A 57,671-nucleotide genomic window follows, 5' to 3' on the forward strand; every position below is an offset into this window, starting at 1 on the left:
AATGCCTACAATCACCAAACCATTTACGCTTTTTTATAGATGACACTATCAAGCCTGAATATATCGCACAAATGCAATTCCAAATGGCTTGTACGGGACGTAAATGGTGTCATTTCATGAGCTATAATCCAAACTTTGTAGGCAGATCTACTGGTTTGAGAATGAAAATCAAACGCGTCAACCGTGATGAGCAATACATTGAAGAGATTAATAAAGCGGTCGAAATCTTTTTAGGGGAAATAGAACAAGAGATGCAAAAGATTTTGGCAAAAGCCGCTTAAACCTATGGGGGTGCTCTCTCCTCCCAGCACTCCCACCCATTTAATTAATATAAAAAAGAGAAAGGTAATGAGATGATATTTGATGATGGAGATAGATATGTAACGACACGTGAGTGTGCACAGCTTTTTAGTGTATCGACAACAACGATTCGCAATTGGGTGCTTCAAGGGATATTTCCAGAGCCATATAAGCTAGGGAGAGCAGTAAGGTGGAGAAAAAAAGAGATCTTAGCCTTTACTCCAGAGAAAAATAAGGAACAAATAACAACAAATTAGATAAAATTGTATAAACTGTAATAGGTGGACTAAAAGGTGGTCTTAAAACAAATAATTAAAGAGAAAATCTATATATTTCAATGCGTTAAAAGCAAAAAATGGTGCCCCCAGAGAGACTCGAACTCCCGACCCCCTGATTACAAATCAGGTGCTCTACCAACTGAGCTATAAGGGCATAACCAAACAGGAAGTAGCACAAACTCACAAAAAGGAAAATAGAAAATTGTCAGTTTTTGTACACATTTTTAAAAGCCTATATCACAAATCATAAAAATAATCAGATTCTTTATTTTTTACCATCTTTTTCAGAAATGTTGGATATTATATTCTCATGTTAATACTTATTAATTCTTATTAGAAGTGTTGATGAGAATTTTCTGTTTCATTATCAGATTACGAATCAGAAGAGGCTGATTGATTAGAAAGATATTTTTCTAACCAGTGAATATTATAATTACCATCTGCGACATCTTGATTGTTAATGAGATCGCGAAAGAGAGGCAATGTAGTTTTGATACCATCAACCACAAATTCATCTAAAGCACGCCGTAAACGCATCATGCATTCTAAACGTGTACGTCCATGAACAATCAGCTTCCCAATCATGCTATCATAATAAGGTGGAATGCGATAACCTGAATAAGCACCTGAATCAACGCGTATCCCTAAACCTCCCGGGGTATGAAAATGTGTAATGGTTCCTGGTGATGGCGTAAAGTTAACGGGATCTTCTGCATTAATACGACATTCAATAGCATGCCCAGAGAAAAAAACATCATCTTGTGCAACTGAAAGTCTACAGCCTGATGCAATATGAATTTGCTCATGGACTAAATCTATGCCTGTAATTGCTTCAGTGACAGGATGCTCAACTTGTAAACGCGTATTCATCTCAATAAAGTAGAATTCGCCATTTTCATAAAGGAACTCAATGGTGCCTGCTCCACGATATTTAAGTTGTGCACAGGCATTGGCAACAATATCGCCAATTTTTTTCCGTTCAGTTTCATTAAGCGCGGGTGAAGTTGCTTCTTCCCATATTTTTTGATGACGCCGTTGAAGTGAACAATCGCGCTCTCCTAGATGGATAGCATTCCCTGCACCATCACCTATAACTTGAACTTCAATATGGCGGGGTTTTTCTAAATATTTCTCGATATAAACTGCATCATCACCAAAAGCCGCTGCTGCTTCTGAACGGGTTGTTTCGAGAGCTAAAGCAAATTCTTGCTCAGAATGGACAACTTTCATGCCGCGTCCACCACCACCAGCAGAAGCTTTAATAATAACGGGGTAACCAATTTCACTCGCAGTACGTAAAGCTTCTGCTTCTTCAGTGACTGCCCCGTTTGAACCTGGGACTACAGGAATTCCGAGTTTTTGGGCAGTTTTTTTTGCTTCGATTTTGTCACCCATGATTCGAATATGCGCAGCCGTTGGGCCGATAAATGTAATATCATGGGCTTCTAAAACATCTGCAAATTTTGCATTCTCAGAAAGAAAACCATAACCTGGGTGAACAGCATCAGCTCCTGTGATCTCGCACGCAGCAATAATTTGCTGAACACTCAAATAAGAATCGCGAGCTGGAGGAGGGCCAATACAGACACTTTCGTCAGCAAGACGAACATGCATTGCATCAGCGTCAGCAGTTGAGTGGACAGCTACGGTTTTTATTCCAAGTTCTTTACAGGCTCGCAAAACGCGAAGAGCAATTTCTCCCCGATTAGCAATGAGGATTTTCCGAATCATAGTTGTTCCTCGCTTTATTCAACAACAATAAGTGGTTCACCAAACTCAACAGGCTGGCCATCTTTAACAAAAATAGTAGTTACCGTGCCTGAGCGTGGTGATGAAATTTGATTCATCGTTTTCATTGCTTCAATAATAAGTAACGTTTGTCCTTCAGAAACATTTTGCCCTACCTCTACAAAAGACTGTGCACCTGGTGAAGGTGCAAGATAGGCTGTACCAACCATTGGAGATGTTATCGCGTTCTTTGACTTGTCTTCTTGTGTAGGAGTTGCAGTTGCTGGAGTTGGAGAAGAAGCTACGGCAACAGTAGGAGTGGAAATGGGCGCGTAGATTGTCTGTTCTGGAGCGGCAGAGACATTTTGACGCGATACACAAATACGAAGTCCACCCTGTTCAAGTTCAATATTTGTTAAATTTGTATCATTCAAAATTTCAGCAAGGTCACGGATAATTTTCGTATCGATTGCGGTATGTTTTGCCGCGTCCACTTTTTTTGTTGCCATTTTATTTCTAACTCCTTGATCAATGAAGATCGTCATTATTTAATTCTTATGACTTAATATCTCTAGACTAGGGATGCGCTTTTAAGGAAGCTTCTATTAAAAGCTATTTAGTTTTTCAGATTATACTTTGCAATTTAAAACCAGTGTCTGCTACGAGGAATTGTACTTATAAGCATGTTATTAAAAAAGAGAAAGCATAAAATCACTTCATTTACGGTATTCTTTACAAAGTTAACGCGCGAAAGAAAAGATCTTCAATGCATATTTTCTATGGTTTCTTTTAGAATATCTTCGCTCACAGCTCCGATAAGCACTTTATCACCAATGATATAAGAAGGCGTTCCCGTAATATAGAGTTGGGAGGCGATTTGAATATTTTCTTTAAAGGAATTTCGCAAGTTAGGATTTTTTATTGCATTGCGCAGCTTTTTTTCATCTGCTCCTAATGAAATTGCTATTTTTATAGCTTGTGCTTCATTTGCACGACTCGGATGCGTTAAAAGCGCTTTATAAAACTGAGGATATTTCTCTGGAAATTGTTTTCGAAAAGCATAGGCAACAGTATGCGCTGCCATAGAATCAGATCCTAAAATTGGTAAATCTTTAATAATAATCCGTAGGTCTGAGTGTTCTTTTATTAAGTTTTCTATATATGAATAGGACATCTTACAATATCCACAATTGTAATCAAAAAAAACAACAAGCACTCTTGCACCGTTTAGATTTCCCAAAACAGCATCATGAGGGGAGTGAAAAATTTCCTTTTTTAACAAACTGATAACGGAAGCTTGTTCTTGAGCTTTTTGCTCGCTTTGCTTTTCCAGCTTTTCTTGAAGGATAAGCTGCATTTCAATCATAATTTCTGGATGAGTAAGTAAATACTCTCTTATGATCTTTCGAATATCATGATCATCGATATGTGGTGTAATTTTTTCTCTAAGCTTAGTTAAAAAGCTGGGATCTTCCAAAAGTTGTGTTTTAAGGTTTTCTGAGCTCAAATAATTTGCTGTTTTCTCACTTGATTTTGCATCTGATAGGGAGAAGCAGATTAAAATACTCAACATAACTGTTGCTGAAAATTTTGCACTGAGCGTAGTTTTTTTATGTTGAGGCTGATAGAGCATCTGTATACCTTCATATTTTTTTGTGATGTTGATTAAACTCTATGAAAAGTATTGCGTATATGGAACAAAGCAATTAACTATGTTTTAAGTCTAGTGAGTTGCAGAAAAAATATCAATTTTTTTCTTTTCTATAAGAAGATTTTATGTAACGCATGTTTTATAGTGATTATGCTTTTTATAGTAGCTGAAGCTTACTTTTTTATCAAATGTTGTTTTCATTTATGATGATATCAAAGATATTTTTATGCCTATTTACTGAGAAAAAAACACATTAACAATCCAATAGAGAGCATTTGTTTTGACTTTTTGCTGTTGCTTTATTGGGCACATTCGAAAAAGTTAAATTGAATGATGAAAAGTGAAATTATGAAAAGCATAACGCATTATGACCTGTTTATTATTGGTGGAGGAATAAACGGATGTGGATTGGCAAGAGATGCAGCTGGACGCGGATTTAAAGTAGGATTGGCTGAAATGAATGATCTTGCATCAGGAACATCAAGTGCATCAACAAAACTTATTCATGGTGGTCTCCGTTATCTTGAACACTATGAGTTTAGACTTGTTCGTGAAGCGCTGAAAGAACGTGAGATCATTTGGCATATGGCTCCACATATTGTGCGTCCTTTGCGTTTTATTCTTCCTTATCATAAAAAATTGCGTCCTGCCTGGATGTTACGTTTTGGACTTTTTATTTATGATTATCTCGGTAACTGGAATCAAAAACTGTGGCGCAGTAAAACAGTTAATTTTTCAAAAAAATTTAGCTCTATACTTAAGGAAGAATACCATAAAGGCTTTGAGTATTCTGATGCAAGAGTAGATGATTCCCGTTTAGTAATTGCTAATGCACGCGATGCAGAAAAACAGGGGGCAGATATAAAAGTAAGGACGGAAGTTCTCTCTTTAAAGAGAGAAGAAAAAAAGTGGCTTATGGTTCTTCGAGATAAGTTAAGTGGCAAAGAATATTGTGTTACAGCTTCTTATGTTGCAAATATGACTGGTCCTTGGATTAATCATATTTTAGCAGATGTATTAAATTGTAAAGAGCATCCACCAGTACGACTTGTTAAAGGTTCTCATATTTTGGTTCCCAAGCTTTATGCCCATGATCGTGCTTATATTTTCCAAAACGGTGATGGACGTATTATATTTTCTATTCCATATCAAGAAGAGTTTACGTTGCTTGGGACAACAGATTGTGACTATCAAGGTGATCCTGCGAATGTTCATATTACGGATATTGAGATTGAATATATCTGTACAGCAGCGAGTGAATATTTCATACAACCGGTGTTGCGTGAGAACATTGTTTGGGCTTACTCTGGTGTGCGTCCGCTCTATGATGATGGAGCTTCAAAAGCACAAGAAATCACGCGGGATTACGTTCTAAGAGAGATGGGTACGGAAAGTTCGCCACGGCTTCTTAATCTTTATGGCGGTAAGATTACAACTTACCGCAAATTAGCTGAAGATGCGATGAAATTTATTGAAAAAGCTCTTGGTAAAAAGGGAGCAGCGTGGACAAAAAACTCAACGCTTCCTGGGGGGGATTTTCCATATAATGGATTGGATACAATCGAAAATAAGATCGCTTTTTTGATTCCAGATTTAGATGCTTTTACATACCGTAGACTTGCACGGTCTTACGGTTCTGAGGCGCTGATGATATTTGCAAATGGTAAGGCCGATAAAGGGAAAGATTTTGGACATGGGCTTTATGAAGTAGAAGTAAAATGGTTAATGGAAAAGGAATGGGCCAAGACATGTGAAGATGTGTTATGGCGCCGTTCAAAACTTGGACTTTTGTTTAGTAAAGAAGAGGTTGATGTTCTTTCTGCCTATATACAAAACAAAAAAGAGAGCGCACAAAGTTTATGATGATTGCAGTCTTTACAAGGTTTATAGTACCCTTATTGGGTATTCATTCGCGTAGGAAATAAGCCATAATGGCATGATTGTGTAAAGTTCTAGTCTATTGTTGATCGGATTTAAAATATCTTAGATGCTGTATGGGGTGTTACTGATAACATTTGAAGGATAGGATAAGTGGAGAGGAACATCATTGAGAGAGATTCTGTCCAAGTTTAGCATTTCATAAAGTCAGTTGAGTAATCCTACCCGCAGAAGTTGTTCCGTTAAAACAATATGTTTTGTTTTATTGTTTTTAAGAAAATTTTAGCTCTATTGGGGATAGACAATTGGAGAGGACGTGTTTTATGTCTTCAATGATGATAAGAGATAATAAAAATTTCTATAAAATAATAAAAATCGGGTATTTAATCGGGTATTTATATGTATAGATTGGGAGCACTTAAAGGAAATATAAGAGTAAAGCTCCTATGATATTTTATAGTTCTCCTTCACCAGTAAAATTTGCAGTAGCGCCAATGTTGGGCTGGACGGATCAACATTGTAGATTTTTTTATCGCCTTTTAACAAAAAAGGCACTGCTTTATACAGAAATGATCGTAGCAGATGCTATAATCCATGGCGCTCGAAAACAACTATTGGCTTTGAGTGATAAAGAACATCCAATTGCGTTGCAATTAGGAGGATCAGATCCACGAAAATTAGCCGAGGCTGCGCGAATTGCAGAAGATTTTGGTTATGATGAGATAAATCTCAATGTTGGTTGTCCGTCGAATCGCGTTCAATCTGGCACATTTGGTGCTTGTTTGATGCTGTATCCCGACATTGTAGCAAATGCTGTGGAAGCGATGAAACAAGTTGTTACACTCTCTGTAACTGTTAAATGTCGTGTTGGGGTAGACGAGCAAGATGAAGAATTGGCTTTAGATCTTTTGGCTGATCAAGTTTGGAATGCTGGGGGTGATGCACTTTGGGTTCATGCACGTAAAGCTTGGTTAAAAGGATTAAATCCAAAGGAAAACCGTGATATTCCTCCACTTAATTATGAAAGAGTTTATAAATTAAAACGTAAATATCCTCATAAATTCATTGGGATAAATGGTGGAATTAAATCGATTGATGAGATTAAAGAGCATTTGACTTTGTGTGATGCTGTCATGGTGGGGCGCCAAGTTTATCATGATCCAATTTTATTGAAGTATATTGATTCTGAAATATATGGCGAGTCGCAGAATGATCTCAGCGATGGTGACCTTATTGAAGCCATGTGTGATTATGCTACCAAACATATCGCTTCAGGGGGGCGGCTTTCTCATGTAACACGTCATATGGTTGGCTTGTTTCATGGTCGAGATGGGGCACGTCGATGGCGGCAAATATTATCAAATGATGCAATAAAAAGAGATGCAGGCGTACATATTTTAAAAGAAGCTTTTTCTGTTCTCACTTAGTAATATTTTATCATATCAACTGATAGCACAGTTTAGATTTGCTGAAGCTTTTCTCCTTGGGAAAGGTTTTGAAGTCATCAAAACTTGTCAATTTTAGAAATTTGAACCTTTCTTGTAGAGAAGACGCTGAATCACATGTTAAAGAATATATTCATCAATCGTTCAGCTAAAATTGAAATGGGATAAGGCTTTGAGAATATTGTTCGTCTGTACGTCGATAAAAACCGTTAGTGAGTACAAGAATTATCATTAATAATATTAAATGTGTTAAAAACGCTAATTTTAAAAAACAACAAATTATTCATATCCTGTTTATATGACAAGATTCTTACTGCATATTATAGATTTTTAAAAGGTGTCTTCATGACCGTTAATCCGTTTGATGATTTTCGTGCTTTACTCACAAATTTACCTGTCGCTGATGAGTTTTCTATAATTTTGGCAAAAAAACGGCAAATAAGTTTAACAAAGGAGCAGGGAGCACTAGGAAAGTTGGGAGATATAGCGGTTTGGTATGCAGGATGGCGAGGTGTAGAAAAGCCTATCGTAACACGGCCGTTGGTTGCTATTTTTTCTGGGAATCACGGCATCACAGATGAGAATATTACACCATTTCCGCAATCTATAACACAAAAGATGGTACAAAATTTCGCAACTGGTGGTGGTGCTATCAATCAAATTTGCATAGCTTATGATCTTGGATTGAAGATATTTGATTTGGCTTTGGAATATCCAACAATGAATATTACCAAAGATGCAGCAATGGATGAACGCAGCGCTGCTGCTACAATGGCATTTGGAATGGAATCTATTGCTGGTGGAACAGATCTCTTGTGTATCGGTGAAATGGGAGTCGGAAATACAACGATAGCTTCAGCTTTATGTTTAGCATTATTTGGTGGAGAAGTTGAGGAATGGATAGGAAGTGAGATAGAGGCTGAGGAGAAATTTTATCAGCGTAAAATAGCAGCAGTAAAGACAGCAGTTTCTTTACATAAGCATTATTTTAATGATCCTTTTGAAATAATGCGTCGCTTAGGAGGACGTGAAATTGCTGCCATGGTTGGTGCCATTTTAGCGGCAAGAATGGAAAAAATACCGGTTATTTTAGATGGTTTTGTAGCAACGGCAGCAGCAGCAATCCTTTATAAAATGCATCCAAGAGTTCTTGATCATACTCTTGTTGGACACGTTTCCTCTGAGCCAGCACATCGCAAGCTTTTAGAAAAAATTGGTAAAGAACCGCTTTTAGATCTAGGGATACGCCTTGGCGAAGGGACAGGTGCGGCTATGGCAGCTGGTATTGTAAAAGCAGCTGTTTTAACGCATGCACAAATGGCTATATTCGCACAAGAAGAGTTGACTGCTTAGGGATGATAGTGTGTTTAAAAACTAAAAGAAGCCTTTAAGAGTTTTGTTCATTCGTTTTTTCATGCAGTTTGATATAGTTGAGTGGTAATTCTGTTGTATATTTAATCTGTTCCATCGCGAAAGAAGATGAAACATCACGAATATCGATTTTAGCAATTAATTTTTTGTAAAAAATATCATATGCTTCAATATCAGGAACAACGACACGTAATAAATAGTCAATATCTCCACTCATCCGATAAAATTCGATCACTTCACGAAATTCCTGTACAATTTTTGAAAAGCGCTTAAACCATTCGTGGCTATGTGTGTTTGTGCGAATAGAAACAAAAACAGTGACGTGTGCATTTACTTTTTCTGGAGAAAGAACAGCGACACGGCGTTGAATAACACCATCTTCTTCAAGTTTTTGAATTCTGCGCCAACAAGGAGTGGTAGAAAGTCCAACTCTTTTAGCGATATCAGCGACAGAAAGTGTCGCATTTTCTTGCAAAAGATGCAAAATTTTTCGATCAAGACGATCCATGTTTTTCTTTCTCAATATTCAGTTTATAAAAATTTACGCACTAAACTGCGCAAGTACACAATAAGCTCATCATGAAACCATAGATTTTTTTGTAACCAAGAAGTGTTTCGCCATGATGGATGGGGTAAAGGCATGACATTATAGCCTCGAGGTTGACGTATGGAGAGAATGTTTTTCCAATCATGGATGGTTGCTGAGACAGTTTTATGTTTTAACCCTGTAATATGCCATTTTTGCGCATAACTTCCAATAGCAAGAACAAGTTTTATTTGTGGCATGGCTTGAAATACCTTTTCATGCCATATTTCTCGACATTCACGCCTTGGTGGCAAATCAGATTTATTTTGATCATAGCCTGGAAAACAAAATCCCATAGGAACAATAGCAAAGAGAGACCTATTATAAAATTCATCACGTGTTACATTGAGCCAGTAGCGTAATCTTTCTCCAGAACGATCATTAAAAGGAATGGAACTTTCATGAACACGCAGCCCTGGCGCTTGACCTGCGATTGCTATCGAAGCCGTACTGGATAAATAAACCACAGGTTTTGGTTCATGCGGAAGAGGAGGAAGATAATGTGGATTTTTGATACAAACACGACAGGAATAAATTTTTTTCTCAAGTTTGAGAATTTGACTACACTGCTGTTTTTTCATCGTCAAATAGGAAATTAAAGAATATGCTACAAAAAGGAAAATACTTTATTCTGTTCGAGGATGCGTTTTTCGCCATTCTCTCGGTTGTTGAAAACTTGATCGCCATATTCCTTTTTTTTTCTTTCTGGCTTCTTGTTCTTCTTTAGGATAGTCATGGTAACTTACAGCCCAACCATTCTGTACAATTGTTGCGTTGATGTTACTGACTTGCTTTGTTTTACATGTCGCAAGAATACGGCGATATTTATCTTTTTTGTACCAATGACATGTAACAGGTTGGTTTGCTATAAGTCGTTCTAAATATTTTTTTGCATCAAGTCCGCATGGGTAGCGTGCTTTTTTGGTACCACAAAATTGGTGGAGCTCAGGAGCATCGATTCCTAAAAGCCGAATCATAGTAGAGGAAATCATAATTGAATCACCATCAATAATGGTGGCATTCCCTTTGATAGTTTCTTGAGAAATAGAGGCTACTTCTTGAGGGAGTATTTGAGTATGCTTAATATAAACTGTCGTAATAATAGCAATGATAGTAGCGATAAGAATACTAAAGTATATTATAATCTTTAGGTTAACTTTGCTTAGATCAAAATGAGATTTTTTTTTCATAAAATCAAAAAACTACGACCATGATAAGCTTAATTTAGAGAGAGTTTGCTTATAATTTCTGCACTCGGTTGCCATTATTTTAACAAAAACAACTCTATTTCTTAAGAATAGAAGATTTTTTGCGTATACAATTCGCTTTCTCGATTAAATATCATCAATACATCAAATACAAATATCATGATGATACTCATCATTAGAATACAGAAAAGCATAAAACAAATAACTCAACTTCTTTTAACTTTTTACAAGTTTATGAAATAAACATACAGATACACGATAACCTTATACTCTTCTAACAATCAGCCTAAATTTTTTCTCATTTTTAAAAAGCCAAAAAACAAAAAACTCCCTGAAAAAAACCTTAAAGAGAAATGCAAGTTGCATTTACTCTCAGTAACAGAGGTTATCGTTTAAACGATCTAAATTAGTTATTTAATTTTTGTCTCTTTAAATTCAACATGTTTTTTTACAACTGGATCGTATTTACGTTTGCTCATCTTATCTGTCATTGTACGACTGTTTTTCTTTGTCACATAAAAAAAACCAGTATCTGCAGTCGACAAAAGCTTAATCTTAATGGTTGCTGCCTTAGCCATAATTAAGAGTCCTATTTTATACTGAAAACGATATCATTTTACTCTCAGAATCCATCTCGGATACCATGAGATTCTTGAGCAACACTACGGATGTTCTAAAAAAAGTCAAGAGCTGATTAGTTTTCTCGTGCGTTAGACAATTACCAAAACGATATCTAAGCAAAAAACAAGCCATCGTAGCTGAAAACCAAAATGGTTTAAAGATATCTATTATTTAGCCTATAATGATTGGTCCGATAAGCATACTGATTTCTTTTGCCAACTGATAATAGGAAGCAAAATTATTAAAACAGCGAAAAAAGTAATAAGAATAAATATAGCAAAAAATAAAAGTAGGATTGACAGTCGCATGCTTGGACTCTTCGAGGCATGTTCTTGACTGTGCAAGCTAGACTGTAGAAAGGTCAGAAAAGAGGACATCGAGGAGAAAGAGAGCAAACATTAAAAGCCATGAATGTTTTGTTATCCATGGTATCATAAAAGTTCCGATAAAGCTTAAGATAGCGCAGCCCATAAGGCGCTAACACCGATTCTTTACATATTCGTTCATTGTTGATAGGAATTAAAAGTAAACATTCATTACAAATGTTATCATAAAGTGTTTCGCCTTATTTTATTATATCCAATGGATAAACTTAAAGAGTGTTATAAGAGTCAATGTTCCTATTGGGAGAGAACTATCAACAAATATTGCTGTTTTTAAGGTAGGAACGCGAAAAAATATAGGAACAATAGGGTATGACTCTCTTTAAATGTTTTATTTAATTTTCAAGCCGCCCAAATTAGTGTGTTAGCAAATACAGTAAGGACATTGGCAGTAACAAAAGGTATAAATCCTTGTGATTTTATTTTCTTTAGTCGTGTTAGCTCTCATTTTCATATAATAATATGAATAAAAAATACAAAATCACATTTTTTAGATACTGTACAACTGTTGATCTAAAATTCTGATAGGATAAATATAATTTTCATGGTAAATGCAATATAAATCTCAATATAACCCATACTTATATTGATTTAAGAACATAGAACCTTAAAAAAATTAAAGAGCCAATAACCATCATAAGATAAGTGATATTATTTTGATAATATTCGGATATGCAATGATTCGGGAAGCAAAAATGGCTGCAATAATGGCGATGATTCCATCAGCTATTTTGATATAACAAGTAACAGCATTTGAACATTTCTCTCAGTCATTAGTAGTAAGGCATAGTGTATCCAATCCTATCCTTATAGTGCCTATGGTTGCACGCAAAGCATTGTTTTGAACGTCCAAAGTTTTTTTATCATAAGGGTGGTTTAATTATACCTTTGTTCATGAAGTTTATGCAAAGCTGATCTTAAAATGAAAGAAAGATATATTTCTCTATTGCAGATTTTCTATCCATTGAACATTCGGAGTTCTTTCAGATTTTTATATGGTCGTTACTCACTTAAAAATAAAATACACAATTTCATATGATGAAGAGAGGTACTTGCTTACTTAAAATAATATAGTGCAATACATTGCTTTTAATAATTTAGTTTAAAAATTTCTTTTAGACTACTGTTTTTATGATTGTTTATAATATAAGTAAAGTTGTAGTATTTAAAAATTGGAGTGTTAATTTTACGCAGTTTCTTAGTTTTTATCTCATATTATTTTTTTTATAAAAAGTGCGCTTTCGTTTTTTCGCTATAAATTTGTTTTTATGATAGGAAGCAGATGAAAAGGCTATAGGGCGAGGTTCTGTTAAGAGCTCAAAGCATAAGGCCCCGGCAAAGGGTTGTACTTTTATAAGCTTCACCTCTACTATATCACTCAGTTGATAGCCTTTATGGCTACGCTTTCCGATAAGGACATGTTGTGCTTCATCAAAATGATAATAATCATTTTTTAGTGTAGAAATAGGTACGAAGCCATCAACATTGAGTTTTTCAAGAGAAATAAAGAGACCTGCTTTTGTAACTCCGGAAATGCGACCTACAAAAGTACGGCCAATTTTGTTTGTTAAATAGTGTGCAACAAGCCGATCAATGGTTTCTCTTTCAGCCATCATTGCACGACGTTCATATAAAGAAATTTGACTAGCAATTTCTGCGAGATTTTGTTCTTGTGCATCTGTTAGGTGGTCGTCACCTAATTGCAGAGTTTTAATGAGTGCTCGATGAATAATAAGATCAGCATAACGGCGGATCGGTGATGTAAAATGTGTATAGTTATGCAGGTTCAAACCGAAGTGGCCGATATTTTTGGGATTATACTCAGCTTGAGATTGTGTGCGCAGAATAACCTGATTGACCAATTCTTGTTGTGGAGTATTCGTCACTTTTGCCAAAATGTTATTAAGGCGTGCTGAGGTAAGTTCACTTCCACGTGAGAGTGGTATTCCTAAGCTCTGAAGAAAGTTTCGGAGTATTTCTTGCTTAGCAAGAGAAGGTTTATCATGAATACGATAAATGAGGGGTTGATGATGTTTTTTTAATGTTTCAGACGCCGCAATATTAGCTTGAATCATAAATTCTTCAATCAAATGATGTGCTTCTAGCTGTGGTTCATTTACAACATCTTGGATACAACCATTTTGATTAAGAATAATCTTTTTTTCTGCTATTTCTAATTTGAGTGGTTGTCGACGATTACGCGCGGTTTTAAGACACCCATAAGCTTCCCACAATGGTTGCAAAACGCTCTCGAAAAGGGGGGCTGTTTTTTTATTTATATTTTTTCCTTCAATTGCCAACTGTACTTCTTGATAAGAGAGTTTAGCTACTACACGCACCATAATACGATGAAAACTATGTTTTCTTTTATTCCCATTTTCATCAAAAATCATACGAACTGCTAAAGCTGGTCTTTCTTCGCTTTCACGCAGAGAACATAAATCATTAGAAATGCGCTCGGGGAGCATTGGCACAACATAATCAGGAAAATAAACAGAATTTCCCCGCTTCAATGCTTCTTTATCTAAGGCACTTCCCGTTTTGACATAAGAAGAAACATCTGCGATTGCGACAACAACAATCCAACCGCCTCTATTTTTAGGATCTTTATCCCTTGTTGCATAAACTGCATCATCATGATCTTTTGCATCTGGTGGATCAATTGTAACGAGTGGTAATTGCCGCCAATCTTCACGGTTGTCTATGCGAACAGGTTTTACATTCTTTACTTGTTTAAGAACATCTTCAGGAAAAGTATGGGGAATTTTTTTCGAAAGAAGAGCAATCATTGAGAGTGTTTTTTCACTCTCAATGTGTCCTAAAACATTCTTTATTTTTGCGCTTTTTAATCCATAACCAGTATTTTTTTTAATTTCGACTTCAACAAGATCACCAGATTCTACATTAATTTCTGAAGACGCATCAATAATCAGTTCATCAGTTTTGCGTTCTATAGGCTCAAGTCGCCACTGGCCATTTTCTAATTTCCGCACAACGCCAAACGTGCTTTTGGGTGATACATCAATTTTACGAATAATTCGTCCTGTATAAGAAGCACTTTGAGAAGCTTTATTTTGAGAAATTTTTATAAGAATATGGTCGCCAACACCAATGCTTATTCCTTTTATGCGATGAAAAGGGAATATTTCAATATTTGGTTTTGAATCATTTTCCCACTCAAGAGGTTGAGCAATAAAACTGCCGTCTTCATCACGTCCGCTAATTTTTACGACAGCAACTGTTGGTAATTTTCCTTTATGTACTGTCTTTTTATGCTGTTTTGGTATTAAGTTATGATTTTTTAAATCACGCAATATATCTCTTAACCAAACACGAGAATCGCTTTCTAAGTTAAAAGCTTTGGCTATTTCACGTTTACTGGAACGATCAGGATTCTCATCAATAAAGGAAAGAATTTCTGCCTTATTGGGCAGTCGTTCCAAATTCAGTGCTGAGAAATATTTTGTTTTTTTTTCGCTTTTAGCCAAAATTTATGTCTCTTTTGTTTTAGAAGAAGCTCTTTTTGAGGTTACTTTTTTACCGGATGCTTTGGCCAATATCAGTTCTAATGCTTCTGAGAGTGTTACATTAATTGGATCTTTATCTTTTGGCAATGTTGCATTAATTTTACCCCAATTAACATATGGACCGTAACGTCCATTGCGTACGGTGATAGCTCCTCCATCTGGGTGCTCTCCTAATATTGCGAGTGCTGCGGTTGTTGTTCTGCTTCGCTTTGTTCTATTTTCTTGTTTTTCGGCAAGTACTGTAACCGCACGATTGATTCCAATATCAAAAACTTCATCCGCATGAAGAAGAGGAGCAGACTTACCATCATGGGTAAGGTAGGGACCATACCGGCCAATTGTAGCTGTGATTATTTTACCTGTTTCAGGATGAATGCCAATTTCACGGGGCAGAGATAATAAGGCTAAGGCTCTATCAAGAGTTATATTTTCTGTTTGCCATTCTTTTGGTAGACCTGCACGTTTAGCTCCTTTGCTTTCACCAAGTTGAATATAGGGTCCAAAGCGGCCATTGCGAAGAGAGATATCTTTTCCTGTTTCAGGGTCTATACCTAGTATGACAGGTTCATCATTACGCATGGTTTCATTCTCTTCTCCTGCGTCTGTGCCAAGTTGGCGCGTGTATTTGCATTCGGGATAATTGGAACAGCCCACAAATGCACCATAACGCCCTAATTTTAAGGATAACTGGCCATTTGTACAAAGAGGACAGGAACGAACATCGCTTCCGTCTTCACGTATAGGAAAAGCGAGAGGTGCTAATGTTACATTCAAAACATCGAGAACATTCGTTATACGCAGTTCTTGGATATTGGTAATAGACGCATTAAATCCATTCCAAAAATCGTGCAATACGTCTTTCCAAGAAAGTGTTCCATCCGATATAAGATCTAGTTTTTCCTCAAGATCTGCTGTGAATCCATATTCCACATAACGATTAAAAAAATTTTCAAGAAAAGCTGTAACAACACGTCCTTTTACATCAGGAATAAGCTTTCGTTTATCAATTGTGATATATCCACGATCACACAATGTAGCCAATGTAGATGCATAAGTTGAAGGACGACCAATGCCTAGCTCTTCAAGCTTTTTAATTAAGGAAGCTTCAGAATAACGGGGTGGTGGTTCTGTGGTGTGTTGTATGGATTCAACTTTTTCTTTTGTAAGTGCTTCACCAGTATTCATTTGTGGTAAACGTGTCGTTTCATTTTCTTCACCATTTTCTTCTTCTCTTGGGTCAGTGTAAACGGAAATAAAACCATCAAAACGAACAACTGAACCTGTCGCACGTAGATTTGCGTGGTTTTCTCCTTGCTGTGCTTCAATTTCAACAGTTGTGCGTTCAATTTCAGCGGAACGCATTTGACTGGCAATAGCGCGCTTCCATATCAGCTCATAGAGTTTAGCTTGATCGCTGTCGAGAAAATCGCGTACTTGACTGGGAATACGTTGAAAATCCGTAGGGCGGATAGCTTCATGTGCTTCTTGTGCGTTTTTTGCTTTTGTTGAATAAAAACGTGGTTTTTCAGGAACGTAATTACTGCCAAAGGATTCATGAATGACTTTCCGTGCTGTATCAATGGCTTCTGGTGCTATTTGGACACCATCAGTACGCATATAGGTAATAAGCCCTGCCATTTCACCATTAATTTCAATACCTTCATAAAGTTTTTGAGCAATTTGCATGGTCCGTGAAGCTGAAAAACCTAGCTTTGAAGAAGCTGCTTGCTGTAAAGTAGATGTTGTAAACGGGGGAGAAGGATTTCTCTTAGTGGGCTTTGCTTCAACACTTAATGTGCGATATTTTGCGCCCTCCAACATAAGACGAATCTGATCTGCTTGTTCTTGAGATTGAATATCAAGTTTTCCAATCTTTTTTTGATTAAACATTGTTAATCTTGCAGGGAAACCGTCATTTCGGATGGTTTTCAAGTGCGTGGTAATAGTCCAATAATCTTCTTTAATAAAATGTTCTATTTCTGATTCACGATCACAAATAATGCGCAAGGCAACCGATTGAACGCGACCAGCCGAACGTGCACCAGGAAGTTTTCTCCATAAAACAGGGGAGAGTGTAAAACCGACCAGATAATCAAGTGCACGACGTGCAAGGTAAGCATCTACAAGCCATGTATCAATATCACGTGGATTATTCATCGCATCAAGCACAGATTTTTTAGTGATAGCATTAAACACAACCCGTTTAACAGGTTTATCCTTTAAAACCTTTTTTTGACGAAGAACATCAAGAATATGCCACGAAATAGCTTCCCCTTCACGATCAGGGTCCGTTGCTAAGATGAGGCTATCGGCGTCTTTGACTGCTTTTGCTATTTCATTCAAACGCTTAGCGGAGGCAGAATCCACATTCCATTTCATAGAAAAATCTTGATCGGGTAGAACAGAGCCATCTTTTGCGGGCAAATCACGAACATGTCCAAATGATGCTACGACTTTGTATTCAGATCCAAGATATTTATTAATTGTTTTTGCTTTTGCTGGAGATTCAACGATAACGATATTCATAATTTTACCCGAATGTTGCAATAGAAAACTTTTTTATAAACTCCTTTCATGCGAATAGCCAATGCCAATTGATGAAGAGCACATAAAAAACATTAATATTTACACAACCTATGATTGCCATTACTTATAATGCACCCTATATAAGACCGCACGACTTATTTTCCGCAGTTAATACAAAAATATACGGCGAAATATTAAGATAACGTCTATTGAGAAATAGGAGGGGAAATGCTCAAGGATAGAAGATTATGTTTATAAATCATTTAAAAGTTATCCAATACATTACAGATATGTCAAAACAGATGAACCAGATGGCGCGTCAAGCTCGGAGTCCTCTTTTAGCTTTACTTTTGGATATGGTGGCTAAAGAAGGGCAAAGTATTATTAATAGTGCTGAAACGCTTGGAGAAGATCCGAACTCGACAATGACACATAACCACCAGAGTGTCGAATAAGCTTTCCAGCAAGCTCGAGTTCAACCAACAAAAGGTAAAGGTGTTGTAGTGGAACACCTGAGTGGGTACTGAGTGTGTCTAAATCAATTGGAGTCATTGAAAGAGCTGAGAGGACAGCTATACGTTCTGCGTCATCTCCAATTGAAGGGGGGCTATAAGTTTTTTCATCAGGTGAACGAAAACTTTCTTTTTCAATTTGAAGAGTCTCTGCTTCCTCAAAGAAATTGAGTTGTGAATTAATGGCCGTTGGGGTTAAAGGAGTAAGTGTTTCTACAATGTCAGAGGGATGTGTGGTTAGTAGAGCACCATCCTTGATGAGGTTGTTTGTACCAACGGATCTTGGATCAAGTGGAGAGCCGGGAATGGCAAAAATCAATCGTCCCATTTCAGTAGCTTGACGTGCAGTAATAAGAGATCCTGATCGCAGTGCAGCCTCTACAACCAAGAGTCCGAGTGATAAACCTGCAATAATGCGATTTCTTCTCGGAAAATCGATAGCACGTGGCTTCCAAGAAATGGGCATTTCACTGATAATTGCTCCACCGTTAGCGATAATATCTTCGTGTAGTTTTTTGTTTTCAGGAGGATAAATGTGATCAATTCCACCAGCCATCACTGCGACTGTACCTGTTAACAAGCTTGCTTGATGCGCAATGCTATCAATTCCACGGGCTAATCCAGAAATAATTGTAAAGCCTGCATCCCCCAGAAAACGAGCAAATTGAGCCGTAAGTTTTTTGCCCGCTGCCGAACCATTTCGAGATCCCACAATTCCAACAGAAGATTTCTGAAAAACTGCAACATTGCCTTTTATGGCGATAAGCGGCGGCGCTGCTTCCGTGACCTTAAGAAAGGCTGGATAATCCGGTTCTCCTATACCAACAAACCGAATACTTAATCTTTCAGCTTCTTGCATTTCTTTTTCAGCATCTTCTAACGTTGCTATTCGGATAGATGTTGAAAGACCACCTTTTCTACTAAGCTCTGGAAGTGCTGCTAGGGCATTTTCCGCTGTTTTATAATGATCAATGAGATTGCGAAAACTCACTGCTCCGATATTTTCACTACGCAACAACCGTAACCAATTTAGACGTTGACGATCAGTGAGTAGGATTCCTTTATTTATCCCCGTTTTGAGTCCCAATCTTGCTTTCTTTCCCAACTAATAATCTACCGATATTGGCGTGATGTTTTATATACACAAATATGCTCATCGTGATCAGCATACAATGAGCGTAAAAATAAGGATAGGAAAAATAAACAAATATTGGAGTGATAATAACAGCAGTAAGCGCGGATAACGAAGAATAGCGTGTGAGTAGAAAAATCGCCATCCACACAACAATGAAAACAATTGCTGCTGGCCAGTAGAGCCCTAAACATACACCAAGATAGGTAGCAACGCCTTTGCCACCTTTAAATTTCAACCATATAGGAAAAAGATGTCCCAAAAAGGCAAAAAAACCAGCTAGAGAAACAATGATACTGTTTTCTGTTGGGGCACTTAAAAATTTTACAACAAGAATAATAATAGTTCCCTTTAATATATCGCAAAGAAGCGTGAGAGCAGCAACTTTTTTATTTCCTGTTCGTAAAACATTTGTAGCTCCAATATTTCCAGAACCAATTGTTCTCACATCGCCGAGCTTGGCTAATCGCGTAAAAAATAGTCCAAATGGGATAGATCCAACAAAATAGGATATCAGAAAGGTAAACCATGGTGTGAATGAAAAAAGTGTTGCTGCTTCACTCATTAAGAATCTCATAAAGCTTGTTGATCAAGTTTAAAAATTGTTTGTCCTTTAACAAGGGTCTGGAGAACACATCCTTGGAAGCGGGCATTCTTAAAAGGTGTATTTTTTGAACGTGAATACAACTTCTCTGGAGAAACGACCCATGGCTCATCAAGATCAACCAAAATAAGGTCTGCATAAGCACCTTTTTTGAGTGTTCCTGCATTAATTCCAAAGAGTTTTGCAGGAGCCGTTGATAAAAGTTCAGTTAATCGTAGAAGAGGTATGGTTTCATCATGATAAAGGCGTAAAGCTGCACTTAATAAAGTTTCCATGCCAATGGCACCTACAGCTGCATCATTAAAGGGAAAATGTTTTTTATCAATGCCCTGAGGTTCATGGGAAGAAACGATAATATCCACTGTTCCATCTTTTATTGCTTCAATCATAGCTATACGATCTTCTTCTGTACGCAATGGAGGCATGAGACGGAAAGAAGTACGATATTCACCAATATCATTTTCGTTAAGAGACAAGTGATTAATGGATACACCAGCTGAAATTTTTGTACTCCGTTGCTTGCCTAAACGAAGTGCGTCAGCAGATAATGCTGTCGATATTTGTGCAGCATGATAGCGTGTTTGGGTTAATGCTGCTAAACGCAAATCTCTTTCGAGCGGGATGACTTCTGCTTCGCGAGGAATGCCAAAAAGACCTAGCCAATTGGCTAGGAGACCTTCATTCATAACGCCTTGTCCTGTAAGATCTTTGTCTTGAGTTTCATGCATCAATGTAACATCGAAATCGCGTGCATAAGTCATTGCATGTCGCATAACAGATGAACTTTGAAGCGTTTTTTTTCCTTCACAAAAGGCAACAGCTCCTGCATCCTTTAGTAAGCCAAATTCGGTTATTTCTTGTCCGTTAAAACCTTGAGTAATCGCAGCGACGGGATAAATGTTGACCGATGACTTTTCTTGTGCTGTATGTTTAATAAATTCAACAAGTGCTACATTATCAATGACTGGATGCGTATCTGGCATCATAAGAAAAGAGGTAATACCACCTGCTGCTGCTGCTTGACTTGTTGATGCGATTGTTTCACCGTGTTCATTTCCTAACTCTCCGACAAAGACGCGGGCATCAACAAGCCCAGGGAGAATTGTTTTGTTTTGTGCATTAATAACTTCTGCTCCTTCTGGAAAACCTTGATTCAAGGCTTCTTTTCCAGCTGCTGTAATCAGCCCATTTTCAACAATAACTGTGCCAATTTCATCGATTGCGCGTGAAGGATCAATAATACGAGCATTTTGAAAAACACTTGGCTTTGTCATTTTTTTTCTCCACTTACCTTAAGGCGTGAATCCAACAAAGCCTCCATAACAGCCATACGCACGGCGATACCCATCTCTACTTGTGTATGAATCATGCTTTGTGGTCCATCTGCTACATCAGATGCGATTTCTATACCACGGTTTATTGGACCAGGATGCAGAACAATGCAATCATTTTTGGCATAGGATAAATTTTCTTTATGTAAGCCGAAATAATGAAAATATTCACGAATAGAGGGAATAAAAGAACCTGTCATACGTTCATGTTGCAAGCGCAACATCATAATGACGTCAACATCTTTAAGTCCTTCTTTCATCGTATTAAAAACCTCAACGCTCATATCGGCTATTTTTGTTGGCAAGAGTGTTGAGGGAGCGACAGCACGCACACGTGCTCCCAAAGCATTGAGACTAAGGATATTTGAACGTGCAACACGTGAGTGCAAAATATCTCCGCAAATTGCAACAGTTAATCCTTCAATCCGGCCTTTTGTTCTTTTAATGGTCAAAGCATCCAATAAAGCCTGTGTTGGGTGTTCATGGGCACCATCACCCGCATTAATGACGCAACAATCAACTTTTTGTGCTAACAAAGTAGCTGCTCCGGCGCAATGATGGCGAATGACGAGAATATCTGGTTTCATCGCATTGAGGGTTGTGGCGGTATCAATTAATGTTTCTCCCTTTTTTACAGATGAATTGCCAATAGAAAGACTCATCACATCTGCTCCCAAACGCTTGCCAGCTAATTCAAACGAGGATTGTGTTCGTGTGGAAGCTTCAAAGAAGAGATTAATTTGCGTGCGTCCACGCAATATAGATTTTGTCTTATCAATTTTTTTAGAAAGGATAACATTTGCATCTGCACGATCAAGTAATGTGGTAAGGTCTTGTACACTCAGACCTTTAATACCTAAAAGATGTTGGTGGGGGAAAAGGGGAAAAAAAGTGTTTTGAGCCATAGCATTCTTTTCTATCTCTCTCTAAAGAGATTAAATAAGTATGTGTTTGAATGTGATAAATGTTTTTTAACTGCAAAATGACAAATAGTCTATTAATCTATGATTATGAATAATTTGAATAATAGGAATATACCTATGAATGCTGTGTCTACTCAAAATGTCCGCCGAAAAAATGCATTTCTTAGTGATACACTTATGTTTCGTATTGCCTCTACTTTGCCTACGTTTTTGTTAGCAAGTTTTGAAGAAATGGGAGATTTTGTGGCGAGTCGTGAAGCATGGGAACTTTCCTCTTTAGCGAATCGTAATCGACCAGTGTTGCGCTATAACGATGAATGGGGAAAGCTAACAGAACACTTAGAGATACACTCTTCTTATCAAGTACTTCAACAATATTCCAGGCGGGCTGGTTTAGTCACGTCACTTTGGGAAAATACCACTTCAGAAAATGGGATACGCTATCAAGCACGTGCTATTCGCTTGGCTTTAGCTGCTAGTTTAGAAACAGGGCACTTGAATGAAGTGGCTATAACAAGTGCATCTATTGCCGTATTAATTAGTGATGTTGAGCTCTTCAGAAAATGGCAAAATGTACTTTTATCACGCCAATATGACTTATCGTCAAAGCCTATTAATAAAAAAAAGGCGGCTTCGCTTACCTGTGCTTTTGATGAAGTTGAGAAAAGTGAAAAATACTCTTTTAATTTCCCAAGTGTGCAAAAAATCGCTTTTGATGAAAAGATGGGGCGTGATCTGTATCGTTTAAATGTTATAAAAACCAATGTTATTAATCCTATGGTTGACGGATATCTTGTTAGCGCGGAGTTAGAGGGCCATTTAAGTTGCTTTTTAGTTCCACGCATACAAGAAAATGGTGCATTAAATGGTAATATATCGATCCATCATTTAGTGCAGCGTTCTGGAGAAATTTCAACGCCAGAGGGGGTTGTTGATTTTCAAGGAAGTTGTGGTTGGCTTTTAGGGAATGCTGGAGAGGGACTTAAAGTCATTAAAGATATCGAAACTATGATGCGTTTCGATCAGTCTGTTATATCGGCAGGAGTTCTACGGGCTGCGCTTCAATTTGGCATAGATTTTTTTCGACAAAAGATGCCGGATCAGCCTTTGCCGCCGCTGACAGAGCGTATTTTTGCAGATATTGCACTTGATATTGCTGCTTCGCAAGCATTGGTTTTGCGCTTAGCACGGGCATTTGACAATGCTGCAAGTGATCGCTCTGAAGCAGCTTTTGCACGAATCATGACGCCTATCATTGCTTATCATGTGAGCCAACTCGTCGTTCCTATCGTCGGTGAAATTATTGCGCAGCTTGGTATCGAAAGCTTTATAGAGGGAAATCCATTATCGCAAATGTTGTGTAATGGACCTGCGCGGGTGGTTAGAAATACTTCTGCTAATCAATTAGTAAAGGATTCAATTCTCATAGCTGAAAAAGCACCTGGATTATTCCAGAAATTATTAGAAAAAATTGCACTTGATATTGGTCCAGCGGGGCCACGAGCAATGGAGATTATCAAGTCTGCTGTAAGTATGGCATCGACAAACGAGGGCGCAGGAAGATTTTTTGTTGAACAAGTAGCATATGCAGCGGCGGCTGCATCATTACATCATGTAGACATAGAGCATGTTGCAAATGCCTATATGGAAAGCCGCCTTGGAGGACAATGGAGAGCTTCCTATGGTATGCTGATTGCACGATATAATGCAGAACACTTGCTCAATGTTCTTTATCCCTCCATCTGATGAAGAGATTGAATTCTGTCGAGAGCGCCTTGCAATATAAAAGCAGCAGCAGCAGAATCAATGCGGCTTGCTCTTTTAGTGCGTGATACATCCATTTCTAAAAGGGAGCGTTGTGCAGCAATCGTCGATAAACGTTCATCCCAAAAAACAAAGGGAATTTTTGTATGTATCGCCATATTGCTCACAAAAGTTCTAGTTGCTTGCGCACGAGGACCGCTGCTTCCATTCATATTAAGAGGCAAGCCAATGATAATAACCCCCACGTTTTCACGGTCAAAAATTTGTAGAAGCTTGCAGACATCTAGCGTAAATTTTTTTCGTTGAAGGACAGGACGCGGATTTGAAAAAGTCAGCCCCATATCAGAAATCGCAATTCCGATTGTTTTTGTACCCAAATCCAAGCTTGCTATTGTTTGTCCGGGCAAAAGATGTGTAATAACTTGATCTATGTTAATAACGGTCATGTGGCTTATGATTCATTTTTTTAATATTGCAGGTTCATACTTGATATTTTGTATTTGCGTTAATATTCTTGCGCTTGCAAATTCAGCCTTGTATAGCCAGAATAGAGATAAATGAATATTGTAATAAAAAAGCAGAAAGGCATAGTATGTCTGTTGATCAAGAAACAGTCAAGCGGGTGGCACATTTAGCGCGCATCGCTATTCACGATGATGAAGCAGAACGTATGGCAAAAGAGCTCAATGTTATTTTAGGTTTTGTGGAACAGTTGAGTGAAGTTGATGTCAGTGGAATTGAGCCGTTAACATCAGTAATGCCGATGGCTTTACGCATGCGTGAAGATCATGTCACAGATGGTGATAAAGCGGCTGATGTCGTAGCAAATGCGCCTGTTACGGAAGAAAATTTCTTTCTTGTCTCAAAAATTGTCGAGTAACTTTTTATATTTTTTTAATTTGAGAACCAATATGACTGATTTAACAACCCTTACAATTGCACAAGCCCGTGATGCTCTCACAAAGGGAGATTTCAAAGCGACTGAATTAACAGAGGCTTATCTAAAAGCAATTGAATTGGCCAATCCAACCTTGAACGCTTATGTAGCAATAACAGCAGAACAAGCAAGAGAAATGGCTGCTTTATCAGATAGTCGTTTGGCGAAAGGGCAGGGTGGTACTTTAGAGGGAATTCCATTAGGCATTAAGGACCTTTTTGCAACACAAGGTGTTCATACGCAAGCTTGTTCACATATCCTTGATGGTTTTAAACCGCACTATGAATCAACGGTGAGCGCTAATTTATGGCGAGATGGAGCCATTATGCTAGGTAAGCTTAATATGGATGAGTTTGCTATGGGATCCTCCAATGAAACGTCATATTATGGTCCAGTTATAAGTCCATGGCGAAAAAAGGGCTCCAGTGAAAAGCTTGTTCCTGGTGGTTCTTCCGGTGGTTCTGCTGCTGCTGTTGCGGCGGAACTTTGTGCGGGTGCAACAGCGACAGATACAGGCGGATCAATACGCCAACCTGCAGCATTCACGGGAACTGTGGGAATAAAGCCAACTTATGGACGTTGTTCACGGTGGGGAGCTATAGCTTTTGCCTCATCACTTGATCAAGCCGGACCTATCGCCAAAGATGTTCGCGATTGTGCTATTTTGCTAAAATCAATGGCTTCCTTTGATGAAAAAGATTCTACTTCTGTGAATTTGTCAGTACCTAATTATGAGAGTTATCTTGGACAATCAATCAAAGGAATGAAAATTGGTGTTCCAAAAGAATACCACCTTGAGGGAATGTCTTCTGAAATTATCGAGCTTTGGCAAAAAGGAATAAATTGGCTAAAAGAAGCCGGCACCGAGATCATCGATATTTCATTACCCCATACAAAATATGCTTTGCCTGCTTACTATATTGTAGCTCCTGCAGAGGCATCCTCTAATTTAGCACGCTATGATGGTGTCCGTTTTGGTCTTCGTATGCCGGGAAAAGACATCATTGAAATGTATGAAAATACCCGCTCAGCTGGTTTTGGTGAAGAGGTAAAACGACGTATTTTAATTGGCACTTATGTTCTCTCATCAGGTTTTTATGATTCCTATTATTTGAGAGCGCAAAAAGTACGAACATTAGTAAAACGTGATTTTGATCAATGTTTTGCTTCTGGCATTGATGCTATTCTCACACCTGCAACACCAACGCCGGCTTTTGGCATTGCTGATGAAAAAATAAAAAATGATACCGTAGCAATGTATCTTAATGATATTTTTACTGTGCCGGTGAATATGGCTGGTTTGCCAGGAATCTCTGTTCCTGCTGGTCTTTCATCAAATGGTTTACCGCTAGGATTGCAACTGATTGGTAAACCCTTTGCTGAAGAAGTCATTTTTCAAATAGCGTATATTATAGAGCAAGCTGCGGGAGTGTTCAGAGCAGAAAAATGGTGGACCTGATAATAAAAAAGCTCGGCTTTTTATGAAAAAAGTTTCACTTTTAAAAAAGACGCTCTTAGACTTAATGCTATGCACTTGAGTTAAGATGAGAGATAAATGTAGAATCATTATAAGGTTCTGTTTATATAAAGAGGAGCGTCCCTAGGGAGGAATTTTTACATCCAAAACAGAGATTGGCAAAGAATTTATAGTTTATTGCGAAATCATTTCTGGAATTGACGAGAGGTATGAAAACCTTTTCCATCGTTTTGTTGAAGACGTTCATTTTATTTTAAAATAGGACTCAATGGTAAGAGCTTCTTCTCTCCTATAATCAATGAGTGTAGCATCCATAAGTGTTAATGCACCTTGATGTGACATAAGTAGGGCATCAGGTTTGGCGAAAATTTTCCAATGACTATGCTAATAAACATATGATGCTGATTTGTGATGAATCTGTATCAACTTTGTCCGTGTTCATCCCTAAGCTACAGATGAAGCAAGGTTAGCATAAGAGAGCACTTTGGAAAGAAGGTAAGGGGTAATTAACGAGGTAAATATATGTAGCGGATTCCTTGTAGCAATATTCTAACTTCAAGAAACTAGAATGACAGGATTTAAAGTTCTCCAAGCTTTTTGAATGCTTTAAAAATTCATAAGTGATAAGGCTTATAAAGGTTCTGTTTCAAATGCACTAAGCGAATAAGGAATCCGAATGCATAGCTGTTATTCCTTTCTGCTCAAACAGAAAACACCACATCACTATAATAAGTACCTTTATAGAGAAGATTCTTTATTTATAATAAAGACCACTATCTTATCGGATAGTTTTTTACTAATAAACTATTTAGATGTATTTTCTTGCGGTTTTATAAAAAGCTTTTTACGGGGGGGGTAGCATCTCACATTCATCCCCTCCTTTATCTTAAAGACTAAATGCACGGGAATTTAGAAAGAGATTTTAGAGGAAAATAATCCATAGTTTCTTAAATCATTGTACTGTATTTTAACCGCCGAGATATGCTTCTTTAACACGTGGATCAGAAAGCATAGCTTTACCTTCGCCATGAAATAAAACACGACCTACTTCTAAAATATAAGCGTAGTCGGCAATGGAAAGTGCTGCAAATGCGTTTTGTTCAATAAGAAGAACAGTTTTTCCCATATCATTAATTTTTCGGATAATTGAAAAAATTTCTCGTACGAGAAGAGGCGCTAATCCTAAAGAGGGTTCGTCCAATATGACCATGTCAGGATTACTCATAAGTGCGCGGCCCACAGCAAGCATTTGCTGCTCACCACCTGACATTGTTCCTCCCAATTGCTTAGCCCTTTCACGTAAGCGTGGAAAGAGATCAAATATCCATTCAATATCACGAGCAATCCCTGTTTTATCATGACGGATATAAGCGCCTAGATGTAAATTCTCTAAAACGGTGAAATGGGGCATAATACGTCGTCCTTCAGGACTCAGAGCAATACCTAAACGCAAAATACTTTCTGGTGATTTTTTTATAATTGACTCGCCTTTATAGGTAATCTCTCCGTAAACAGACCGATTAAGTCCCGTAATAGAGCGTACAATGCTACTTTTGCCTGCTCCATTAGCACCAATTAGAGTGACTATACTTCCCTTTTTTATAGACACGGAAAGATTTTGAATCGCTTTAATGGCACCATAACGAACGTGAAGATTTTTGATTTCAAGAATGCCCATACACATCTCCGCCAAGATAAGCTTCAATAACCTTAGGATTATTGCGAATTTCATCTGGTGTGCCATTGGCAATGCAACAGCCATATTCCATTACCAAAATATATTGGCAAAGCCCCATAACAACTTTCATATCATGCTCGATAAGAAGAATTGTAAGATCAAACTCTTTCTGTACTTTTTCTATGAATCTCCTAAGATCTTCACTTTCCTGTGGATTCATACCAGCTGCAGGTTCATCAAGGAGAAGTAATTTCGGCTTCGTTGCTAGCGCACGCGCAATTTCTAGACGTCGTTGCACACCATAAGGCAGAGACATCGCAGAGCGATTGGCTAGGTGGTCAAGCTGTAACCGTTCAAGAAGTTCCATCGCATTTTTATGAACTTCTCTTTTCTCTTTCATTGCTTTTGGAAAAAATAAAGCTGAAGCAAACCATGGATATTTTTGACGAACATGAGCCCCCACCATAACATTCTGCAAAACGGTTAAGCCTGAAAAAAGGCGAATATTTTGAAATGTCCGTGCAATATGGCGCCTGCAGATAATATAAGGAGGAGCCCCAGAAACTTTTTGCTCATCAAAAAGAATTGTTCCACTCGTGGGGGTATAAAATCCGGAAATCATATTAAAAACGGTTGTTTTTCCAGCACCATTTGGACCAATTAATCCCGTAATTGTTCCCCGTTTAATAGCCATATTAATGTTATTTACAGCAATCAATCCGCCAAAACGCATCACAATATCATTGAGTGAAAGGATAGTATCGTTCATAACTTTCCCTCATTATCAGAGAACTTCTTGCGTGTTAAAAAGCAATAAATTCCATTCCATGAGAATTCACGTTGTCCCAACAATCCTTGTCGCCAAAATAAGATAATCATTAACAATAAAAGAGAAAAAATAACCATACGGAGGCCTGGTATCTCTGGAACATGTATAAAACCTAAGTCAAACGGACTTTCAATAATGCGAAGCCACTCAAGCATGACTGTAATAATAATACTACCAAGAATACTGCCTGTAATTGAACCAAGACCGCCCGCAACAACAATCATCAAAATATTAAAAGTTAGAAGAAAATTAAACATTTTGGGATCGATAGTAGAAATAAGAGCAGCCATCAATGCCCCTCCAATACCGGCAAAAAATGCACCAATTGTGAAGGAAAAGCTACGGTAAAAAAAAGCATTAATCCCCATTGTTTTCGCGGCGATTTCATCATCACGAATAGCACGTAGAACATTACCAGTATTGCTTCGCAATAAGAGAATAATGAAGGTAACTGTAAATGCTAACCAACCATAGTTCCACCATAATGTTGCATTTTGAGGTATTCCTTTGATTCCAAGTGAGCCATTTGTTAGGGATGTAGCGTTTGTAATGACTATACGAATAATTTCTGCAAAGCCCAATGTTGCAATTCCAAGATAATCGCCACCGAGACGTAATACTGGAAGAGCAATTAGTAAACCTATGATTGCAGCACACAGACCACTTATAACGACAGCGACAAAAAAAGGTAATTGCAGATAATGCAGCGGCTCAGCTATGGGATCGAGAAGCCACATCATTTCTTTTTGTTCAGGAGAAAGAAGTAAAATTGCGCATACATAAGCACCAATGGCCATGAAGCCCGCATGCCCAAGAGAAAACATACCCGTGAAACCGTAAATTAAATTAAGTGAAATTGCTAATATTGCATTAATGGCAATAAGATTAATAACACGAAGTGTATAATCGTTAAAATGGTTGTTCGCATAAAATAAAAAACCAATAAAAATCAAAATACTGATACATGACAGAAAAGTTGTAACTGATTTTGCCATTAGATTTTCTCCTGACTTTTTTTACCCATTAAACCAGTGGGCATTATCAATAAAATCAGAATCAATAAAATAAAGGCAAAAGCATCTCGATATCCAGATAAAGCAGGAAAGAATGCAATAATCATAATTTCAATAAATCCTAGTAATAATCCCCCCAACATTGCTCCTGGAATTGAGCCAATACCTCCGATAACGGCGGCAATAAATGCTTTGAGTCCAGGAAGAACGCCCATATAAGGTTGAATTTGAGGGTAGCGGAGAGACCACATGATGCCCGCGATAGCGGCAAGTGCGGAGCCTATCCCAAATGTGAATGCAATGACTTTATTGACAGAGACTCCCATTAAACGCGTTGTTTCAATATCGTGTGAGATCGCGCGCATAGCAAGCCCCGGTTTTGTTTTATGGATAATCCATAGCAATAACACAATCAGAAAAAACGAAACAGTAGGAACAATCAGAGACATGGGAGCAATTCTAATGACATCCTCTGAGCCTTGTTTTAAATGCCACAGAATCGGCTTTACAAGAAAATCTGGCTGTTTTACCCCTTTGGGGACACCACTAAAAAGTACGGTAGCAAGATTTTCAATAAAAAAGGAAACTCCTATTGCACCTATAAGCGCTGAAATACGCGGAGCATGACGCAAAGGTCGATAAGCAAATTGATCAACAGTAATCCCCACAGCACTTGTGATAAAAATCGAAAAACAAATAGCTAAGATCCAAATAGGTGCAAAGTCTTGCGGAGCAATTTTAAAATAATAAATGAAGCCCAGAACAAGAAGCGAAAAGACAGCGATCCAATAAATTGGAGGGCGTTTTTTGAACCCTATAAACACCGCATAATAAATGAGAACAGCCAGAAATACAAGAAGAACAGCGGCCCAAGCAGGCATAAAGCTAATTGTGGAAAAGAAAACAAAATACGCTCCTAACATAAAGATGTCACCGTGAGCAAAATTAATAAGCCTTAGAATACCATAGACCATGGTATAACCAATCGCTATAAGTCCATAAAGCGATCCCAATGCCAGCGCATTAAAAAAATACTGGATGAACATTTCAGTGCTCATCTCTCGTCCTTCCACATTTGTTAATTCATATAGAATAAAATACGAAATTCTTAAGTGATTTGGTTGAAGAAAAGATCTTCAACCAAATGCTAGATTTTGATTACTAAATTTTTCTGATTTTTTAAAGAGCAGGTTTGACTTCATCTAAATAGACACGTTTCCCATCCTTTATTTCAATTATACCGATAGGAAGTTTTGGATTATGATTTTCATCCATAGACATCTCACCAAAGGGTGTTTGAAAATCTTTTAATTTGCTAAGTTCTATAGTGATTTTTTCACGATCAGCACTGCCAGCATTTTCAATAGCTTTCATGAACATCATATAACTTGTATATCCCAAAACAGAATTTATATTTGGCTCCTGATCAGGATAAGCTGCTTTCCACTCGTTTGTAAACTCTTGCGCAGCTGCTGACATGTTTGGCATGTCTTCGCTGTAGGGAAGTGTTGTATGTAAGAACCCTTCTGCTGCTTTTCCTGCAATTGTAACGGTTTCTGGGTTATCCATAGCATCACCCCCCATAATTCGAAACTTTGCGCCTAGCTCACGTGCTTGTTTCATGATGATAGCACCTTCAGAAAAATAGGATGGAATAAACAAAATATCTGGTTTTTGTGCTATGATCTGTGTGAGAACAGCTGAAAAGTCCTGATCTCCAGAATTATAGTTTAAATTTGAGATAACTTCACCACCGAGTTTTTTAAAAGAGCGCATAAAATAACTTGCAAGACCAATCGCATAATCATTTGAGATATCTTTGAGTATAGCAGCCTTTTTTGCATGTAAAGTTTGAATTGCGTAAGTTGCAATTCCTACACCTTGGTAGGAATCAATGAAGCACGCACGAAAATAGTATTTTTTGCCCTGTGTAACAAGTGGACTCGTTGAAGAGGTTGCAATAGTTGGAGTCTTTGCTTTTTCAGATATTTCCCCACCAGCTAACGAGAGTGAAGAGCCATAACTACCTATAATCCCATTAACTTTTTCACTAGCAGTCAAACGCATAACAGCATTAGCAGCTTCTACTTTATCGGATTTATTATCAACAACGATAAGTTCCACCTTACGTCCAAGTATTTCTGGGATTTTTTTATGTGCCAACTGTATGCCTCTCATTTCGAGTTGACCTCCAAATGCATTTTGGCCACTTAATGGAAGATAAACACCAATTTTAATAGGTTCATTGGCATAGGCATTTGCTACAAGTACCATTACAGCTGCGAGCGTAGTAAGGATTTTCCTCAATTGCATTGTGCACCTTCCTTAATTTAGTTGTAATTTTTGCACCTTATCTGGAACTTCTTCATCATGCAAGTTACACATGAACGAAAACATCATTACATATTGTGTGAAAAACCTTTTATATTACCTTCTTTTTAGTAAAATATATGAAGCGTATGATCAAATATTTTATGTAAAATTTAAATTTGCGGGTTTATCTGAGAACAGAAGATACGACAATATGGGGAAATCTTATCTTAGGACTTGCGTGTTGATGCAAGAGCAATGTTTACTTGATGTAGAGAATCAATGTCATACAATTTAGACCTACAGGATCACGTTTATTATGACGAGTAAGGATACATTAAAGGGTTATTCCCTGTCTGAAGACAATAGAGGTGCTTGTGGTGAGATTATTGAAATCAGTGGTGTCATTAAGTGGTTTGATGGTAGTAAGGGATATGGGTTTATTGTACCTGATTTACCTGATTTTCCGGATATATTATTGCACGTTACAGTGATGCGGAGGGATGGCTTTCAAACAGTTTTGGAAGGAGCTAAAGTTGTTTGTGCTGTGGAAAAAACTGAACGAGGATTAAAATGCGTTCAAGTAAAATCTATCGATTGTTCATCAGCGATTCATCCGTCAGAAACTCCAGCCCGTACGCATGTCATTGTTACCCCAGAAAGTGGTTTAGAGCGCGCAATTGTCAAGTGGTTTAATCGCGATAAAGGATTCGGGTTTTTGAGCCGCGGAGAAGGAACAGAAGATATTTTTATTCATATGGAAACTTTGCGCCGTTTTGGTTTAGCAGAACTTCGTTCTGGTCAAGTTGTTCTTGTACGTTTTGGTAAAGGGAAAAAAGGCTTGATGACAGCGGAAATTTATCCAGACATAGGGATTCCATTTGCTACACATTGAGTTTCACTATACCCCACATGTTCTCTTTGATTGTTTAGGAGAGAGGTGATGCTATCTGTATATGAATATAAACAACCATAACGCCAGCATGTATACCAGCGTGTATAAAAAAAGATATACCCATAAAATCATAAATTAAGTGAAGCTCACTATATGATAGTGCATTGAGAGAAATAAAGGAAGCTTATACTCTTATTTTGCTTCTTTTTTAATTTGGATGCTTAAATGCTAATAAAGGGTTGTTTGGTATGGAGATAAAGATGTTAAAGCTGTTTGAAAAAGGGGGCATCATTGCGTTAGCGCTGTTTTTTATATTGGAAGTGACTGTAGCTGTAGCAAATAAGCCCTTAGAGCTTCCTGTTCATCCGATTCCTTTAGAGATACAAACAAAGCAAGGTGCGATTTCTTATAAAGTAGAGATTGCTTTTACACCATCCCAAGCGAAAGCTGGTTTGATGTATCGTACTGATTTTCCACGCGATCGTGCAATGCTCTTTAGACATCAGGGAAGTGATCAATTAAAAGATACGCAGAAATTTTTTATGTGGATGGCAAATACACCTTTACCCTTAGATATGATTTTTTTAAACGCTGAAGGAGTTATTGTATCGATTGTTGAAAGCACTTCTCCCTTTTCAACGGATACGATTTCATCAGGAGTTCCTGCAACTTTTGCGCTTGAAGTTAACGCGGGTGAAGTTGCTGAAAAAAAATTAGAGAAGGGACAACGTGTTCTTCATCCCGCCATTTGTGGAGAATGCAAAGGTAATAAAAATGACAGCTGAAGATGTCCGTTTTTTTGAATATGATGATTTACGCTTTGCTTATCGAGAAGAAGGGCAGGGAGAGCCTATTTTGTTGATTCACGGTTTTGGATCTTCTGCACGTGTAAATTGGTATGCAACGGGTTGGTTTCGCACCCTTACGGAAGCAGGGTATCGTGTTATTGCTCTTGATAATCGCGGGCATGGAGATTCAATTAAAAGTTACGATTCTTCTTTTTATACGCCTCAAGCTATGGCTGGCGATGCAGTGAGATTGTTGCAGCATTTAGAATTATCTAAAGCGCATGTTATGGGATATTCTATGGGCGCTCGAATTAGCGCATTTATGGCTCTTTTGTACCCGACATATGTACACAGTGTCATTTTTGGTGGTTTAGGTATTGGTATGGTAACAGGCGCAGGAGATTGGGAACCTGTTGCAGAAGCTCTTTTAGCAGAAGATATTTCTACCATTACGAATCCACGTGGTTTAATGTTTCGTAAATTTGCAGATCAAACAAAAAGCGATAGACGTGCTCTCGCGGCTTGTATTATCACATCAAAACAAGAGTTAACAGCATCTGAGGTTTACAAAATTGAGCAACCTGCACTGGTTGCGGTTGGTTCATTAGATGAGATTGGCGGTGAAGCAGAACCGTTAGCCGCTTTGTTGCCTCATGGTGAAGCACTAACAATTCTTGGTCGAGATCATATGCTTGCTGTGGGAGATAAGGTTTATAAAAAAGGCGTTATCGATTTTCTTTCTCGTTATCCTATTGTATGATTCTCATACAAAATCTTTAGAATTTGCAAAAGTATCCGATATTTTTTCTCTTGGATAAGATAGAAACTTGTTCAAAATGTCAATTTTGTAGTGTGTGTTTTTACGTAAGAGCGAATGAAATAGTAATAAAACTCTAGTGAGCTTATTTTATATATTTATATAGGAGTGATTTCCTTTTTCGGGTATGCGCTGAGAGTATTTAAAGGGGGGTGTTTTTTAACTATTAAACAAGGATTTTTATGGTAAACAAGAAAAGCTGTAAAATAAAGAAGTGCCTCTATTTTATAGAGCTCTGTTTTTGAATAGATGGAATAAGCATTGTAATAGTTGATTGATTTTTTGTCAGAATATGCGTGTAAGCGCATGTAATAAAATTGGGGATAAAGTAAAAATTATTAAAAACGTACGGTTTTCTACCCGTTTTTTTTACTTTTGTAATCTATTGAACGAATATTAATAATGATAAAGCCTCTGAATAAGGATATTCAGCAAAATTTGAAAATAATTGTGCTTTAGGTGTAGGGCTAACCGAAGATCAGGAGTAAGATTTTTACTATCTTTACAGAATTCTAGGAGTGCCTTATTGGCGAATAAATCATTAATTAATAATCTCAAAAGACAGGAGAGCATAGTGAATGCTGATGAAATAAAAAAACTTGATAGTTATTTAAAAAACACATTCCAAAATTCAGCATTGCAGGTAAGAGCACGGCCTAAAAAAGATGATTCTTGTGAGGTTTATATTGGGGATGAATTTTTAGGTGTTATTTATCGAGATGAAGATGAGAATGAATTATCATACAATTTCTCGATGGCCATATTAGATATCGATTTAGAAAATTGATTTGTTTAAAGAGTTGAGTGACATTTTTATTCACCCGAAGAGGTTTATATGAGTTTTTGTGCTTTAAAGCTTGTGTAACTATTGCGTCCTATAATCAGGTGGTCGTGAATAATAATTCCTAATGCATTTGCGGCATCTTTTAATCTATATGTCATTGTTATATCTGCTTGAGAAGGTTTGGTATCGCCGGAAGGGTGATTGTGAACTAGAATAAGTCCTGACGCAGACAATTGCAAAGCTCGAGAAATGACTTCACGAGGATAGACAGGGGTATGATCAATGGTTCCAATTTGTTGCACTTCATCAGCGAGTAAGCCATGTTTCTTATCAAGAAATAAAACACGAAACTGCTCGCGTGTTTCATGAGCCATGACAGCTTTACAATATGCTAATACTTTATCCCATGATGAAAAAATATCACGTTTAAGTAATTGCGCGCGAGCAAGACGTCCTGCAACATCTGAAATAATTTTTAAGTCAATCGCAGTGGCAGGACCGCATCCTTGCACTTCTTGAAGCCGATGAATATCGGCGCTCAATACATCGGCTAATGAGCCAAAATGCGCTATTAAGCTTTTCGCTATTGGTTTTGTATTTGCACGGGGGATCGTACGAAAAAGTAATAATTCAAGATATTCATAATCTTCAATCGCATTCCCTTTTGATTTTAAATAACGTCTACGCAGACGTTCACGATGTCCATGGTAATGCTTATGGACTTGTGAATTTCTCTGGACGTTTTCATTTTTTATTTCTGGTTTTGGATGAAGAGGGGAACTTGATGTTAATGCAAAATGATCGCTTTGGCTGTTCCCCTTTTTATTTAATTTTTTAGCCATGACATTTCTACATTTATTTAAGCATCATTTGATATTTAAGCATCTGAATTGGGAATATAAAAAATATTTTTAGGAGATTGCGTAAATATTTCGCATCCTTCATTCGTTACGCCAATTGTATGTTCGTACTGTGCACTAAGAGACCGATCACGCGTAACGGCAGTCCAGCCATCAGATAAAATCTTAACTTGTGGTTTTCCAAGATTAATCATAGGCTCAATTGTAAACATCATACCTTGTTTCAGTTCTATCCCTTCTCTAGGATTGCCGTAATGTAGAATATTGGGGGCATCATGGAACAGTTGACCAATTCCATGTCCACAAAAGTCTCTTACGATTGAGCAGCGTTCAGATTCTGCATAGTGCTGAATTGCTGCACCAATATCACCTGTGGTTGCTCCGGGCTTAACTACAGCAATTCCTCTCATAAGACTTTCATACGTTATTTTTAATAAGCGCTCTGCAGCACGTCTGATTTTTCCAACAGGGTACATACGGCTTGAATCTCCATGCCAACCATCAAGAATAAAGGTTACATCAACATTAACAATATCGCCTTCTTGCAAGGATCTTTTATTGGGAATGCCATGACAAACAACGTGATTGATTGATGTACAGCATGAGTGGCCATATCCGTGATAATTTAGATCAGCAGGAAGTGCTCCCCGCATGGCACCAAAAGTAAACACAAAATCATCAATTTCTTGCGTGGTAATGCCAGGCTTAATAATATCCGTAAGTGCATCGAGGCATTCAGCAGCAATACGACCAACTTCACGCATTTTTGCAAAAGCATGGTCATCAAAAATACGGATTTGTCCATTAAATTTTAAGGGTATTTTGTTATATTCAATATAATCAGTCATTGCTTTTTCTGTTTTCTATTTTTACTCGATGAATCGGAAAAATACCTTCTACACTTACGTGACATTTTACAGCATAAAATTCTACCCCTGATTCTAATGCTAAATCAAATTTACGTCCATAGGTTGGATCAAGATCACGACAGATCGTAAAAGCTGAACAATCTTCCCGTTGAATCACATAAAGCATAGCGGCTCGTTTTCCCTGTTGCACAATTTTTATAAGCTCTTCAAGATGACGTGTACCACGTTTTGTCTCAGTATCAGGAAATTCTGCTAGTCCTTTTTGGCGGATAAAATGAACATTTTTAACTTCTAGATAACAGTCCGGAAGAAGGTCATCACGCAGAAGAAAATCAATCCGTGATTGCATACCATAGCGTTGCTCCCTTAAGATTGTTTTGTACTCGTTTAATTCTGGTAATAATCCCTTTTGAATTGCTTCTAATGCAATTTTATTGGATAAAGTCGTATTGATGCCAACTAAAGTATTATTCGTTTCGACAATTTCTAATTGATATGCATATTTTCGCTTGGGATTGTTATTATATGAAAGCCAAATATTAGAATTGGGAGCTGTTAATCCCAGCATCGATCCTGTATTAGGAACAGACACCGTGAAGATATATTGATCATCTCGTTTAACATCAGCAAGAAAACGTTTATAACGACGGATAAGTTTTGCAGGAAAAAGTTTGGGAAGAAAGAGCATATTCCTTTTTTAGAATGCATGATTTCATAATACAACTAAAATTGCGATTTGCAACAATTATGGAATGTAAACAGAGAAATATCAGTGTAAAAATACTCCTCTCTCCTTTAGACTTGCTCTAAGCACCAAAGCTTTTTCATTCTTTTAAATCTTTATACGTTAAATTCGCAATTTCTAGTTGAAAAGACAACATTGACCATAATTTGTTATTAAAAAGGTTATTTTGTGAACTATTTTAAGGGCAAAGTTTTATTCAAAAAAAACATAATTAAAGTGGAATTAGGTAGAGATTGATGGCTGGAACCAATAAAAATCATATAAATTTAACAAATGGTCCAATTATTATTTTAGTTGAGCCGCAGTTGCCTGAAAATATTGGTATGGTAGCAAGGGCAATGGCGAATTTTGGGCTCTCTAAGCTTCGGTTAGTCAAACCTCGAGAAGAGTTTCCAAGTGAAAAAGCTAGAGCTGCAGCGAGTAAAGCAGACCATGTCATTAACGATGCAGTGATTTTTGATACATTACGTGACGCAATTGCAGATTTGCACTATGTTTTTGCTACAACGGCACGTGAAAGATGTGGTTTTAAAACTGTAAAAAGTGCTGTAGAAGCAGCGAGTATTTTACGTCAACGTGAAAATATCGGACATAAGACGGGTATCGTCTTTGGAAGAGAGAGGTGGGGACTGGTAAATGATGAGATTAGTCTTGTTGATGAAATCATTACTTTTCCGGTAAACCCTGCTTTTGCATCACTTAATATTGCACAAGCGGTTTTGCTTATGTCTTATGAATGGATGAAATCAGGTTTGGAAGATGCGAGTGATACTGCTTTTCGTGCAGTAGAGCTGGAGCCAGCTGATAAAGCAACGTTTCATGGTTTTTTATCTCAATTAGAAGATGCTTTGGATATTCGTGGATATTTTAGGCCCCGAGAACGCAAGGAGGTTATGCTTGCGAACCTGCGTTCTGTTTTTACGCGCGCTCATTTTAGCGAATCTGAAGTTCGCTTGCTACGGGGGATTATATCTTCACTAGAACATTTTTCGCCTAAGTTTCCACGAGGAAGCGGTGCCCCCGCAGATCGTGATCGTAAAAAATTTAAAACAGGTGTGCAAACTGATGGATAAACGGCCTGTTCTTTTTTTTGATAGTGGTATTGGCGGTTTAACAGTGTTAAGGGAAGTACGCGTTCTTATCCCTGAAACGCAGTTCATTTATGTTGCTGACGATGCAGGATTTCCTTATGGTAATTGGGAAGGGAATGTCTTAAAGGACCACATCTTAAAGGTTTTTACAAACCTTTTAACACTTTATAATCCTGTTTTATGTGTGATCGCTTGCAATACTGTTTCTACACTCATGATGGCAGATTTACGAAAAAACTTTCCCCATGTTCTTTTTGTTGGAACTGTTCCTGCAATTAAATTAGCAGCTGAACAAACAAAATCTGGTTTTATTTCAGTGTTAGCCACTCCCGCAACAGTGAAACGTGCGTATACACATGAATTAATCAATACTTTTGCTGATCAGTGTCATGTCCGGCTTGTTGGAAGTGAAAAGCTTGCTGGTTTTGCTGAAGATTATTTACGTGGAAAATCTGTCAATTTAAGAGAATTACGTAACGAAATCCTTCCATGCTTTGTTGAGAAAAATGGCAAATATACTGATATCATTGTGTTAGCTTGTACACATTATCCTTTTTTGATTAACTTATTTCGTGAACAAGCTTTATGGCCTGTTGAATGGATTGATCCGGCAAAAGCTATAGCTAAACACACAAAATCATTATTGCCGGAAAGAATGCATCACCAAAACAGAAAGACGCATAATAAAGATTTTGCGTTGTTTACATCGCAAAATATAACTTCTTCAACAAAGCGTTTGTTAAAAGAGTTTGGCTTAAATATCGTGAAAGGAGTTGACTTTTGGGTATGAGATCAATAAAGCTATCTTAGCTTTTTCTTTCGAGAAAATGGTGTTAATTGACGTGTCCCGTGGATAACTTTGCATATTATGTATTAAGCTATCCTGTCAGTCTTTTTTAAAAAAAGGCAGAGGAGGGCGCGTTTCCTTGAGGTCTTACTATAAGATCTTGTGCTTTATTTTTAAGGAAATGCGATGAGTAAACGCGAAACAACGAAGTATAAAATTGATCGCCGTATGGGAGAAAATATTTGGGGTCGTCCAAAGTCTCCTGTTAATCGCCGTGATTATGGTCCAGGTCAGCATGGGCAACGCCGTAAAGGAAAGCTTTCTGACTATGGTGTGCAATTGCGTGCTAAGCAGAAACTAAAAGGTTTTTACGGTGATATTTCAGAAAAACAATTCCGTAAAACTTATGCAGAAGCTTCTCGTCGGCGTGGTGATACAGGTGAAAATCTTATTGGCCTTTTGGAATCGCGTTTGGATGCTGTTGTTTACCGTGCAAAATTTGTACCTACAATTTTTGCTTCTCGCCAATTTATCAATCATGGTCATGTTAATGTAAATGGTCGGCGCACGAATATTCAATCATATCGCTGTAAACCAGGTGACGTTATTGAGGTTCGTGAAAAATCAAAACAGCTTGTTTTGGTTCTGGAATCTGTGCAATTGGCGGAGCGTGATGTGCCTGAATATATCGAAGCTGATCATAATCAGATGAAAGCGACATTTACGCGTGTTCCTGCTTTTGCAGATGTTCCTTATGCTGTGCAAATGGAACCTAATTTGGTTGTTGAATTTTATTCTCGATAAATGCTCTAGGGAGAGTATATTGCTCTCTCTGTTTTATTACATGCTCAAAAATGTTATGTTGCTTTATAGTTTTTGAAGCTAACAAGCGGTTTTTATGAATGGTGCTGTATCAAGTTTGTTGTTATGTTTTATAGCAGTATGACTTGTATAGCTCCATTTCTTTTTTACACAGCTCATTTTACAAACAAAATGAGTAATAAAGTTTAAGCTGCACCCCCTCTGTTGTTATCTTGGTCACTCTTTCAGAATAAGATGTTTATTGTGCAGGATTATGGTATCATGGATAATATTTCAGTCGAATATCAGGATATGGAAGAGAATGTAGAGAAAACTGATCTTTTGGCGAGAGAAGCGGATGATTGTCATCCAATATTTCGAATAGCTCCTTCAACTGTAGAATTTAATAAATTACGTAAACGGCTTTTGCGTCATATACGGCAAGCATTTGATGATTTTTCTATGCTTTCTTCAGGAAAAAAATGGCTTGTTGCTTTATCGGGTGGAAAGGACTCTTACGGTTTATTAGCGCTCCTTCTGGATTTAAAATGGCGTGGTCTTTTACCTGTTGAAATTTTAGCCTGTAATCTTGATCAAGGACAACCAGGTTTCCCTAAGCACATTCTTCCGGACTTTTTAAATTCTTATCAAATTCCATATCGCATTGAATATCAAGATACTTATTCAGTTGTTACGGATAAATTAGCACATACGCAAACATATTGTTCCCTTTGTTCTCGATTGCGACGTGGCAATTTATATCGTGTTGCACGTGAAGAGGGATGTTCTGCATTAGTTCTAGGACATCACCGTGATGATGTTTTGGAAACGTTTTTTATGAATTTATTTCATGGAGGCCGATTAGCAGCTATGCCTGGAAAGCTGATAAACGACGAGGGCGATCTTTTTGTTTTGCGCCCTCTCGTTTATGCTGCAGAAGAAGATATGGAAAAATTTTCTCAAGCAATGCAATTTCCTATTATTCCTTGCAATCTTTGCGGTAGTCAGGATGGTTTACAACGCAATACAATGAAAAAAATGCTCAGTGATATCGAAAAAAGAATGCCTGGACGTAAAGACACCATGATTCGTGCTTTGAGCAATGTGCGCCCAAGCCATTTGCTTGATAAAAAAATTTTTGATTTTAAAGACTTATTATAAATATGAAATGTTTAAGTTGAAGCTTTTTTATAACTTCAAACTGCGATACCATAAAGATCATAAGCATCTGATTGTTCGATTTTAACAGTGACAAATTCACCGACACGTAATGGTCGTCGTGATGATATATGCACAACACCATCTATTTCTGGAGCATCATATTGACTACGGCCTTTAGCTACTTTGCCTTGACTTTCATCGATAAGCACTTGTAGTCTTTTACCGATTTTTTTCTTTAAAAGATGATTGGAAATTTGTTGTTGTTTTGCCATAAAGCGATGCCAGCGGTTTTCTTTTACTTCTTCAGGAATGTTTTCTAATCCCAAATCATTTGCAACGGCACCTTTTACTTCTTCATATTTAAAACAGCCGGCACGTTCAATTTTTGCTTCCTCTAACCATTCAAGGAGTAAATTAAAATCTTCATTCGTTTCACCTGGAAAGCCGACAATAAATGTTGATCGCAAAGTGAGATCTGGACAAACTGCTCGCCACTTTTCAATTCTACGATTCATTTTTTCCATAAGAGCGGGACGTTTCATATTACGCAAAACGTTTGGTGATGCATGCTGAAAAGGGATATCCAGATAAGGGAGAATTTTTCTTTCAGCCATCAATTCAATAACTTCATCAACATGAGGATAAGGATAAACATAATGCATACGTATCCAAACACCCATATTGCCTAATTCGCGACAAAGATCGAAAAATTTTGTTTTTACTATGCGATCTTTCCAAGGCGTTTCTAGATATTTAATATCAATGCCGTAAGCACTGGTATCTTGTGAAATAACCAAAAGCTCTTTTACACCTGCTTGTACCAGTTTTTCAGCTTCGCGAAGAACATTATTGATAGGACGTGAAGTAAGATTACCGCGCAGTGTAGGAATAATACAAAAGCTACACCGATTAGAACATCCTTCAGAAATTTTTAAATAAGCATAATGGCGAGGTGTTAAACGAATACCTTGGGGGGGAACTAAATCGATAAAAGGATCATGAACTGGAGGAATTGCTTTATGAACTGCTTGTATAACACTTTCATAGGCTTGTGGTCCTGTAATAGCCAACACATTAGGATGTACTTGACGAATCACATCAGGATCAGCACCAAGACAGCCCGTTACAATAACTTTTCCATTTTTTTTGAGGGCTTCATCAATATTGGCGAGTGATTCATTTCGGGCAGAATCAAGAAAACCACAGGTATTAATAATAACGAGATCAGCACCTTGATGCTTATGTGAAATTTCATAACCTTCCGAACGAAGGCTTGTAATAATTCGTTCAGAATCTACAAGTGCTTTTGGACATCCAAGGGAAACAAAACTAATACGCGGTGCTGCCATGATAATCCTTGCAACTTTATGATGAAAACTAAACTTTATCTGCTACTTTATTAAGAATAAAAGAGGCTCTTTATTTTTTTTATAGATGCAATACAATGCTTTAGAAAGTTATTTAATTTTTTTCTACAAAATCTTATGAGTATACGTAGCATAACGCACGAAAAAATACTAATATAATCTTATATTGAATATACGGAGCGTGCGAGATAGATTTTTTTGTTTTCTAATATTTGCGAATAAGTCCAATAAGCTTACCTTGTATCTCTACACGCTCAGGTCCGTATATGCGTGTTTCGTAGTGAGGATTGCCAGCTTCTAATGCAATAGAAGCTCCTTGGCGTCGATAACGTTTTAAAGTTGCTTCTTCTTTATCAATAAATGCGACAACAATTTCACCGGATGTTGCTGTACTTTGGCGTTTAACAATTATAGTATCCTTATCAAGGATTCCTGCTTCAATCATAGAATCATCTTTGACTTCTAAAGCGTAGTGCTCACCTGAATTAATCATGTCTTGTGGTAAAGAAAGTGTATTTATTTGTTGCTGTATAGCGGAAATAGGTACACCAGAAGCAATACGCCCCATAATGGGAATCGTGGTATTTTTTTTCTCTTCTTCATCAAAATTATCAAGATTGCCGAAGTTTTTTGATATTTTTCTTTTGTTATCCTCTATTACACTAGAAGAAATTTTACGCGCTAAAGAAAGATTAAATGTTATTTTCTCAGGAAGTCGCACAATTTCTACTGCGCGGGCACGATTTGGCAAACGACGTATAAAACCTCGTTGTTCTAGGGCTGTAATAAGTCTATGAATACCAGATTTTGATGTAAGCTCTAATGCAATTTTCATTTCATCAAAGGAGGGGGGAATACCAATGTCTTTCATATGATTGTGAATGAACAAGAGTAGCTCATATTGTTTACATGTCAGCATTCAATGTTCCAATCAAAAGAATCAAAAAAGAAAGAAATAGAAAATAAAGTATATCTATCCTTCATTATTTTACATTTTTTCAACACAAATCAAAAGCATCTTCTTCATTTTTTTGAATTTAAAAGTGGAATTAATGAAATTAGACTTCTTTATTTATAAACAATTTATATTATATTCTTAATTAATAATATATTTTAAATATAGACATAATTTATTTTAATTTAATATGTGTTATTCTATCAAACAAGAGTAATTAGCTTAAACTAAATTACACAATCAGTTTTAAAAAAATCATCTGTATCTTCTAAGAAGATATTTGTATATCTTGGAATTTATTCATAAAGAAAAAAGATATCTTTTGATTTAACATAAATGATAGTTCAATACGCATTTAGAATCATTTTACATAGTATTGTTACTTTTTTATTTTTAGTAAAATTATTTATAATAGAAATATTGTATGCATTATTTTCATTTTTTGTCTTTATAAAGTGATATATTTTCAATATCGTGGCAACTGTGCCAATCTCTGAATTATTTCTGCTTTACTCTCTTCTATAATAAGCTTCTGGCAAACGAGCATAATGCTTTATCGAAAGCATATTCACATATAGAAAACGAGAACAAAAACTTAAAAAATACTAAAATCAGAAAATATATTTCATAAATATATGCCTTTCCAACACTTTCTAGTAAATATGCTTTTTCTCCATGTCCTATTCGTTATATTCACAACAGTGGGTAGCATTGATTTCTTTTTATGCGCTTTGGTTATTTATTAAAACCCAGTTTAATGCATTTACATGCATTCCTCCTCCTCTCGTATTCACATTTTGAAACTATGAGGTATTTTTGCGTTTAAATCACTAACCTTTTATTTAAGTTCGAAAAGCGAAAAAAGCAGAAAAATATTGATAACTAAAGCAAAGAATAATTTTTTTTTCGAAAGGTGTTGACCAAATGAAAAGTCAACCGTATGTTCCTCTAACTTTCTACAAGCAAGATAGCTTGTTTGGGAGCGCGTAGCTCAGCTGGTAGAGCAACTGACTTTTAATCAGTAGGTCCAGGGTTCGAATCCCTGCGCGCTCACCACTTTTAAATAAGGTTAGTAGGTTGTGCAAGATTTCAGGAATTTTGTGTTCTTTGTTTCTCTTATCTTATTTTTCTGTATGTTCTGAACCTTTTTAATTGATTCTATTACGAGACGTTTTCTGTCGGTTGTTTTAGTATAAAACTGTGCCATGCTATCTTCTGTGAAGCCAAAAAGCGCTTTAAGTTGTAATACCGTAGCTTCTGCATTGGCTGCACATGTTGCTACTAACTCTCTCAATCTATATGCTGTTTCATTCAATAACAGTTATTTTTTTCATTAATTCAAGTAGTTTACGGCTCCTTATGCAGGAGTAATCCTCCTTATTCACAATTTATATTATGCAATCACTTATTTAGCTAATATATTGATTTTATTTATTTTTTATTCATTCTAACTTTTATTAGAGTGCTTTTATTTTTTGCAGCGAATAACAAATAATAATTAATAATGTATTAAATGCTTGATAAAAAGTGAATTTTAAGCATATCATGGCGAAGCGAGGGGAATCATCATTGAAATTTGAGTTTTCCTATCGCGTACAGAAAGTACAGCGTGTTTTTTGCGGTAAGTACTCAATAGAAATAAGCGGGCTGAAAGATGCTTTTAAACAGCAAAAAAAAATTTACTCCCATTGTTAAATTAACATCTCAATTTGTTTCTGTGCTAGCTGTTTCCCAGCTATTGGTGTCTTGCTGTGCAAGCCAAACAACACATACAACTGATGCAGTGACTGTTGTTCTGCCTGAAAAAGTTTCAAGTAGGAAAAATCAATTCAAAGGAGAGGGGAGTAGGCGGGCTGTCGTCGGTAAACCTTACCAAATAAAAGGAAAGTGGTACTATCCCCAACATGATCCGACCTATAAACGTATTGGAGAAGCATCATGGTATGGTGCAGATTTTCATGGGCGTCTAACAGCAAATGGTGAGATCTATGACATGAATCTCTTGACTGCTGCTCATCCTACAATGCCTTTACCCAGTTATGCTCGTGTTACTAATCTGGAAAATGGGTCTTCACTCATTGTTAGAGTGAATGATCGCGGTCCTTTTATGAAAGATAGAATCATTGATTTATCAAAAAAAGCCGCAGCAATACTTGGTTATGAAAATGCTGGTGTAGCAAATGTTAAAGTAGAATATATTGCTGAAGCACCCGTTGGCTACTATGATGGTGCTTATTTAATGGCATCTTATACGCCGAGGAATTCCTCTTCGTATTCATTAGCATTGGCAGATATTCCGAAAAAAAGAGAAAGCATCATATTGGGGGAAAGAAATATAGGCAACAAAGAGCAATCAGCTAAAACGACTCTTGAACAGAAGCAACCCAAAACTGTTTCAATAAAATTGCCAGAGGTTGGTCCCGTTTTAGTTGATAAGCCGCCGTTGTTTGATCAGATAGCCTCTATAAATAAGCCAGACAAAAAGATAAAATTAGATTAATCTCAACTATTTTAAGAAGAGCGTGCATTAATTTTCAGTTTGTCCAAAGTCTCTAAACAGCAAATGATCAAGAGTTATTGATTGTAATAGGATTCTCATGAATGGAATTAGATTGCAGTTTTTTATAAAAAATAACAATAAGTGAAAAGTTTTTTGTGTTTTCCATGTATCTGAAACATTAAAGTTTAAGTGCTATGCGAAAAACAAAACGTTATCATGTGCTTTGTTTTAATGCTGGGCGAAAAAATCTGTTTTCTGGTTGCTAACGATTCTCGGTCTACAAAAATAAACAAATCTTTCCTTGTATAAAGGTATCTTTTATGCTGATCTTTAGATATAGGAGGGGCGGTTATGCGTACAACATTAAGGATTTTATTTACCTTATTTTGGATGTTAACATTGGATAGGGGAGGAAGAGCGCAAGATTTTCAAACTTCTGCATCGCAATTACTCCTATTAGATAATGATACCGATACAATACTTTTTGACAAACAGAGTGATATTGCTTTCCCCCCAGCTTCATTAGCAAAATTGATGACGGCTGAAGTCATATTTTATCAGTTAAAACAAGGTGTTTTAAGCAACACACAAACATTCACAGTAAGTGAAAATGCTTGGCGTAAGGGGGGAGCACCTTCCGGTACAACCACTATGTTTGCAAAAGTGAAGTCAGAAATTAGTGTTTCTGATCTTTTGCGTGGTCTCGTTATTGTCAATGGAAATGATGCTGCTATTACCCTTGCTGAAGGGGTATCGGGAAGTGAAGCTGATTTCGCAAAACTGATGAATCAACGCGCAAAAGCGCTCGGATTATCGCATAGCCATTTTGTTAATGCAACAGGGCTTCCCGAAGAGGGGCAGTTTGTGACATTGCGCGATATGGTTGCATTAGTGCGTCATATTGCTCATGAGTATCCTGATTATTATGTGCTTTACCGTGAACCTCACTTTACTTGGAATAAAATTTTTCAACGTAACAAAAATCCTCTTATTTCTAAGGAAATTGGTGTAGAAGGATTCGGATTCGGCTACAGCGAAAAAGAAGGCTTTTCAATGATTATTGCCGCCTATAAAAATCATCGACGTCTTTTTTTAGCAATAAATGGTTTGCAAGATGGTAAAGGACAGACAAAAGAAGTAGAACGCATTCTTCAATGGGGAATGACGGCTTTTGATCTTAAAACGATTTTCACAAAGGGAGAAATGGTTGGCCGTGCTTCTGTTTACGGTGGGGTGCAAAACTCTGTTCCCCTCATTGTTCAAGAGCCAATAAGCTTTATGCTTTCAAATGAAAAAAAAATGAATATTAAAGCAAAAATTAAATATCGCGGTCCATTGAAAGCTCCTATCACTTTAGGACAATCAGTTGGTGTTCTTCAAATTTTAGAAGATAAAAAGATTCTTCTCGAAAAGCCTGTTTTTGCCGAGATCGATGTTCAAGAAGGAAGCTTCTTTGCAAAAGTAAAAAATGCATTCTATGAAATAACGATTGGATGGTTACGAAAATATTTATAATACATGCTAAATAAGGGTTAAGGTTCATAGGTGTCAGGTTATTTCATCACATTCGAAGGAGGAGAGGGGGTAGGAAAAACAACGCAAATTTCTTTGCTTGCTCAGTATCTCTGTAGTAAAGGCTATGATGTTCTTACAACACGAGAACCAGGAGGAACGGCAGGTGCAGAAGCAATACGTCATGTTTTATTGTCAGGTCAGGCACAATATTACGGACCTTTGATGGAAGTGGTTTTGCTTACAGCAGCACGCATTGATCATGTTACCGAAGTTATTATACCTTCCTTGAAGAAAGGCAAAGTCGTTTTATGTGATCGCTTTATTGATTCTACACGTGTTTACCAAGGGGGCAATGATACAGTGAGTATCTCCACTTTTTCTGCTTTAGAATATGTTGCACTCAATGGGATAATGCCTCATCTAACGTTTTTGTTAGATATACCAGCAAGGTGTGGTATGAAGCGTGCGCATTTACGAAGGAAACAAGCAGAAACGATAGATTATTTTGAAAAAGACAATTTGGAAATTCAAGAACAAAGGCGCCAAGCTTTTCTTCAATTGGCAAAACAGGAACCTCATCGGTTTCGTGTAATTGATGCAACAGGTGCGGTGGAAGTCATTGCACAGAAAATAAAAAATATTTGTTCTCAAGAAATTTTGGATCAACTTCTATGAGTGATGTAAATTTTTTGCGCCAATATGATGATATCGATACGGTTTTATCACCTTCACAGAATAATACGATTTTTGGCCATGAGACTGCCCGTCATTTTTTAGCACAAATGCGTAAGGAGGAGCATTTACATCATGCGTTATTATTAGAAGGAGAGCGCGGAATTGGAAAAGCTACATTAGCTTTTCACTTTGCTTGGAATATTTTAAGCTCTCAAAAGGGTGATTTCCTGCAACCAGAGCATGATTCCATCACATGGCGCCAAATTACGCGGGGAAGTCATCCTAATCTTTTGCATGTTTCGCGTCGTTTTGATGTAAAAACGCAAAAGTTTAAAACGGGTATACTCATCGATGATATCCGTGATATTATGCATTTTTTAAATCAAACATCGCAAGATAATGGATGGCGCATTGTTATCATTGATTCCGCGGATGATATGGGGAGAAGTGCCGCTAATGCAATTCTCAAAACACTGGAAGAACCTCCTACAAAGACGTTATTCATTCTTATCACACACTCTTCAGGAAGATTACTCCCAACAATTCGCTCACGATGCCAGAAAATCTCTTTGCGACCATTGTGCAATGATGAGATGAAAAAAGTCATTACACATGTTTTTTCCAATCAAGACGTAACTGATGAAGAAATTGTTGAGGTGATTATTCCAAGATCTAAAGGAAGTCCTCGAAGAGCAGCTTTACTTATTTGTCAAGGCGGTCTTGAAATAGTTAAAACTATTGATACTTTCTTAGAGCAATCAGTTTGTAATCTAGCTATCGTACACACTCTTGCACAAACACTTTCGTCTCCTTCTTCCAGTATCCAATTTCAACAATTTTGCGATGAACTCCTTGATAAGATTGAAAAAAGAGCTATCATGCTCTCTGAAAGAGGGGATTTAGTTCGTTCAAAAAAATGTGCGTGGGTGTTGCAGGAGATACATCAAGAAATAGGGGAAATACAAACATTTAATCTCGATAAAAAGCAATTCATTATTAATCTGCTTTTTAGAGTTCATAAGATCATTCGTGAGACTGAGCTTTTTCCGTGACAATGTGATTAACAAACGTTATGCCATTGTATCTTTTACTGCTTTTCACAACGAGTCTGACATGCATGACACCTATTACATAACAACTCCAATTTTTTATCCTAATGGCACTCCACATATTGGGCATGCCTATAGTGCAATTGCAAGTGATGTTTTGGCACGTTTTCAACGATTAGAAGGAAAAAAAGTATTTTTTCTCTCTGGTACAGACGAGCACGGTTTAAAAATGCAACAAACGGCAGCAGTTTTAGGTATGACGCCTAGACAACTTGCAGACCGTAATAGTGCTGTGTTTCAAAAAATGCTGGCAATATTAAATTGTTCTAACGATGATTTCATCCGTACGACAGAAGAACGCCATTATCAAGCTTGTCAAAAAATTTGGAAAAAGATGGAAGCCAATGGCGATATTTATCTTGGCCGTTATACGGGCTGGTATTCGGTTCGTCAGGAAGCATATTATGAAGAGAAAGATACTGAAGTCGGAGAAGACAACATCCGTCGCGAGAAGGAGTTAGGCTCTCCAGTTGAATGGAACGAAGAAGAAAGTTATTTCTTTAGACTTTCCCGTTATGAGAAAGCCCTGCTTGAATATTATGAAAAACACCCTGATTTTATTGCTCCACCTGAACGACGAAACGAAGTTATAAGTTTTATCAAATCGGGTTTAAAAGATATTTCTATTTCACGAGCAAGCTTTAATTGGGGCGTTTGTGTTCCAGATAATCCAAAACACGTGATGTACGTCTGGGTTGACGCGCTCACGAATTATTTGTCAGCAATTGATTTTTTCAATGAAAATTCAAAAAAAACTGATTTTTGGCCTGCAAATGTTCATATTATTGGCAAAGATATTGTTCGTTTTCACGCAATCTATTGGCCGGCATTTTTAATGTCTGCTGGAATAGAATTGCCTAAGCGTGTTTTTGCCCATGGTTTTTTACTCAATTGCGGTGAAAAAATGTCGAAGTCCATTGGAAACGTTGTGGATCCTTTTGAAATGGTCGATCACTATGGTCTTGATCAGGTACGTTATTTTCTTCTCCGTGAAGTGCCCTTTGGACAAGATGGTAGTTATAGCCATGATAATTTTGTGAATCGCATTAATGCAGATCTTGCTAATGATCTTGGTAATTTAGCGCAACGCTCTTTGTCTATGATTGCAAAAAATTGTAATGCAAAGGTGCCTATACCAGCTACATTTTTAGTTCAAGATGAACAGCTTTTGGAACAATCTCTTCGCGCCTTTGAAATTGCACGTCAATCCATGTCATCTCAGGGAATGCATTTAGCACTTTCAGCTATTTTTTCAGTTGTGGCAGATGCTAACCGCTATTTTGCCAACGAACAACCTTGGAATTTACGAAAAAATAATACAGAAAGATTTTCTACAGTTCTTTACATAACTGTGGAAATTTTGCGGAGAATAGGAATTATGTTGTTGCCTTTTATACCACAATCAGCAGCTAAGCTTCTTGATAGCCTTGCAATTGCTGAAGGTGACCGGTTATTTCATCATATTAGCAATTCAAAGATTCAAGAAGATCTTGATCTTCCGCCACCGGAACCAATCTTTCCCCGTTATATCTTGAAGAAAGACGATATTCATCATGTTGATTGATACACATTGTCATCTTGATTTTGAGGATTTTGCGCAAGATTTAGATGATATTATCCAACGGGCTTTAGATGCGAATGTTAAACGTATGATAACGATTTCAACACACGTTCGTAAGTTGGATAAGCTTTTAGAAATTACACAAGCCTATGATCAGGTATTTTGTTCCGTTGGCACGCATCCCAATAATGCCCATGAAGAACAAGATATTACAGCTGAAGAGCTTATCAATCTATCGAAGCATCCCAAAATTGTTGCCTTTGGAGAAGCAGGACTAGACTATCATTATGATTATTCTTTACCAAAAGAGCAAAAGAAAATCTTCCAAGAACATATTATCGCTTCTCGAGAAACACAACTCCCTCTTGTCATACATTCACGCAATGCTGATGGAGATATGGAGAAAATATTACGTGAACAAATAAAAGAAGGGGCTTTTCCATTTGTCCTTCACTGTTATTCGTCTGGGATGCAACTTGCTCGTGCCGGCATTGAACTTGGTGGTTATATATCCTTTTCAGGTATTCTCACGTTCAAAAATGCGCTTAAAATCCGTGAAATAGCAAAAATTGTACCTCATGAGCGTTTATTGGTGGAAACAGATGCACCATTTTTAGCACCTGTTCCTCATCGAGGTAAAACAAATGAACCATCTTTTGTACACTATACAGCAACTACTTTAGCCGAAATAATTGGTTTAAATATTGAAGAAATAGCTCAGATAACAACGCAAAATGCTTTTCTTTTATTTAACAAAATAAAATAAGGTGAAAGGTATGTTTGACCGGTACCGATTTACAATATTAGGCTGTGGTTCCTCTCCTGGAGTTCCACGCCCCAATGGTGATTGGGGAGCATGTGATCCTAATAACCCCAAAAACAAACGCTACAGAAGTTCTTTATTAGTCGAACGCATTAAACTATCAGGGGAAAAAACAACAATCGTTATCGATACTGGTCCAGATTTTCGATCACAAATGATCGATGCGCGTGTAAATCATCTTAATGCTGCACTTTATACGCATTTTCACGCAGATCATATTCACGGTATTGATGATTTGCGCAGTTATGCGCTTGCCCAAAAATGTTTAATAGATATTTACGCTGATTCGTTTACACTAGAACATTTGAAAAATGCATTTGGATACTGTTTTCAAAAGCCAAAAGGTTCATCTTATTCACCCATTTTAAAAGCGCATACGATCAAAGAAGATAGCCAATTTATAATTCAGGGGCAGGGAGGAGCAATCACCGTCAATACGCATTTACAATTTCACGGGAATATTCATTCTTTAGGTTTTCGTATTGGTAATGTTGCTTATTGTACAGATGTTAGTCAATTTCCTGAAAAAACATTACCCAAATTAATGAATTTGGATGTTTTAATTATTGAAGCACTTCAATTTGAATCTCACCCAAGTCATCTTTCCGTCGACCAAGCATTACAATGGATAAAATATCTAAAACCCCAAAAAGCTATACTTACACATATGGATAGATCGCTTGATTACAATGAGGTTGTAAATTACGTTCCAGCACATGTTAAGCCAGCACATCAAGGACTTGTTTTTGAAATAAATACGCTGTTAAACGAACACTGAATCCGAATAATTATGTCTATTTTTAGACTTTATTTTGTTTTTTATTTGTTTTATGTGATATTTTTTTTCATATTTAATAAGGTTTTTTTATGTGTAGATGTTTTATAAGAATAATATGTGTTATTTTAGCGGTCTCGTTATCAGCGTGTGGGGGGCGCTTAGAAAAGAATATTTCAGTTACAACGTTACATGATGGAGCAATGAGTTGCGCTGATATTCAACGGGAGTTTTTCGCTAATAAACGTCAGATTAATGACACAATTCTAGAGCGTTCCAAAGCAAGAAGCAAAAACGCAGCTTTAGTAGCAACAGGTGTTATATTTATGCCTGCTTTGTTTTTTATGGATGTAAAGTCAAGTGAAAGCAATGAGATTGCAGCTTTAAACAACCGTAATGCTGTTTTAAGTGACCTTGCACGTATGAAACGTTGCAAATTATCACAGTAATTTTACTTATATTTATTATATAATACAATTTCAGGCTTTAAGTAATATTTACTTAAAGCCATTTTTTTGAATAGATATACTTCAATCTAAAATAGATTTGCCTAATTTTTGACATAATTGTGTTTTAATTGCGAATTACGCGACATGAATATGTCTAGATTTTGATTGCAACTTTTATCGCATAATACATATTATGGAACTTTTGCAAATATATAGGATAGAATAGAAAGGATATATCAATGCTAGCAGCAGCACTTTGGGGAACGGTAGCATCAATACTTTGGATAGTTTCAGTAAAAGCCACTAGTCCTTGGGATTTGTGGTGGGTGCCTTTTTGTTAAAAATTTATTAAAATGGGATCGGGCTAGTAATTTTAGCCCGAAACTAAAAAACTAATAATCTTTTAAGCTTTTGCGATATCGACTTGAAAAAAACATCATAATTTGTAGTATCATAAAAACTACAAACAATATTCCATGAAATGATAGTATAAATGGCTGATAGATGAAATTAGAATAATAAAACCCTAATGTTTCGGTAAATGCTGCAATGCACCATAAAACAATTCCCCATGGGGAATACATCCAAAGTCCAATCAAGGCGATAGGATAAACAATCGCCAATGTGATTGATAAAAATTGCCATTGCCATGGCATAAGATCAAACCGCCATAAAACTCCTGGAAATACACCAACAAGACGCATCCAATAAAAAACACCCAAACCTAAGCAAATGAGTGCCAAAAATCGCAAATAATAGTTGTAAATTAAATTAATTTTTGAAATCTTTTTTTGAAGACTGTGTATCAAAATAATAATTCTCTTTCAATGGGTTGGAAGTAAGCATCTATCATTTCATCTGTTATATCAGATAGTTTATCTGGCTGCCATTTAGGTGTTTTGTCTTTATCAATTAATATTGCGCGTACACCTTCACGGAAATCATGTGAATTTAACATATGATATGCGATGCGGTTTTCAACTTTCATGCATTCTTCCAAAGTTTGAGATGGACTTTGTTTCATTTGTTTCCAGATAACTCTTAAACTTGTTGGAGAACGTGATTGCAAAACATTATAACATTCTTTAGCGAACAAAATTCCTTCATTACTTTTTTTATAAAGGAGTGCCATACATTCTTCTAATGTATGTGTACCAAAACAAGCACTCACAACACTGCGTATTTCATGACTTGTCTCATAGTCTCTGATGACTGCTCGCTCGTCTAAAGCAAACATAGGACTTCCCTGCTCAATAATAGCTTTTCTAACACACGCTAATTCAACTTCAGGAACAGCATGAGTTGCTAATCCTAAGTTTAAGCAATCTCCCCATTTTATGTGTGCACCCGTCAATGCAAGATAAATGCCAAAGTGATTGGGAAGAGATGGTAAGAAAAAGCTGGCGCCAACATCTGGGAAAAATCCAATAGCGCCTTCTGGCATAGCAAAGCATGTGTTTTCTGTAACAATTCGGTGTGAACCGTATATAGAAATACCTACCCCCCCTCCCATCCAAATCCCGTTCAAGAAAGAAATGTAAGGTTTTGGAAAACGTTTAATATAAGCATTTAAGCGATATTCATCACTAAAATATTGATAAGAAGAGGTCTTTTTTCCCATATGGTAGATTTCTACAACATCCCCACCGGCACAGAAAGCACGTCCCTCCCCTTCAATTAAGACGCAAGAAATATCATCATCTGTTTCCCAAGTATTCAAAGCTTTTTTTAAAGCAAAAACCATTCGATGATTAAGAGCATTTAATGCTGAAGGGCGTGTGAGCTTTATAATGCCAGCACGCCCTTCTTTTGTAAAAGAAATGTTATCACCTGCTCCAAAATCAATTTGCATCTTATACCCTTAAAAAGTTTATTATTTTTTTATATTTTTTACTCCCAATTGGGGAAATAATTGCATGATAGCACCAATGCAATACATATACATACCTGTTACTGAAATTCCTATTTTAACCCAAAATGGAGCATCCAGTTGGTAAAAAAATGCGGCAATACCAAAAGAACACCACAAGAGACAAATCGGAAAATTAAGCCACCGCAAACGGATAACTCTTACTGGATGAATAAAATAAATTGGTAAAAAAGATATGATTGCCGATAAAACAATAATGGTAAAAGTGACCCACTCCCCTGGTCTTACTACAAAAAGCGTAAAAACCATCATATTCCAAACTACTGGAAATCCTTTAAAAAAGTTTTCTTTAGTTTTCATTCCAGTATCTGCGTAATAAATAGCTGATGAAATAACAATGATAGCGCTTAATAAAAAGGACAATCCTGAACCCATTAAACCACTTTGATAAAGCGCAAAAGCTGGAATTAAGACATAAGTTACGTAATCAATGATATTATCTAAGAGTTCTCCAGACCATGTTGGCAGTACATATTTAACATCAAGTTTGCGTGCAATTGGCCCATCTATACCATCAACAAGAAGTGCAAGTCCGAGCCAACAAAACATAGCGGTCCATTCCTTTTGAGAAGCCGATATAAGAGAAAGAAATGCTAAAAATGAACCCGAAGCTGTTAATAAATGGACAGAAAAAGCCTTTGCTTGTGGCATTGTTACTTTTTTATGGCGCAAGAGATGAGCATTCGTTTTAATTTTTTTTGTTAGCTTACGTTTCAAGGTTTTCTTATCCTCGTTTTTAAAGTCTTCAACCATCTATCAATACGCTACTTTTTTCCACGCTATGCCTCGTCATAAAAAAGCATAAAAAAGTTACTTTTTTATACCACATTATTTATTACATAATATAATAGAAGAGCTTCATACAATAAAAAGAGATTATTCATCTAGAAATGTTAAAATATTTTATGAATAAAGAAAGGCTTAAGTTATTGTGACATTTGGAAAAAGCGAGCATAAAGATATTGCTATCATTGGTGCAGGCCCAGTTGGTATGTTAGCTGCGCTTAGCCTTGCGCATAAGGGTTACTCTGTTTTTCTTATTGGTCCATCTGCTCATACAGATGAATTACGGACAACCGCTCTTATGATGCCAGCAATCCGTACACTTCAAAAACTCAATATTTGGAATGTCCTCAAACTTCATTCAGCAGCTTTATCTTTCATTAGAATCATAGATATAACCTCCAGAGTTGTGCGTGCTCCTACTGTAAATTTTTCTTCCACTGAAATTGGTGAAGAGGCTTTTGGTTATAATATACCTAATTTAGAGTTAAACAAGGCTTTAGGCGATACTGTTACACGTACACATAGTATCATCAGAATTTTTTCTTCGGCAAAATCTTTTCATCACCAAAAAAATCATATATCCGTTACTCTCGCAGATGGTCGAGTTATTCAAGCATCGCTTATTATTGCTGCTGATGGGCGCCATTCTTTAACACGAGCGGCAGCGGGTATAGGTGTCAAACAGTGGAGCTATCCACAAACAGCACTCGTTCTTAATTTTTCTCATAATTTTTCTCACCAAAATACATCAACTGAATTTCATACAGAACATGGTCCATTTACACAGGTTCCATTACCAGGGAAAAGATCTAGTCTTGTATGGGTTGTTAAGCCTTCTCGTGCTGAAGAATTATTAAATTTAGAGCAAAAAACAATTTCAAAAGTGATCGAAGAGCAGATGCAGTCAATGCTTGGAAAAGTAACACTAGAAACACCAATTCAAGCATGGCCGCTTTCAGGGCTTATTTCTCACCGTTTTGCTGCCAATCGGACGATTTTAGTGGGTGAAACAGCTCATGTCTTTCCTCCTATTGGGGCACAGGGATTAAATTTAGGATTTCGTGATGTTCAAACTTTGATCGATATTTTACCCAACAAAGTATCCGATTTTAACTCTAAAATGATCGTTACATATTATAATCGATGTCGAAAACCTGATATATTGTTTCGGAGTGGTTTTGTACACGCGCTCAACTCTTCTTTACTTTCACCTATGTTGCCAGTTCATATCATACGAAGCATCGGATTTGGGTTATTACGTAATTACTCACCATTACGTAATTTATTTATGCGAGAAGGAATGTATCCCAGCTACGGATTTAAAAAAATTATGCCAATATTCTCAAGTAAACTGCCAAAACAACTGCTTTGATATTATGAATTATTACTGATCTATCTTAGGAAGAGATATATTTATGTGGGAGCTGTGCTTTTTATTGCATTGGTTTACCGAGTAAACAATAAAAATGTTAAATTTCTTTTCGTTACTATGGAAAGCTTTTAAAAAACGTGTATGGGATAGTAGTCAAATATCTCTTATAAAGACGTATCTTCTCATCAACCAATGAGTATAATAAAGCTAGATTGGCCGATGAGAAGAATGGTAAAATTCCATT

52 protein-coding genes, 2 tRNA genes and 2 pseudogenes are annotated in these 57,671 nt (G+C 37.0%); 27 read left to right on the top strand and 29 right to left on the bottom strand.

Annotated features, from left to right (window positions below):
• A pseudogene (locus tag ABD915_RS03810) lies at positions 1-281 on the top strand (lambda exonuclease family protein); the annotation flags it as partial.
• A gap of 72 nt (positions 282-353) precedes the next feature.
• Positions 354-557, top strand: a complete 204-nt coding sequence (locus tag ABD915_RS03815) for a helix-turn-helix transcriptional regulator (protein ID WP_345115402.1) — start codon at positions 354-356, stop codon at positions 555-557.
• Between the two features lie 99 nt (positions 558-656).
• Here the strand turns inward: ABD915_RS03815 and ABD915_RS03820 are convergent.
• The 4 genes from ABD915_RS03820 to ABD915_RS03835 all read right to left on the bottom strand — a co-directional run bounded on the left by ABD915_RS03820 (position 657) and on the right by ABD915_RS03835 (position 3,939).
• Positions 657-732: transfer RNA gene (locus tag ABD915_RS03820), tRNA-Thr, on the bottom strand.
• Positions 733-950: 218 nt separating this feature from the next.
• Positions 951-2,309: an acetyl-CoA carboxylase biotin carboxylase subunit gene (gene accC, locus ABD915_RS03825; protein WP_345115404.1), complete on the bottom strand. Its 1,359-nt coding sequence runs from the start codon at positions 2,307-2,309 to the stop codon at positions 951-953.
• A 14-nt stretch (positions 2,310-2,323) separates the two neighbouring features.
• Complete coding sequence (accB, locus tag ABD915_RS03830; protein ID WP_345115407.1) at positions 2,324-2,815, bottom strand: acetyl-CoA carboxylase biotin carboxyl carrier protein; 492 nt, start codon at positions 2,813-2,815, stop codon at positions 2,324-2,326.
• 254 nt (positions 2,816-3,069) lie between these two features.
• Positions 3,070-3,939, bottom strand: a complete 870-nt coding sequence (locus ABD915_RS03835; RefSeq protein WP_345115410.1) for a DsbA family protein — start codon at positions 3,937-3,939, stop codon at positions 3,070-3,072.
• A gap of 348 nt (positions 3,940-4,287) precedes the next feature.
• Here ABD915_RS03835 and glpD point away from each other — a divergent pair, with 348 nt between their 5' ends.
• From glpD to cobT, 3 genes are all read left to right on the top strand, one after another.
• Positions 4,288-5,820: a glycerol-3-phosphate dehydrogenase gene (gene glpD, locus ABD915_RS03840; protein WP_345115413.1), complete on the top strand. Its 1,533-nt coding sequence runs from the start codon at positions 4,288-4,290 to the stop codon at positions 5,818-5,820.
• Between the two features lie 461 nt (positions 5,821-6,281).
• Positions 6,282-7,262 carry a tRNA dihydrouridine(20/20a) synthase DusA gene (dusA, locus tag ABD915_RS03845; protein ID WP_345115415.1) on the top strand — a complete coding sequence of 327 codons (981 nt, stop codon included), beginning with the start codon at positions 6,282-6,284 and terminating at the stop codon, positions 7,260-7,262.
• A 363-nt stretch (positions 7,263-7,625) separates the two neighbouring features.
• Positions 7,626-8,633, top strand: coding sequence for a nicotinate-nucleotide--dimethylbenzimidazole phosphoribosyltransferase (gene cobT, locus ABD915_RS03850; RefSeq protein ID WP_345115418.1), 1,008 nt, complete (start codon positions 7,626-7,628; stop codon positions 8,631-8,633).
• Between the two features lie 34 nt (positions 8,634-8,667).
• Here cobT and ABD915_RS03855 read toward each other — a convergent pair whose 3' ends face one another.
• The 6 genes from ABD915_RS03855 to topA form a co-directional block, all read right to left on the bottom strand.
• The gene (locus tag ABD915_RS03855; protein WP_345115422.1) at positions 8,668-9,159 is read right to left on the bottom strand and encodes an Lrp/AsnC family transcriptional regulator; all 492 of its coding nucleotides are present in this window, start codon (positions 9,157-9,159) and stop codon (positions 8,668-8,670) included.
• Between the two features lie 23 nt (positions 9,160-9,182).
• Positions 9,183-9,818, bottom strand: coding sequence for a uracil-DNA glycosylase family protein (locus ABD915_RS03860; RefSeq protein WP_345115425.1), 636 nt, complete (start codon positions 9,816-9,818; stop codon positions 9,183-9,185).
• Between the two features lie 45 nt (positions 9,819-9,863).
• Positions 9,864-10,427, bottom strand: a complete 564-nt coding sequence (locus ABD915_RS03865) for a thermonuclease family protein (protein ID WP_345115427.1) — start codon at positions 10,425-10,427, stop codon at positions 9,864-9,866.
• 428 nt (positions 10,428-10,855) lie between these two features.
• Positions 10,856-11,023: a 50S ribosomal protein L33 gene (rpmG, locus tag ABD915_RS03870; RefSeq protein ID WP_004864083.1), complete on the bottom strand. Its 168-nt coding sequence runs from the start codon at positions 11,021-11,023 to the stop codon at positions 10,856-10,858.
• A 1,631-nt stretch (positions 11,024-12,654) separates the two neighbouring features.
• The gene (gene rnr, locus ABD915_RS03875) at positions 12,655-14,937 is read right to left on the bottom strand and encodes a ribonuclease R (RefSeq protein WP_345115429.1); all 2,283 of its coding nucleotides are present in this window, start codon (positions 14,935-14,937) and stop codon (positions 12,655-12,657) included.
• A 3-nt stretch (positions 14,938-14,940) separates the two neighbouring features.
• Positions 14,941-17,502: a type I DNA topoisomerase gene (gene topA, locus ABD915_RS03880; protein ID WP_345115431.1), complete on the bottom strand. Its 2,562-nt coding sequence runs from the start codon at positions 17,500-17,502 to the stop codon at positions 14,941-14,943.
• Between the two features lie 248 nt (positions 17,503-17,750).
• On the opposite strand from topA, the gene ABD915_RS03885 reads away from it, so the two are divergent.
• On the top strand, positions 17,751-17,957 hold the full coding sequence (locus ABD915_RS03885; protein ID WP_345115433.1) for a hypothetical protein: 207 nt from the start codon (positions 17,751-17,753) through the stop codon (positions 17,955-17,957).
• On the opposite strand, the gene dprA is transcribed toward ABD915_RS03885, so the two are convergent.
• Genes dprA through ABD915_RS03905 form a run of 4 tightly spaced genes read right to left on the bottom strand, consistent with a single transcriptional unit; the run spans position 17,887 to position 21,986 of the window.
• Entirely contained in the window at positions 17,887-19,101 is a 1,215-nt protein-coding gene (gene dprA, locus ABD915_RS03890; RefSeq protein WP_345115435.1) for a DNA-processing protein DprA, read from the bottom strand. The genes ABD915_RS03885 and dprA overlap by 71 nt on opposite strands.
• Positions 19,076-19,711, bottom strand: coding sequence for a glycerol-3-phosphate 1-O-acyltransferase PlsY (gene plsY / locus ABD915_RS03895; protein ID WP_345115636.1), 636 nt, complete (start codon positions 19,709-19,711; stop codon positions 19,076-19,078). The genes dprA and plsY overlap by 26 nt, the downstream gene beginning before the upstream one ends.
• A gap of 8 nt (positions 19,712-19,719) precedes the next feature.
• Positions 19,720-21,024: a dihydroorotase gene (locus ABD915_RS03900; protein WP_345115436.1), complete on the bottom strand. Its 1,305-nt coding sequence runs from the start codon at positions 21,022-21,024 to the stop codon at positions 19,720-19,722.
• The gene (locus ABD915_RS03905; protein ID WP_345115439.1) at positions 21,021-21,986 is read right to left on the bottom strand and encodes an aspartate carbamoyltransferase catalytic subunit; all 966 of its coding nucleotides are present in this window, start codon (positions 21,984-21,986) and stop codon (positions 21,021-21,023) included. The genes ABD915_RS03900 and ABD915_RS03905 overlap by 4 nt, the downstream gene beginning before the upstream one ends.
• 135 nt (positions 21,987-22,121) lie before the next feature.
• Between ABD915_RS03905 and ABD915_RS03910 the strand changes: the two genes are divergently transcribed.
• Positions 22,122-23,750, top strand: a complete 1,629-nt coding sequence (locus ABD915_RS03910) for an acyl-CoA dehydrogenase family protein (RefSeq protein ID WP_345115442.1) — start codon at positions 22,122-22,124, stop codon at positions 23,748-23,750.
• Here ABD915_RS03910 and ruvX read toward each other — a convergent pair.
• Entirely contained in the window at positions 23,735-24,214 is a 480-nt protein-coding gene (gene ruvX, locus ABD915_RS03915; protein WP_345115444.1) for a Holliday junction resolvase RuvX, read from the bottom strand. The two genes, ABD915_RS03910 and ruvX, sit on opposite strands and share 16 nt — an antisense overlap.
• A gap of 146 nt (positions 24,215-24,360) precedes the next feature.
• Between ruvX and gatC the strand changes: the two genes are divergently transcribed.
• Together gatC and gatA are read left to right on the top strand one after the other, a co-directional pair.
• On the top strand, positions 24,361-24,648 hold the full coding sequence (gene gatC / locus ABD915_RS03920) for an Asp-tRNA(Asn)/Glu-tRNA(Gln) amidotransferase subunit GatC (RefSeq protein WP_345115447.1): 288 nt from the start codon (positions 24,361-24,363) through the stop codon (positions 24,646-24,648).
• Positions 24,649-24,679: 31 nt separating this feature from the next.
• On the top strand, positions 24,680-26,164 hold the full coding sequence (gene gatA / locus ABD915_RS03925; protein ID WP_345115450.1) for an Asp-tRNA(Asn)/Glu-tRNA(Gln) amidotransferase subunit GatA: 1,485 nt from the start codon (positions 24,680-24,682) through the stop codon (positions 26,162-26,164).
• Positions 26,165-27,149: 985 nt separating this feature from the next.
• Here gatA and ABD915_RS03930 read toward each other — a convergent pair.
• The 5 genes from ABD915_RS03930 to ABD915_RS03950 all read right to left on the bottom strand — a co-directional run bounded on the left by ABD915_RS03930 (position 27,150) and on the right by ABD915_RS03950 (position 32,015).
• A complete protein-coding gene (locus tag ABD915_RS03930) occupies positions 27,150-27,860 on the bottom strand; it encodes an ABC transporter ATP-binding protein (RefSeq protein ID WP_345115454.1) in 711 nt (236 codons plus the stop codon).
• Entirely contained in the window at positions 27,847-28,629 is a 783-nt protein-coding gene (locus ABD915_RS03935) for an ABC transporter ATP-binding protein (protein WP_345115457.1), read from the bottom strand. Before ABD915_RS03935 ends, ABD915_RS03930 begins: the two co-directional genes overlap by 14 nt.
• Positions 28,626-29,684, bottom strand: coding sequence for a branched-chain amino acid ABC transporter permease (locus tag ABD915_RS03940; protein WP_345115460.1), 1,059 nt, complete (start codon positions 29,682-29,684; stop codon positions 28,626-28,628). The genes ABD915_RS03935 and ABD915_RS03940 overlap by 4 nt, the downstream gene beginning before the upstream one ends.
• The gene (locus ABD915_RS03945; RefSeq protein WP_345115463.1) at positions 29,684-30,760 is read right to left on the bottom strand and encodes a branched-chain amino acid ABC transporter permease; all 1,077 of its coding nucleotides are present in this window, start codon (positions 30,758-30,760) and stop codon (positions 29,684-29,686) included. Before ABD915_RS03945 ends, ABD915_RS03940 begins: the two co-directional genes overlap by 1 nt.
• A 121-nt stretch (positions 30,761-30,881) precedes the next feature.
• Positions 30,882-32,015 (bottom strand): ABC transporter substrate-binding protein, encoded by a 1,134-nt coding sequence (locus ABD915_RS03950; RefSeq protein WP_345115465.1) that lies wholly within the window; start codon positions 32,013-32,015, stop codon positions 30,882-30,884.
• Between the two features lie 316 nt (positions 32,016-32,331).
• Here ABD915_RS03950 and ABD915_RS03955 point away from each other — a divergent pair, with 316 nt between their 5' ends.
• The 4 genes from ABD915_RS03955 (at position 32,332) to ABD915_RS03970 (ending at position 35,299) form a co-directional block, all read left to right on the top strand.
• The gene (locus ABD915_RS03955; protein WP_345115467.1) at positions 32,332-32,907 is read left to right on the top strand and encodes a cold-shock protein; all 576 of its coding nucleotides are present in this window, start codon (positions 32,332-32,334) and stop codon (positions 32,905-32,907) included.
• A 260-nt stretch (positions 32,908-33,167) separates the two neighbouring features.
• Entirely contained in the window at positions 33,168-33,692 is a 525-nt protein-coding gene (locus tag ABD915_RS03960; protein WP_345115470.1) for a DUF192 domain-containing protein, read from the top strand.
• The gene (locus ABD915_RS03965) at positions 33,682-34,455 is read left to right on the top strand and encodes an alpha/beta fold hydrolase (RefSeq protein ID WP_345115472.1); all 774 of its coding nucleotides are present in this window, start codon (positions 33,682-33,684) and stop codon (positions 34,453-34,455) included. The genes ABD915_RS03960 and ABD915_RS03965 overlap by 11 nt, the downstream gene beginning before the upstream one ends.
• A gap of 631 nt (positions 34,456-35,086) precedes the next feature.
• On the top strand, positions 35,087-35,299 hold the full coding sequence (locus ABD915_RS03970) for a DUF3126 family protein (protein ID WP_034459287.1): 213 nt from the start codon (positions 35,087-35,089) through the stop codon (positions 35,297-35,299).
• A gap of 44 nt (positions 35,300-35,343) precedes the next feature.
• On the opposite strand, the gene radC is transcribed toward ABD915_RS03970, so the two are convergent.
• From radC to sfsA, 3 genes are read right to left on the bottom strand one after another with little or no spacing between them, the layout of a single operon-like run.
• The gene (radC, locus tag ABD915_RS03975) at positions 35,344-36,138 is read right to left on the bottom strand and encodes a RadC family protein (protein WP_345115475.1); all 795 of its coding nucleotides are present in this window, start codon (positions 36,136-36,138) and stop codon (positions 35,344-35,346) included.
• 35 nt (positions 36,139-36,173) lie between these two features.
• The gene (map, locus tag ABD915_RS03980; RefSeq protein ID WP_345115478.1) at positions 36,174-37,004 is read right to left on the bottom strand and encodes a type I methionyl aminopeptidase; all 831 of its coding nucleotides are present in this window, start codon (positions 37,002-37,004) and stop codon (positions 36,174-36,176) included.
• Positions 36,997-37,713, bottom strand: coding sequence for a DNA/RNA nuclease SfsA (gene sfsA / locus ABD915_RS03985; RefSeq protein WP_345115480.1), 717 nt, complete (start codon positions 37,711-37,713; stop codon positions 36,997-36,999). The genes map and sfsA overlap by 8 nt, the downstream gene beginning before the upstream one ends.
• Before the next feature lie 293 nt (positions 37,714-38,006).
• Here sfsA and ABD915_RS03990 point away from each other — a divergent pair, with 293 nt between their 5' ends.
• The 4 genes from ABD915_RS03990 (at position 38,007) to ttcA (ending at position 41,610) form a co-directional block, all read left to right on the top strand.
• Positions 38,007-38,843, top strand: coding sequence for an RNA methyltransferase (locus ABD915_RS03990; protein ID WP_345115483.1), 837 nt, complete (start codon positions 38,007-38,009; stop codon positions 38,841-38,843).
• Entirely contained in the window at positions 38,836-39,651 is an 816-nt protein-coding gene (gene murI / locus ABD915_RS03995) for a glutamate racemase (RefSeq protein ID WP_345115486.1), read from the top strand. The genes ABD915_RS03990 and murI overlap by 8 nt, the downstream gene beginning before the upstream one ends.
• Positions 39,652-39,834: 183 nt before the next feature.
• The gene (gene rpsD, locus ABD915_RS04000; protein WP_345115489.1) at positions 39,835-40,452 is read left to right on the top strand and encodes a 30S ribosomal protein S4; all 618 of its coding nucleotides are present in this window, start codon (positions 39,835-39,837) and stop codon (positions 40,450-40,452) included.
• A 279-nt stretch (positions 40,453-40,731) separates the two neighbouring features.
• Positions 40,732-41,610, top strand: a complete 879-nt coding sequence (gene ttcA, locus ABD915_RS04005; protein WP_345115491.1) for a tRNA 2-thiocytidine(32) synthetase TtcA — start codon at positions 40,732-40,734, stop codon at positions 41,608-41,610.
• Between the two features lie 35 nt (positions 41,611-41,645).
• Here ttcA and rimO read toward each other — a convergent pair whose 3' ends face one another.
• Both rimO and lexA read right to left on the bottom strand, forming a co-directional pair.
• The gene (rimO, locus tag ABD915_RS04010; protein ID WP_345115494.1) at positions 41,646-42,959 is read right to left on the bottom strand and encodes a 30S ribosomal protein S12 methylthiotransferase RimO; all 1,314 of its coding nucleotides are present in this window, start codon (positions 42,957-42,959) and stop codon (positions 41,646-41,648) included.
• A gap of 223 nt (positions 42,960-43,182) precedes the next feature.
• Positions 43,183-43,896 (bottom strand): transcriptional repressor LexA, encoded by a 714-nt coding sequence (lexA, locus tag ABD915_RS04015; RefSeq protein ID WP_345115497.1) that lies wholly within the window; start codon positions 43,894-43,896, stop codon positions 43,183-43,185.
• Positions 43,897-44,912: 1,016 nt separating this feature from the next.
• On the opposite strand from lexA, the gene ABD915_RS04020 reads away from it, so the two are divergent.
• Positions 44,913-44,988 (top strand) — tRNA-Lys (locus ABD915_RS04020).
• Positions 44,989-45,001: 13 nt separating this feature from the next.
• Here ABD915_RS04020 and ABD915_RS04025 read toward each other — a convergent pair.
• Positions 45,002-45,235: pseudogene (locus tag ABD915_RS04025) on the bottom strand (hypothetical protein); the annotation flags it as partial.
• A gap of 351 nt (positions 45,236-45,586) precedes the next feature.
• Here ABD915_RS04025 and ABD915_RS04030 point away from each other — a divergent pair.
• The 8 genes from ABD915_RS04030 to ABD915_RS04065 all read left to right on the top strand — a co-directional run bounded on the left by ABD915_RS04030 (position 45,587) and on the right by ABD915_RS04065 (position 53,339).
• Positions 45,587-46,432, top strand: coding sequence for a septal ring lytic transglycosylase RlpA family protein (locus tag ABD915_RS04030; protein WP_345115500.1), 846 nt, complete (start codon positions 45,587-45,589; stop codon positions 46,430-46,432).
• A gap of 351 nt (positions 46,433-46,783) precedes the next feature.
• On the top strand, positions 46,784-47,947 hold the full coding sequence (locus ABD915_RS04035; RefSeq protein ID WP_345115502.1) for a D-alanyl-D-alanine carboxypeptidase family protein: 1,164 nt from the start codon (positions 46,784-46,786) through the stop codon (positions 47,945-47,947).
• Positions 47,948-47,977: 30 nt separating this feature from the next.
• Positions 47,978-48,622, top strand: coding sequence for a dTMP kinase (gene tmk / locus ABD915_RS04040; protein ID WP_345115505.1), 645 nt, complete (start codon positions 47,978-47,980; stop codon positions 48,620-48,622).
• The gene (locus ABD915_RS04045; protein ID WP_345115508.1) at positions 48,619-49,674 is read left to right on the top strand and encodes a DNA polymerase III subunit delta'; all 1,056 of its coding nucleotides are present in this window, start codon (positions 48,619-48,621) and stop codon (positions 49,672-49,674) included. Before tmk ends, ABD915_RS04045 begins: the two co-directional genes overlap by 4 nt.
• A gap of 25 nt (positions 49,675-49,699) precedes the next feature.
• A complete protein-coding gene (metG, locus tag ABD915_RS04050; RefSeq protein WP_345115640.1) occupies positions 49,700-51,295 on the top strand; it encodes a methionine--tRNA ligase in 1,596 nt (531 codons plus the stop codon).
• Positions 51,285-52,058, top strand: coding sequence for a TatD family hydrolase (locus tag ABD915_RS04055; RefSeq protein ID WP_345115511.1), 774 nt, complete (start codon positions 51,285-51,287; stop codon positions 52,056-52,058). The genes metG and ABD915_RS04055 overlap by 11 nt, the downstream gene beginning before the upstream one ends.
• A 10-nt stretch (positions 52,059-52,068) precedes the next feature.
• Complete coding sequence (locus ABD915_RS04060) at positions 52,069-52,893, top strand: MBL fold metallo-hydrolase (protein ID WP_345115514.1); 825 nt, start codon at positions 52,069-52,071, stop codon at positions 52,891-52,893.
• 89 nt (positions 52,894-52,982) lie between these two features.
• Entirely contained in the window at positions 52,983-53,339 is a 357-nt protein-coding gene (locus ABD915_RS04065) for a hypothetical protein (RefSeq protein ID WP_345115517.1), read from the top strand.
• Positions 53,340-53,731: 392 nt separating this feature from the next.
• On the opposite strand, the gene ABD915_RS04070 is transcribed toward ABD915_RS04065, so the two are convergent.
• Genes ABD915_RS04070 through pcsA form a run of 3 tightly spaced genes read right to left on the bottom strand, consistent with a single transcriptional unit; the run spans position 53,732 to position 56,022 of the window.
• Positions 53,732-54,148 (bottom strand): DUF6163 family protein, encoded by a 417-nt coding sequence (locus ABD915_RS04070; RefSeq protein ID WP_345115520.1) that lies wholly within the window; start codon positions 54,146-54,148, stop codon positions 53,732-53,734.
• Entirely contained in the window at positions 54,145-55,191 is a 1,047-nt protein-coding gene (locus ABD915_RS04075) for an enoyl-CoA hydratase/isomerase family protein (RefSeq protein WP_345115523.1), read from the bottom strand. The genes ABD915_RS04070 and ABD915_RS04075 overlap by 4 nt, the downstream gene beginning before the upstream one ends.
• Positions 55,192-55,212: 21 nt before the next feature.
• Positions 55,213-56,022 carry a phosphatidylcholine synthase gene (gene pcsA / locus ABD915_RS04080; protein ID WP_345115526.1) on the bottom strand — a complete coding sequence of 270 codons (810 nt, stop codon included), beginning with the start codon at positions 56,020-56,022 and terminating at the stop codon, positions 55,213-55,215.
• Between the two features lie 178 nt (positions 56,023-56,200).
• Here pcsA and ABD915_RS04085 point away from each other — a divergent pair, with 178 nt between their 5' ends.
• A complete protein-coding gene (locus ABD915_RS04085; protein WP_345115529.1) occupies positions 56,201-57,427 on the top strand; it encodes a UbiH/UbiF family hydroxylase in 1,227 nt (408 codons plus the stop codon).
• Positions 57,428-57,671: the final 244 nt, after the last annotated feature.

The organism is Bartonella jaculi (assembly GCF_039543045.1).
Classification (GTDB): domain Bacteria; phylum Pseudomonadota; class Alphaproteobacteria; order Rhizobiales; family Rhizobiaceae; genus Bartonella; species Bartonella jaculi.

Coding starts and splice junctions, on each gene's coding strand:
- ABD915_RS03815 (WP_345115402.1), top strand. CDS start 354: ATGATATTTGATGATGGAGATAGATATGTAACGACACGTGAGTGTGCA.
- accC (WP_345115404.1), bottom strand. CDS start 2,309: ATGATTCGGAAAATCCTCATTGCTAATCGGGGAGAAATTGCTCTTCGC.
- accB (WP_345115407.1), bottom strand. CDS start 2,815: ATGGCAACAAAAAAAGTGGACGCGGCAAAACATACCGCAATCGATACG.
- ABD915_RS03835 (WP_345115410.1), bottom strand. CDS start 3,939: ATGCTCTATCAGCCTCAACATAAAAAAACTACGCTCAGTGCAAAATTT.
- glpD (WP_345115413.1), top strand. CDS start 4,288: ATGATGAAAAGTGAAATTATGAAAAGCATAACGCATTATGACCTGTTT.
- dusA (WP_345115415.1), top strand. CDS start 6,282: ATGATATTTTATAGTTCTCCTTCACCAGTAAAATTTGCAGTAGCGCCA.
- cobT (WP_345115418.1), top strand. CDS start 7,626: ATGACCGTTAATCCGTTTGATGATTTTCGTGCTTTACTCACAAATTTA.
- ABD915_RS03855 (WP_345115422.1), bottom strand. CDS start 9,159: ATGGATCGTCTTGATCGAAAAATTTTGCATCTTTTGCAAGAAAATGCG.
- ABD915_RS03860 (WP_345115425.1), bottom strand. CDS start 9,818: ATGAAAAAACAGCAGTGTAGTCAAATTCTCAAACTTGAGAAAAAAATT.
- ABD915_RS03865 (WP_345115427.1), bottom strand. CDS start 10,427: ATGAAAAAAAAATCTCATTTTGATCTAAGCAAAGTTAACCTAAAGATT.
- rpmG (WP_004864083.1), bottom strand. CDS start 11,023: ATGGCTAAGGCAGCAACCATTAAGATTAAGCTTTTGTCGACTGCAGAT.
- topA (WP_345115431.1), bottom strand. CDS start 17,502: ATGAATATCGTTATCGTTGAATCTCCAGCAAAAGCAAAAACAATTAAT.
- ABD915_RS03885 (WP_345115433.1), top strand. CDS start 17,751: ATGTTTATAAATCATTTAAAAGTTATCCAATACATTACAGATATGTCA.
- plsY (WP_345115636.1), bottom strand. CDS start 19,711: ATGAGTGAAGCAGCAACACTTTTTTCATTCACACCATGGTTTACCTTT.
- ABD915_RS03900 (WP_345115436.1), bottom strand. CDS start 21,024: ATGACAAAGCCAAGTGTTTTTCAAAATGCTCGTATTATTGATCCTTCA.
- ABD915_RS03905 (WP_345115439.1), bottom strand. CDS start 21,986: ATGGCTCAAAACACTTTTTTTCCCCTTTTCCCCCACCAACATCTTTTA.
- ABD915_RS03910 (WP_345115442.1), top strand. CDS start 22,122: ATGAATGCTGTGTCTACTCAAAATGTCCGCCGAAAAAATGCATTTCTT.
- ruvX (WP_345115444.1), bottom strand. CDS start 24,214: ATGACCGTTATTAACATAGATCAAGTTATTACACATCTTTTGCCCGGA.
- gatC (WP_345115447.1), top strand. CDS start 24,361: ATGTCTGTTGATCAAGAAACAGTCAAGCGGGTGGCACATTTAGCGCGC.
- gatA (WP_345115450.1), top strand. CDS start 24,680: ATGACTGATTTAACAACCCTTACAATTGCACAAGCCCGTGATGCTCTC.
- ABD915_RS03930 (WP_345115454.1), bottom strand. CDS start 27,860: ATGGGCATTCTTGAAATCAAAAATCTTCACGTTCGTTATGGTGCCATT.
- ABD915_RS03935 (WP_345115457.1), bottom strand. CDS start 28,629: ATGAACGATACTATCCTTTCACTCAATGATATTGTGATGCGTTTTGGC.
- ABD915_RS03940 (WP_345115460.1), bottom strand. CDS start 29,684: ATGGCAAAATCAGTTACAACTTTTCTGTCATGTATCAGTATTTTGATT.
- ABD915_RS03945 (WP_345115463.1), bottom strand. CDS start 30,760: ATGAGCACTGAAATGTTCATCCAGTATTTTTTTAATGCGCTGGCATTG.
- ABD915_RS03950 (WP_345115465.1), bottom strand. CDS start 32,015: ATGCAATTGAGGAAAATCCTTACTACGCTCGCAGCTGTAATGGTACTT.
- ABD915_RS03955 (WP_345115467.1), top strand. CDS start 32,332: ATGACGAGTAAGGATACATTAAAGGGTTATTCCCTGTCTGAAGACAAT.
- ABD915_RS03960 (WP_345115470.1), top strand. CDS start 33,168: ATGTTAAAGCTGTTTGAAAAAGGGGGCATCATTGCGTTAGCGCTGTTT.
- ABD915_RS03965 (WP_345115472.1), top strand. CDS start 33,682: ATGACAGCTGAAGATGTCCGTTTTTTTGAATATGATGATTTACGCTTT.
- radC (WP_345115475.1), bottom strand. CDS start 36,138: ATGGCTAAAAAATTAAATAAAAAGGGGAACAGCCAAAGCGATCATTTT.
- map (WP_345115478.1), bottom strand. CDS start 37,004: ATGACTGATTATATTGAATATAACAAAATACCCTTAAAATTTAATGGA.
- sfsA (WP_345115480.1), bottom strand. CDS start 37,713: ATGCTCTTTCTTCCCAAACTTTTTCCTGCAAAACTTATCCGTCGTTAT.
- ABD915_RS03990 (WP_345115483.1), top strand. CDS start 38,007: ATGGCTGGAACCAATAAAAATCATATAAATTTAACAAATGGTCCAATT.
- murI (WP_345115486.1), top strand. CDS start 38,836: ATGGATAAACGGCCTGTTCTTTTTTTTGATAGTGGTATTGGCGGTTTA.
- rpsD (WP_345115489.1), top strand. CDS start 39,835: ATGAGTAAACGCGAAACAACGAAGTATAAAATTGATCGCCGTATGGGA.
- ttcA (WP_345115491.1), top strand. CDS start 40,732: ATGGATAATATTTCAGTCGAATATCAGGATATGGAAGAGAATGTAGAG.
- rimO (WP_345115494.1), bottom strand. CDS start 42,959: ATGGCAGCACCGCGTATTAGTTTTGTTTCCCTTGGATGTCCAAAAGCA.
- lexA (WP_345115497.1), bottom strand. CDS start 43,896: ATGCTGACATGTAAACAATATGAGCTACTCTTGTTCATTCACAATCAT.
- ABD915_RS04030 (WP_345115500.1), top strand. CDS start 45,587: ATGCTTTTAAACAGCAAAAAAAAATTTACTCCCATTGTTAAATTAACA.
- ABD915_RS04035 (WP_345115502.1), top strand. CDS start 46,784: ATGCGTACAACATTAAGGATTTTATTTACCTTATTTTGGATGTTAACA.
- ABD915_RS04045 (WP_345115508.1), top strand. CDS start 48,619: ATGAGTGATGTAAATTTTTTGCGCCAATATGATGATATCGATACGGTT.
- ABD915_RS04055 (WP_345115511.1), top strand. CDS start 51,285: ATGTTGATTGATACACATTGTCATCTTGATTTTGAGGATTTTGCGCAA.
- ABD915_RS04060 (WP_345115514.1), top strand. CDS start 52,069: ATGTTTGACCGGTACCGATTTACAATATTAGGCTGTGGTTCCTCTCCT.
- ABD915_RS04065 (WP_345115517.1), top strand. CDS start 52,983: ATGTGTAGATGTTTTATAAGAATAATATGTGTTATTTTAGCGGTCTCG.
- ABD915_RS04075 (WP_345115523.1), bottom strand. CDS start 55,191: ATGCAAATTGATTTTGGAGCAGGTGATAACATTTCTTTTACAAAAGAA.
- pcsA (WP_345115526.1), bottom strand. CDS start 56,022: ATGGTTGAAGACTTTAAAAACGAGGATAAGAAAACCTTGAAACGTAAG.